This is a genomic window from Paenibacillus sp. AK121 (genome assembly GCF_019042715.1).
GTDB classification, from domain to species: Bacteria; Bacillota; Bacilli; order Paenibacillales; family Paenibacillaceae; genus Paenibacillus; species Paenibacillus polymyxa_C.
Genome location: NZ_JAHPJM010000007.1, coordinates 173,014 through 230,684, shown reverse-complemented (window position 1 = coordinate 230,684; position 57,671 = coordinate 173,014). Strand labels below are relative to the sequence as shown.

The window sequence follows — 57,671 nt, the reverse complement described above, 5'->3', positions numbered from 1 at the left end:
GCGCATCCATCGTTTTCAGTAAACTTTCTTTTTTAGGCTGGTCTTGGTATTCAAATAGATCTAATTGAACTGCCGCTTCCTCCTTTGGAATGAGCTGTTGCAGCGTAATCCCCAACAAACGCACTGGCTTATCCTCTCCCCAATGGCGACGATACAATGCACAAGCTTCCTTATATATGTCTTCTGCACTTTCCGTAGGCGTACTCCTGACTTGAGAACGCGTAAAGGTCTTCATATCCGGGGTCCGAATCGTCAGTTGGATACCTCCTGCCAGCATCCCTTGTCGTCGAAGCCGCCGAGCTACCTGATCACTAATGTTAAGCAGTACTCTTTGGGCTTCTTCCAACTTTACTACATCCATAGGCAGAGTGGTTGTGTGACCGATGGATTTGTTCGGCTCCCGTTCAGTGCTGACTTGAGAATGGTTAATTCCGTTTGCCGCCAATTTTAACCAAGAACCAGTTACCCCAAATATGCTAACCAGCATGTGTTCATCTGCCTTAGCCAGTTGACCAATGGTGCGAATGTTCATTTGTAGAAGCTTATCTGCTGTTTTGCGGCCCACACCAAACAATTGCCCACATGGAAGGTTCCACAAAATGTTGGGTACATCACGCAAACGTAGAACAGATATCCCGCGTGGCTTTTTCAGATCAGAGGCCATTTTGGCTAGCAGTTTGTTGGGTGCTACCCCAATTGAGCAAGGCAAGCCTAGCTCTTCTTCTACTCTACGCTGAATCTCCTCGGCAATATCCAAAGGTGTTCCAAACTGCTTGGAACCGGAAATATCTAGATAACACTCATCAATTGAAGTTGCTTCCAGCATAGGCGTATACGAGTAAGCAATACTCATAAATGCTTTGGAATAACGACGGTATAAATGAAAATCAGGCTGTATTACGATGAGCTGCGGACAAATTCGTCGAGCCTGCTGAACAACCATCCCTGTTGAAATGCCTAATCGTCGTGCTTCATAAGAGCAAGTTACAATTACACCTTTGCGCAGCTCACTGCTGCCTGCCACTGCGGTAGGCAATCCTTTATATTTTTCCGGCTCCTCCGCTGCATGAACGGAACAATAAAATGCGTTCATATCCACATGCAGAATAACTCGTCCACCAACCGGATAATAAGCACTGACATCTTTCATGCTCAACCCTTCTTTTTAACTGTAAATTCACTTGTTAGCCCAAGAATATGTCCTTTGATTTTATACTTAAAGTACCCTTGCATACTATTTCTATTTTACATAAAAAATATAGGTTTTGCGCTCAAAAATGATAATTATATATTACATTTGAAGTCATTAGTTGTTATAATCGACTATCATACGAACACGACAAACTAACGCTTTCCTGTTTTTAAGCGTTAAACAACTAAATTAATGTGCTTAAAAAAGCAGATCATTACCAATCTGAGCAATCCGCGAAGGAGGAGTCCCTCATGTCCACCGCTATTTCTATCTTTGACACAACGCTGCGAGATGGCACTCAAGGAGAAGGAATTAGCTTGTCTGCTGATGACAAATTGAAAATCGCCAAAAAACTCGATGATCTCGGTGTTCACTATATTGAAGGCGGGATTCCCGGGAGCAACAGCAAGGATATTGAATTTTTCAAACGGGTACAAGAACTAGGCCTTCAGGCAAAGATTGTCGCCTTCGGCAGCACGCGCCGCAAAGATAGCATCGCAGCGCAGGATGTCAATCTGCAACGGATTCTGGAATCCGGCGCTCAGGCCGCTACTCTGGTTGGTAAATCATGGGATTTTCATGTGCACACTGCTTTACAGACAACACTGGAGGAAAATCTGTCTATGATTTACGACTCCATCGCCTTTTTAAAGCAAGGGGGCATGGAAGTTATTTTTGATGCCGAGCATTTTTTTGACGGATATAAAAACAACCCCAAGTATGCACTCGCCGTTATGAAAAAAGCTGAGGAAGCAGGCGCGGATTGGCTCGTGATGTGTGATACCAACGGCGGTACCCTTCCGCATGAAATACATGAAATTGTCACTACACTGCAAAGCCAGCTAACGAAGTCACAGTTGGGCATTCATACACACAATGATTGCGAATTAGCAGTAGCCAACTCACTCAGTGCAATTCAAGCAGGCGCAAGACAGGTCCAAGGTACCATCAACGGCTATGGTGAACGGTGCGGTAATGCCAACCTATGCTCCGTCATTCCGAACTTGCAGCTTAAGCTGGGCTACGACTGTCTAGATCCCGAGAAGCTAAAACAACTCCACAATACAGCTCGCTTTGTGAGTGAAGTCGCCAACGTCAATCTGCCTGTCAACCAGCCTTATGTTGGCAATGCTGCTTTTGCCCATAAAGGAGGTATTCATGTGTCAGCTATTCTGCGCGACTCACGAACTTATGAGCACATCGCTCCTGAACTTGTGGGGAACAAGCAGCGAGTCTTGGTCTCCGAACTGGCCGGACAAAGCAACGTTGTGTCCAAGGCGCAAGAACTGGGCATCACCCTTGATCCGTCCAGTGATGAGGCACGTGGCGTCATTAGTCGTATCAAGGAACTTGAGCATCAGGGATATCAGTTTGAAGGCGCGGATGCTTCGCTGGAATTACTTATTCGTGAAGCCGGCGGTGAAGTGAAGGAAATGTTCTCATTTGAATCCTTTAAGGTGCTGGTGGAAAAAACAGCGGGGCGATCGGTCGTCTCCGAGGCATTCTTAAAGCTGAATGTTGCAGGGACAAGTGTCTATACCGCAGCTGAAGGAAATGGTCCTGTCAACGCGCTTGATAATGCACTCCGCAAGGCTCTTTCTCAGTATTTCCCAGCCTTGCGAGACATGCATTTGGCTGACTACAAGGTGCGTGTGCTCGACGAAAAAGACGCCACTGCCGCCAAGGTACGCGTGCTCATTGAGTCCAAAAACTACGAGGACGTCTGGAGTAACGTAGGCGTATCCGAAAATGTTATTGAAGCTAGCTGGGAAGCTCTCTTGGACAGCTTCCGTTACGCATTGCTGGAAGCGCCAACTCCAAAAAATGAACAAACTGAGCTTACTCATCACGGATTAGTTAACCACTAATCAAGTACAAGCATGAGCTAATAAGGTGGCTTTGGCGGTCTACTTGGCCCCCAAAGTCACTTTATTTTTTGAAGAGCTTCTATTTTCCCCTCCAATTCCCGTTCACTGAGCATGCCGATTATGATTTCTCGTACCCGTCCATGGTCATCAATCGTTACATGAGTCGGAAAAGCCACTCCTCCAAATTGTTCAAACAACGCTCCTTGTTCATCCAGTAATATGGGAAATTTGAGGTTCAAAGAACGGGAAAACTTCTGCACATCCTCCAACCGGTCATAGCGAGTTACATTGATGCCATACACATCTACATCATGTTTGTATTTACTATACAATTCATTCAGCATGGGCGCTTCTAATCGGCACGGATCGCACCATGAAGCCCAAAAGCTAATGATCATCGCTTTATTCCGCGGAGCCCCTACATCGTAGGACTTGCCGTTTAACCCCTTTAAAATCATAGAAGGAAGCTGTTGCCCAGGTTTGATTCTTTTTATTACCTCTGCTGCAACTGATTCAGTCCCTACATTCTTCTCAACATCAAGCTCTTTCTCACCTTTATATTTTTCTTCCAGTGTTGCATTTTCCACAGGCAGGCTTGCTGAATAGACTGTGTTTGCAATAATCCCCCATGTAGCCCCAACCATAACCAGCACAATTATCGCTCTAATGAAAAGAAATCTTTTCACAGTCTTATCACCTGTCTTTCATCTAAATGACCTTCATCCTCCCCATAGGATGCCCATACGATTCCCACCTCTAACCTTCTAAATCTGAACAGGACACAAAAAAAACAGCAAACCCACGAAAATCGCGAACTTGCCGTTATAATGTGGTGTCAGATACTATACCTTGTACTGAATCAGGCATGACTCAAATGCGCGTAGACATCTGCCAAATTGGTTACATTACGCTTCAGCATTTCCTGAACATACGCCACCCAAAGCTTAGCCGTCATCTTCGCATCCTCTAACGCATGATGCCGCCCTTCAATCGGAATGGATTGATAGGCCAGCAATTCATCCAAACTATAGGTTTGGTGTTGCTGTGGCTCCAGCCATTTGGCGAGCATCATTGTGTCTAGTACACGGTGAGTTAACTGAACTTTAGATGTTTTCCATAACGCAGCATTTAAAAAGGCCTTATCATGAGCGCTAGCATGCGCTACAAGCACCCGCCCACCTACAAAGGACATAAAGTCATGCAGTCCATTCATAAGCGGCGGAGCTCCATCCGTCATTTCCCGGGTAATCCCAGTTAGCCGAGTAATCTGTTCAGGAATCTCGGTCCGCGGATTGACAAGCGTATAAAACTGCTCTTTTTCCATAATCACATCCCCGACTACTCGAATCGCTCCGAACGATAAAATCTCATCTCCATGCTGTGCCGAAAATCCCGTTGTCTCCAGATCAAAAACTACCGTCTCCAAACGCTCCAGTGGGGTACGCAATACTTCAGAACGCCGTTGTTCCCGCGTTAAGGACCGAATAAACGCCATCTGCTGAGCCGTAGGAGCCCCCATTACAGATGCGATTGCCGACGGCACTCCTCCTCTGCGGAGGGCACTCCAGAAGCCACCTCCCTGCGCTGGTTCTTTCATGACCTTCTCCCTTCCATAAATCGCAGCTGCCTTTGCAACGCACGATGCAGCCGTCGTACTGTTGAAAGAGCCTCGCGCAGCTCATGCCAGCCTTTACCTTGCTTCAACGGCTTGACAGCCAGATAGCCATTACTGATCAGCAACCCGTCCTTCTCCCTCGCTGGAGTAGCCATTCGAAGCTGAAGTGCGATCCGAAAGGCTCGCTCGCAAGCATCGAGTAAAGGCAACGGTGCCGCTTCAAGTGATGCGAGACGCCTGAGTCTTTTCAGGGTGGAAGTTTCCTCTACACCATGTTGCAATGCCAAAAAACGGACGGCGTTCACCAACGGAATGTATAACCCGTATTTCACATCAAAATCGCCTGCATGCTCACCGAACCGCTCGGTAACGATCTGACCTAAAATATTAAGTGTCGCTTTATGCCTTACCGTGTTCCTAAGTACCGCTGAAGGTAGGTCGGGTTGTTTACGGAACAACTTATAAAAGCTTTGCTTCCATTCCACAGACAATTGCTCGTCGCCTGCGATATGTCTCATGTCAGACGAGATAATGAGATATCGAATCGGCTCCCAGGCAAAATCTTCCGACCATTTTGATAGCTGTTCTTGCCATCCAGTCAATGTATGGCGCCACAATGGCTCCGAGCACATCACTTTCCCCTCGCATTTGGGATATCCCAAATGCTCTAGCATTGCAGAGAGTCTGCGACCAAACTCGCTAAAATACAATTCTTTATCAGCAGACACAAGGTCACTGATAATCATACCGTTATCCTGGTCACTCCATAGCGTCGATTCCGAGCGCCCCATGCTACCGAAGGCTATAAATGCGTAAGGGACGGGAGGAGGGCCAAAGCCATCCTCAACCATCCCTTTTTCGCACATTTGCACAGCTCTGGCCGCGATGCGGTCATGCATTTCATTCGCCGTTCGTAACCAGTCTGATAACGGAGCGGAGGCTTGGGAAGCCAGCAGCCATTTCTGGGAATCGACCCTGGCCTGCCTTAAAGACTCAGGTGTGTCTGCATGATCAATCGCTTCGGTGGAACTCACCCAAGGGGCCATATTTTGCAGTTCCATACTTCCATCTCCTCCGCTCATCCATACTGGCTCTTTATATTTGACCTATTAGCTGACAATTCCAGAACGCTTTTCAGCTTCGGTAACTAACTTCATTTGCTCTGGATAGCCGTACGTACCGTGTTCACTGATATCGAGTCCCATCGTTTCTTCCTCTTCCGTAACGCGAATACCCATAATTGCTTTCATCGCACCCAGAATAATGAAGGAAATGACGAATACGAATGCCAAAGTACCAATCAGTCCAAGCAGCTGTACTCCTAATTGTGTAAAACCACCACCATAGAACAGACCCGCTTGACCTACACCTGTTATTTTTGCAAGCTCAGGAGTAGCGAAAAACCCTGTGGATACCGCGCCCCACATCCCCGCAACACCATGTACGGAGAAAGCATATACTGGGTCATCTACTCTCGCACGCTCAAACCATTGCGCTGTGAAGAAAGTGACGATCCCTGCAACTGCGCCAATAACCAATGCCGCCCAAGGCGCTACAAAGGCACAAGAACCCGTAATGGCAACCAAGGCTGCCAGCACACCGTTTAGCATAGCAGGAATATCTGCTTTTCCGTATACCATCCAAGATACGAGCAAAGCGAAAACTCCGCCTGCCGCAGCAGCAATATTTGTAGTCAGGGCTACATATCCAAAGAATCCGTCATTCATAGCAGAAACAGCACTACCTGGGTTAAATCCAAACCAGCCAAACCAGAGAATAATAACACCCAGGATAGAGTACACCTGATTATGACCAGGGATAATGTTCGGCTTGCCATCTTTATTAAACTTGCCCAGACGCGGTTTGAGCAGCAACGTAGCGACGAGTGCCGCCGTAGCACCTGTCAGATGGACCACTGTTGAACCAGCGTAATCCTGCATTCCCAACTTGCCAAGCCAGCCGCCGCCCCATACCCAGTGAGCTACAACGGGATAGATCACGATGGAGAACAAAATACCGAAAATAATGTATACACTTAATTTTGCACGCTCTGCCATCCCTCCGCACGCGATCGAAAGCGAAACCGCAGCAAAAGCAAAGTGAAACAAAAACATAATCGTAATCGGAACATCCAAACCTGAAAGAGTATCAAACGATGCAGCAGCATCTGTCCCACTCATGAAGAAACCCGTCAGTCCCATAAATCCGTTACCGCCGTCATTGCCAAAACCGAAACCAAATCCGAGGGCCCAGAAGGACAAAGCCGCAACACCCGTCGTGAGAATCGTTTTACCAGCGACATGACCCGCGTTCTTCATTCGTGTCGAGCCTGCCTCCAGCAATGCAAATCCCGCTTGCATGAAAAATACAAGTATAAATGCCAAGAACGTAAATGCCGTGTTTAGCCCAGCTTGAAGTTGAATATTTGTCGGCCCGTCAGCAGCGAACGCACCTACCGGAAAAGCTAGAACCGTCAGCATGGCCAATAATACAACTAACCACTTTTTTCTCATGAAGACCACTCCTCGAATGTTAAGTTTCTTTACATTTCGTGAAATTCTTATTGTCATTATAATCAGAATACATGAAAGTTGACAAGATTTTTTTTATTATGTTAAAAAAATGAGCTTACAAACCTGACATGTCATATTTACTAACCATAAAGGTAGCTTGTTTGAGCCCGGCAAAAGCATAACGTTTGACTGTATGGTTGAGGATCATGTAAAATATCCTTTATAAACACTCGGTTTAAAATGCTAATATTGAAGGTTGAACGAAGAGCGCGAGGTGAAGACAGATGGGGATATGAAGCTATATCGAATTGGCGAGCTAGCCAAAGCGGCTGGTGTCAGCGAACGAACGATTGATTATTACACTAAACTCGGTTTGATCACACCTGAAGAACGATCATTGAAAAATTATCGCCTTTATAATGGTGAAACGTTAAACAGGCTTGAACGTATTAACCAAATGAAACAAGAGAAGTATAGCCTTGAGGAAATCAGACAGACTCTGATTAAATGGAACTCGGTTGCAGGAGAAGAGCACGTCACTGACAAACTAACGAGTCTAGAAATGCATATGCAGCGTCTAGAGCGTGAAGTCAATGAACTACAGCCTCTTCTCGGACAGCTCAAGCCCGTCCAAGCTCGCAAGCTGCTTACTGGTCTGTTGCCACAAAGCGCTGCTTGTATTGAGGCTTTGAAGTATCTGTTGGAGCATAGTTCTATGATGTAGATACCCAGGCTAGTAGTATGAACAATAATGGAGGGTTGCTTTATGATGGGTATGTATATATTGATTATTCTTGCGTTCGGATTATCCTTATGGGCGCAATTCCGTGTAAAAGGTACGTTTAACAAATGGTCTGATGTCCCAAATGAAAATGGACTGACTGGTTACGATGCAGCTCGGCACATGCTGGATCGTAATGGCTTGCATGATGTACCTATTGAGCCAGTACCCGGCGCGCTATCTGACCATTATGATCCGATACAACGAGTGGTGCGCTTGTCCGAGCCTGTTTATTATGAAAAATCCATTTCTGCGGTTGCTGTGGCTTGCCATGAAGTCGGTCATGCCATCCAACATAAAGAGCATTATCCTATGCTGGCACTTCGCCACCGGATCTTTCCAATCGTAAACTTTGCTTCCGGGATTGCACCGTTTCTGCTGATTGCTGGTTTCTTATTTAGCTTTACGAACCTGATCGGTTTGGGTATTATCTTCTTCTCAGCTACTGTTGCTTTTCAATTAATCACATTGCCAGTTGAGTTTAATGCTTCTAATCGTGCCCGGGAAATTATGGTTTCTGAAGGATTTATCCGTAATGATGAAGAACGTGGTGTAGCCAAAGTTTTGAATGCTGCTGCATTGACGTATGTGGCCGCAGCTCTCGTTTCCTTGCTGGAACTGATCCGCCTAATTGGCATCTTTAATAGCCGGGATTAATCACTTGTATTGCAAAAAAAGGTTGTTCCTCCACCAAGACGGTAGAGGAACAACCTTTTTTCTTGATCTTAAACCAATACACTATACTTAATTGTCTCAATCTGCTTTTGCCGTTTTGTTCGAAGTAGCAGCGTTACCATGAAGGCCAAAATATTGCAATAAAAAAGTTCGGAACGATTTAGCAACTAATGGAAGTTTGTCATCTCTACGATGAATCAAGCCAATTGTTCGCGTCACCTCTGGATCAACAATCGATACCCTTGCAGGTTGAAGCGGGTTAGTCTGAAACAGCGCCATTTCAGGCAGAAGACTAACCCCCATACCCGCAGCTACTAAACCGCGAATCGTATCTGTCTCTTCGCCTTCAAAAGCAATATCCGGCGTAAATCCAGCCTCCAGGCAGGCCTGCCAGACAATCGGACGTAACGAATATCCATCCCTGAACAAGATGAATTTTTCACCTTTAAGCTGGCTCAATGTGATGTGTTCAGCTGAAGCCAAAGGGTGATTAGGCGGGAGAACCGCAAATAACTCCTCAGTTAACACCACATCCCCCTCGACATGGTCATGTCGATCTGGAAAAGGAGATACAAAGGCCAAATCCACCTCACCCGCTAACACATCACGAATTAAACTCGGGTACATTCCTTGTTTAAATCTAAATTTAACATTGGGATACCGCTTACGGAATTCAGCCACCACTGTAGGAATAAGATGAATCCCCAAACTGTGCGGAAAACCGATACGGATTTCGCCCCCCTCAGGGTCCAAAAACTCATGCACTTCCAAAACAGCCCGCTCCAGATCTTTTATGATCGTTTCCACCCGTTTGCAAAATAGCTGTCCCACTGGCGTAAGTTGCAGATTGCGACCCTTTTGCATAAAAAGATTAACTCCCAGCTCCTCTTCAAGCTGATGAATTTGCCGACTTACCGCAGATTGCGCCACATGCAACTCCTCAGCTGCCTGAGTGACATGTTCTTTTTGCGCTACTTTCATGAAGTATTGCAACTGTCGTAATTCCACTCCGATATTCGCTCCAATCTGTTTTTCAACATACGAAAGAAGATGTTCATCGAACATCATCCTCTTTCTTACCCAGATAACTTACGATAAAGCTGTCTTTAGTGACGTTTGCGTTGACCAGTCAATCTAATCAATAATCCATACATGAAGAACCCACTGAGCAAGCCCCCAAAGTGAGCGGTCCAGTTAATGTTCGCAACCGCAAAAGAAAACAGAATACCAAACCCAAGCAGCGTGTACAGCGTTTTGCGCGAAGCATCATCCATCAAGGAACGTTGGAACAAGGCAACGTACAGAAACGCCCCATAGATCCCATAAATCGCTCCTGAGGCTCCTACAGAGACTGTCGTTTCTGCCACCATGTTGTAATGCGCAATGGACAGTATGTTCCCTACAACACCCGTGACCAGATACAACAACACATATCGTAAGGACCCGAGCAAACGCTCCAGCGGAGGAGCGAATACAAGTATTGCAAAGGAATTAAACAAAAGATGATCAAACCCAGCATGTAAAAACATAGCTGACACATACCGCCACAGCTGGTCAGTGAATGGCGCCTCATTAATCAAAGCCCCATACCGGATCAGCGTCAAACTATTTTCTGATCCACCTTGCACGGTCAGTACAATAAACATCACAATATTGATAAGCAAAATCAGACAGGTTACCGGGTAAAACCGCAAATAACTTTTCCAGTTCTCATAACGTAAAAAAATCAAGGCAATCCTTCCTTCATGGGGTGTCTCCACCTTATTCAAATTGGACAATGTCTTTTATAAAAGATTATAATAGATTTCGGCAACGATAACCAATGCCAAAAACCAAAGGAGGCTATTACATATGGCACAAGAACGTACAGGAGTTGCTACTTTTAAAGGCAATCCTTTGACTCTCATAGGTCCTGAACTGAAAATTGGAGATCAGGCGCCTGATTTCAAATTACAGAAAGACTTATTGGAAGCAGCTACGCTTCAAGACTTTGCAGGTAAAGTCAAACTGATTAGCGTTGTCCCTTCTCTAGATACAGGCGTGTGTGACGCACAGACTCGACGTTTCAACCAGGAAGCAGATTCCTTGGGGGACCAAGTTGTGGTCCTGACGGTTAGCGTGGATCTGCCTTTCGCCCAAGCTCGTTGGTGCGGTGCGGCTGGTATCGATCGCGTATTGACACTGTCCGACTATAAGGATCATTCCTTTGGTGAAGCTTATGGTGTATTCATTAAGGAATTCCATTTGGATCATAGAGCTATTTTTGTCATTGATCAAAATGACAAAATCGCTTACGTAGAATACTTGAGCGAGATGGCCGAGCATCCTGACTATGACCAGGCGATCGCAGCCGTAAAAAAACTCGTCTAAATCAAGATCGAATATTAAAAAAGCGAGTGAAGGATGGCCTTCCTCGCTTTTTTGATGTTTGTCTACCACATCACTACTCCCATACAACCTGCTATTACTGTACGACCTTATAAGCGGACAGCTTCTTGTCGATCATAGCGAACAGTTGCAAAATAATGCGGTAATTCGCACCCAAGTCCCCTAACGATCCGCGTGAAGCAGAATAAATATCCACCGCACTTCGAACTGGCGAGACAGATAAAATTGAAACGGTAATGTCGACGGTTCTGCCGAACGCCGTTCGCTTCTCCAACGTAATCTCACCTACGGATGCTACCTCATGGAGTACCTTGTAGCCAGGAATCTTTTTCATGATAGATGATACTTCTTCCCAAGCCTTGTCTCTCGATAAGTTATAATAGCGTGTCTTCATTTGGGGGTCCTTGACCCGGTCGCTTGTACCTTCTTGGCTGCGCACAATCCCTACCAGAGTCCTCTTCAACGACAAGACATTTCCTCCTTCACGATAATCGCTACCTAATCATACGACACATCGGCTTCCTCTGCTGCAAGCGCTTTATAAAATACGATAAACAACCGAAAATGAGTCCGATCATGTCTTTGGTATGCGACCTTAGTACCTCATGTCTTAGTTTAACATTGTTGCATACAAAAAACACCCTGTTTCTGCATAAGCAGTACCAGAGTGTTTTCATTACATTATGGAGTACCCGCCGATGCCGTCCGACCAAAGCGTCTTCTGAACCTGCTTTAGCAGGTGGGTGACCGCAGAATAAACTTTTGAAGTCCCCTTGTCAGCAATTGACAGGGCTTTTCAGCTATTCATTCGTATAGATCTCCCTAGACATTGTCATTGGTTCAAAACAACAAATGACCGTAACGTGCATCGCAGGATGTGACCTTATTATAGCGCTTCTCACTCAAAAAGTAAATGCTAGGAGAAATATGTTTTATTTTTAGAGGTTATCACTTTTTTTGTCTTCCATGCTTGCCTTTTCCTCGTCTTTCTGTTTCATCTTCTCCATTTGATCCTGCATTTTGAGGAAGGTTCCGTAAAAATTAAAAAAAGCGAACCAGGCAACTACACTGCCGATGAAAAATAAGAAAAGCACGGGATATTTAACTCCAATGTATATAACAACGGCGCTGCCGAGCATGGTGGAAAATACACGGAATGGTCGAATCAGCGTCAATAAAACTGCATTCTTAATAATTTGTCCGGTAGACATATGATAGTGAACTACCATCGAAAAGAAGTTAAACATAGACACAAGCAAAATAATAATGAGGATCAGCATGATGACGCCCACGATTTGCAAGTTGCTGAGCTGTGTCATATATACAGTGTAATCCACATACATAACGACAAACAATAGCGTGTAAAAGATACCCCCAATCAGACTCTGCTTATAGTTCTCTTTATATCCTTTAAAGAAGGTACGAAACACGCCTGTATCGGTATCGCCCATCACCCATTTGCGAACCACTGCGAACAAAGCCGATGTTGCTGGAAATAAAGTAAGCGGTGCCAAAATCGCCATCGCCCAGTTCATTTGTAACGATTCATTCGCCAGATTCTGATTCATAACAAGTAATTTCAGTATGAGGCAGAATACAAAAGGCGATGAACATAACACCCACAACAAATTGCTAGCCGCCAGCCGGGTAATCCACTCGGTTAGGCGGTAAATCCCCCCCATAGCTCCTTTAAATTCCAATGTTAGTCTCTCCCTCCGCAAGCCTTGGCAGTTCCAAGACTTATGTTGCTATGCCTGTTAATTCCGGCTCTTGACTATATCATACCGTATTTCAGCCCTAAAGCGCCAGTGAAATCCATACGTGGTCCATTAAAGCTGATCCCATAAATTTCATACATACTGATCAAAAAAAGCCGAAGCTAACATTAGCTTCGACTTTTTATTCATTTATTTCTTATTATTCAGAAGAGGAATCTTCACGTCTTGCAGGACGGCGAGTTTCGCCATTGCTGCTCGGGCGTGGTTTGCGATCTCCACTATAGCGGCTTCCGGAATCACGGTTGTAGCCACCGCCTTCTTTGCCACGGTTGTAACCACCGTAGCCACCTTTACTGCCGCTACCGCCACGGTTGGAATTATACCCACCGTTGCTGCGTCCACTATAGTTGGAAGGCTTGCGTCCGCCAGAACGCACGTCAGGTTTACGACGTTTTGCACGGATCGGATCTTCTGGAGTCAACTCAATAGATGCCTCTCTCTTCTCACCAGTCATCAGCTTCAGAGCTGCGGAGAGGAGTTGAACAGAGTCATATTGCTCCAGCATTTGAATAGCCAAACCTTTGTACTCGTTCAGCTCGCCTTTTTCTACAACTTCTAGAAGGCGTTCTGCGATGATACGTTGTTTGCCTTCCAGAGCTTCTGCCAACGTTGGAAGAGGCTTACGTGGAATGCGGTGACGAGTTACACGTTCAATGAAGTGCAAATGGTCAATTTCACGAGGCGTTACGAATGACCAAGCTTCCCCTTCTTTACCTGCACGTCCAGTACGTCCGATACGGTGAACATAGCTCTCCGGATCTTGCGGGAGGTCAAAGTTCACAACGTGAGTTACGCCGGAAACGTCCAAACCACGGGCAGCAACGTCAGTCGCTACGAGCACGTCAATACTTCCGTCACGGAATTTACGCATAACAGCATCACGCTGGTTTTGAGACAAGTCACCATGCAAACCATCTGCGGAATAACCACGTTTTTGCAGAGCTTCAGCCAGCTCGTCTACCCGGCGCTTAGTGCGACCGAACACGATAGCAAGTTCTGGGGATTCCATATCGATCAAACGGCTTAATGCTTCGAATTTTTGACGCTCAGGAACTTCAATATAGGCCTGATCAATCAGCGGAGCGCTAACTTGTTTAGGAATAACGGATACATGCTCAGGATCTTTAAGGAATTGCTCAGCCAATCTTTTAATGTTAGGAGGCATTGTAGCCGAGAACAGCATCGTTTGACGCTCGTCCGGAACCTGCTTCAGAATGGACTGAATATCTTCCATGAAGCCCATATCCAGCATTTCATCTGCTTCATCCAAAACAACGGTGTTTACGTCTTCTAGCTTAATGGTTTTACGATTAATGTGATCGAGCAAACGTCCTGGTGTACCAATAATAATTTGAGGTTTCTTTTTCAAAGCGCGAATCTGGCGTACGATATCTTGTCCACCATAGATCGGCAAAGTGCGAAGACCTTTAAAGCGGGAGAGTTTTTCGATTTCTTCAGCCACTTGAATAGCAAGCTCACGTGTTGGAGCCATAATCAGGGCTCTGATTTTTTCATCGTTTTTAGAAATTTTATTGATCATCGGAATACCAAACGCAGCAGTTTTACCAGTACCTGTTTGGGCTTGACCAATCATGTCTTTCCCTTGCAATGCAATCGGGATGGATTTGGATTGAATAGGTGTTGCTTCTTCGAACCCCAGCTCCGTAATCGCCTGAATTACCTTCGGTTCAAGATCAAATTCTGCAAATGTCGTCAAATTTATTCAAACTCCTTCATAATAGTGGATGTGGTGGACAATCCACAATGTTGTCTGTATTCTTAAGTAGCGATATTATTGTATAAGTTTTCCCCAATACAGTGACAGTTTATTTAACTCTATAACTGCATCTTTTTGTAATGAATTCGGGGAACCCTATCCGATACATCTTAAACGAATTTACCCTTTTTAAAACAGTTTAAATTTTAAGTGTTTCTCTGGACATAGGTCCCTACTCAAGAATATCCACATCGCATTATAGCACAGAACAATTCATGAATACCAGTAAGTTGCTTTCTGTATAATTAAAATGAGGTGAAAAAAAGTTGTTAAAAAAAGTGTTAAACTGCTTAACTGTTATTCTTGGAGCCGCTGCCATAGCATGCGGTTTTAATCTGTTTCTCGTCCCACATCACTTGCTGAGCGGGGGAGTAGCCGGACTTTCCATGCTAATTGGCTATTTCACAAAATTCGATATCAGCACCATGTATTTTATCATCAATATCCCGATGCTTATTGCAGGCTGGTTTATTTTAGGCAAACGTTTTATTAGTCTGAGCATTCTGTCGGTTATCGTTACCACGTGGATTTTGGCTTGGGTACCTGTACATTCTGTTGTGTCTGATCCCCTGCTGGCCTCTGTCTTTGGAGGGGTCATGGTAGGCATTGGAGCGGGAATTTCTTTTCGGGTAGGAGGGTCTACAGGCGGTTTTGACATTATCGGTTCTATCGTTACCACTTATCGGGACTTCCCCGTCGGAACTGTACTTGTGGGCATGAATGGACTAGTCATTCTCGCAGCAGGATATTTGAACGATGACTGGAATATTGCACTCGCTTCCATGTTATCCATTTTTGTGACTGGTAAAGTGTTGGATCAAATCTATGTAAGTCATACGAAGATCACCGTTTACATCATTACAGAGCACACTGACAAGCTACTCAGCCGAATGTTAACAACGCCACGAGGTGTCAGCAAAATAAAAATTGAAGGTGCATTTTCACATACTGAAAAGGACATGCTGATGACTGTTACGACACGCTACGAGCTTGTTGAATTAAAACGTATCATTAAGGAAGTAGACCCTTCTGCTTTTGTCAATATTGTGGAAACGGTTGGAGTAATGGGTTCATTTCGCCGAAGATAAGCACAAACCCAAGTGTCAAAATGAAGCTTTTGTGGTACACTATATGTGCGCTGTTCCCATAGTATATAAAGACCAGCTTTACCTGCTATTTCACAGGCACTTTGCTTTTCCGAATCGTATTGAATGATTCTTTTGGAATGATTCCGAGCAGGAAAGGGTGATTTTTGTGGAAATGGAAACGGTAAAACTGTCCGACATTGTCTTAAGATGGTACCCGGAAATGCTCCCTTCTCTCAAAAAGAATGAGCTAAACTCGATGATTGTGCTTCGAGACGGGTTGTCCATACTCAAGCCAACGGATGCGCTTGAAATTATTCAGTACAGTATTTGTGAGCACCAAGACAATAACTATCTTCAATAAATCTTTTTTGCCAAATGCCGCTTCTTCCGGTTGTATCCACAACCGTGAAGAGAGCGGCATTATTTATGCCTATTTACGGATTCATCGAGCGATAGTTAGGTTAATCATGTAAGACTATGCCTGATGATGCCAGTATTGGTTACAAGCGTGTTGTTTTTTCTATCCATAACTTTACGTATAATCAGGTAAGCGCCATACATAAGGGAGAGAGTTAGGAAATGAATATGATTTGGGCAATTATGCTATTCGCAATGGGAATAGGCGGAAATGGGGACTCGTCAGCCAACGCTCCAAATGTAAAAGATACGGTGGCAACGACAATCAGCAGCGCCATGATCCAGGCACAACACAGTAATTTAAAGGTAGATGCCTCCAATCCGCCGGTTAAAATTGACCCACAGCCGACCACGCCAGCGATTAAAGGCATCTATGTCACAGCCTATAGCGCAGGCGGTTCACGTATGACCCAGCTACTCGAATTGCTGGACAAGACAGAGCTCAATTCCATGGTTATCGATATTAAGGACGATGCAGGTTACATCACTTATCCAACGACCAACCCTGAGCTTCTGAAATTGGGCAAGCCACAAAAATTCATTAAGGATATTTCCGGCTTGATGGACCGTTTGAAAAAACATAATGTTTATCCGATTGCTCGTATTGTTGTATTTAAAGATACGGTACTGGCCAACAAAAATCCTGAGATGTCCTTCCGCAATGCTGACGGCTCTGTTTGGAAAAACGGCAAGGGAGATGGGTTCGTCAATCCCTATAATAAAGAAGTATGGGATTATAATATCGCCATTGCCAAGGAAGCAGCAAAACTCGGTTTTAAGGAAATCCAATTTGACTATGTACGTTTCCCTGAGGGCTTTGAAAAAAGAGCAGACAAACTGAAATATACCAAATCAGACCAATCCCGCTCGGATACGGTCGCTGAATTCGTACAATATGCCCGCAAAGAACTTGCTCCACTAGGTGTGAGGGTATCGGTAGATATTTTCGGATATGCCGCATCCGTTCCTGCTGCCGAGGGAATCGGACAGGATTTCACTAAAATCTCTGAAAATGTGGATGTCATTTCACCGATGGTTTATCCAAGTCACTACACAACAGGCTGGTTCGGTGTAAAGGACCCCGATAAAAACCCCTACCAAACGATCAAAGGCTCCATGGCCGATACACACAAAAAACTCAATCCTACAGGCAAGCTAAAGCCAATTATTCGCCCTTGGATTCAGGATTTTACCGCAAGTTGGTTAGGAAACGGACATTATGCCAAATATGGGAAAACACAAGTCGAGGACCAAATTCGCGCGCTTAAGGACATGAAGGTGGACGAATATTTACTCTGGAATGCCACTAACCGTTATACAAGCGGAGTAACTTATAAATAATTATTTCTCTGGACTTCTTTTTGTATAAGAATTTTAGAACTTATATCAAATATATCGAAGACTGCCCCGTTGTTTGACGAACGGATGCAGTCTTTTTTATTGCTGTTCAATTGTTGTAGTATCCCTTACAATAAAATTTACATGTTATGATATATACAAATAATAAACCCAAGTAAATGAGGAAAACAAAAATGCAATTGACTCTAACAATGGGTCAGAAATGGAAGCAGCTTTTTTACATTTTGCTTCCTATTCTGATTACCCAGCTTGCACTATCTGCCATGACTTTTTTTGATACTAATATGTCGGGGCACTTTTCCCCTGCTGATCTGGCTGGAGTAGCTATCGGAGTAAGCCTGTGGGTTCCTGTACAAACAGGCCTTAATGGGATACTGATGGCTATTACCCCTATTGTATCCCAATTGCTAGGAGCACAGCGTAAAGATAAGGTCTCCTACTATGTCATTCAGGCTCTTTGGCTATCTCTCGCCCTATCCATCGTCGTCTTGATAGCCGGGATTATTTTGGTAAAGCCTATATTAAACAGTATGAATCTGGAATTGAGAGTTCATAATGTGGCTCTGTACTACCTTTGTGCGATGGCCTTCGGTGTTGTTCCTCTATTTGCCTATACCGTGCTTCGCAGCTTTATGGATGCATTGGGACAAACCCGTTTTACGATGTTAATCACGCTCATGTCATTGCCCATCAATGTTTTATTGAACTATCTACTTATTTATGGTAACTGGGGTTTTCCGCGTTTGGGGGGTGTAGGCTCCGGGGTAGCAACAGCTACTACCTACTGGATTATTATGCTGGTCGCTGGTATTACTACTCATCATGGACAAATATTTGCTGAATACCGAATCTTTAGCAAAATATACGGGATTGCGGCCGGTGCTTTAAAAGAGCTTATCAAGATCGGGGTACCTATTGGATTTGCTATATTTTTTGAGACTGCCGTCTTTTCAGCTGTCACGCTCTTCATGAGTAGCTATAACACAGCTACCATAGCCGCTCATCAGGCAGCCATGAACTTTGCATCTACGCTGTATATGATTCCACTCAGTATTTGCATGGCACTTACGATTCTGGTCGGCTTTGAAACAGGAGCTTCCCGTCCACGAGATGCTAAAACTTATAGTGTAATGGGCATTAGCAGCGCAGTGGGCTTATCCATGATTACAGCTATTGTACTGCTCATCTGGGGTGAACAGGTCGCTCGGCTTTACTCTTCCGACCTGCAGGTCATTCAATTAGCCCAGCATTTTTTAATCTATGCGATTTTCTTTCAGATCTCTGATGCTGTCGCTACACCAACACAAGGTGCGCTACGTGGGTATAAAGATGTCAATCCGGCGTTTTTACTCACCTTCCTGTCCTATTGGGTTATTGGGCTTCCTGTAGGGTATATACTCGCACGCTGGACCACATGGGGGCCTTACGGCTATTGGATTGGCTTGATAACAGGCCTGGCCGTAGGTGCTATTTTACTTCTCTGGCGTTTGGTAAGAGTGCAGCATCGTTTTGCACAACAAAAACAACACGCAGAGACTAATTAGTCTTTGCGTGTCTCGATGACATATGCTGTACCAGCAGTTATTCGTTTTTTCTCTACGATAGCCACTTCCTTTAGCTCGGGGGGATATAAAAAGTGCCTCTCCACATGTTGATCCATTTCCTCAAATGCCTGTTCTTCATTCTCAGCAGCAAGAATGACGGTCAGAGCTCCTTCCGAGCTGTCCACTTCCATTTTGAATAAATACATGTATGATTACCTCCTGGCCCTATTCAATTGCTAAAAAAATAGCGGATGACTCAGGTCATCCGCATAATTTTAATTTTTCCCCATGTCAGAACCGATCTACTAAAGGTAAAGGTTCTTATTATTGGGACAAACGCAGAGCCAACTCATAAAGCTCCATGTTGAAATCTTTTTTGGTATTTACAACCTTGTCAATATCTGTAGCTACCAGCTTACCATCGATCGTTCCGCAAGCTTTGTCAGATACACCCTCAATCAATTGACGAACAGCAAAGTCACCCAAACGGCTTGCGAGGTTACGGTCAAACGCAGTTGGTGTACCTCCACGTTGAATGTGTCCAAGCACTGTAACACGAGGCTCATAATCCGGACAATTTTCTTGGATTACTTTTGCTACTGTTTCGCCTTTGCCTACACCCTCAGCAACGATAATGATACTGTGGCGTTTACCATGTTTGAAGTTTTGTTTCATCCGATCGGATACTTCATTCAGATCAAATTCCACCTCAGGTACCAAGATCGTTTCTGCACCGGAAGCCAGACCTGCATGGAGAGCAATATCGCCACAATGACGTCCCATAACTTCCACGATGGAAGAACGTTCATGGGAAGACATCGTATCACGCAGCTTGTTGATTGCGTCCACTACAATACTAACCGCAGTATCAAAACCAATAGTGTAGTCTGTGAAGGAAATATCATTGTCAATCGTTCCTGGAAGACACATGGTTTTAATGCCTTGCTTGGTCAGCTTGTTAGCTCCTTGGTAAGAACCGTCGCCACCAATTACGACTACGCCGTCAATTCCACGATTACGCAAAATTTCAGCGCCACGTTTCTGACCTTCTTCAGTCGTAAATTCCAGGCATCTTGCAGATTGAAGTACAGTACCCCCACGTTGGATAATATCTCCGACGCTTCTCAGGTCCATTGGAAAAATATCGTCGTTCAAAAGGCCTTGATATCCGCGTTGGATCCCGAATACTTCCAGTCCGAAATACAATCCGCTGCGCACAACGGCGCGAACTGCCGCGTTCATCCCTTGTGAATCTCCACCACTTGTTAATACTGCAATTTTCTTAACTGCTGTCATGATTTATGACCTCCTCAAAATAATCATATAAGCCTTCTTATCCATCGACTGTTTAATAAGAAAAACAAACGCATGAGCGGACTATTTTTCATTAAACGTCTCGAAACAGCGCGAACATCCTGCTGCTCACTAACTTTAGGGTCGGATAAATATAAAGCCAGCAATCCCTCGATAATCATCCGGTGAAAGGAGCTGGCAGGGACATCTGCAATATCAGCCCGCGCCCGATTCACAACGTAGGCGATCCGGTCCAGCATCATGTCGGCATCTTCATAATAATTGCAAAAGTTAAGATCTCCGCCCTTCCGGTCTTCGTCTTGATCGATTAGATAATCCAGCAAAATATGAAGACTGCACACATGTGGAAAATACGATGCATGTATTGAGGCAGCCCCCGCATCTGTGAGATGCCGGTCGCTGGCAGCAAGAAACAGCATAAAGACCCCCAGGGTTGAGCCAGTAGCCGCAGCAAACTCGTTCCAGCGCAGCTCGGGTGTACGGTCCTTATGAATCGACCACCAGTCCAAAAGCGCTTGTTCCCGCAGCTCGGGTTTAATATGCTTGTATACTTGCAAATCCGTGTATAATCGCGCCAAATCCTGAACGTAAGGCATTGCCGCCTCATAGCCCGGAAGCCTGCTTACACAAGACTGACAGGTTGTCACCAGCCCGGTCAAATAACCGCCATCCTCCTGCTCACGACGCAACTCATAATAATTCACTGGCCTAGCCGCCGGATTAACCGCATCCAGCATAGACTGATGCAGCAACCTAAAATCATCCGGGTCCATCGACGTACTGCGATCACACAGGTTGTCCAGATAATCGCTAATCGTCTGGTACGCCACAATCAACGGAATTAGCGTCTGCCGGTCAGACATATTGGCTGCAGCATAAACCGCTCCCCCCACGCAGTGAAACGTCTTCTCTGCTATGCTCGCAAGCGCCTGGCTTCTCAGCTCAGGGTCCGGAATCTGTTCGGCCTTGCTCTTCCAGTTACTCAATTCTTGTTTCGTTTCAGGGAGAATGTGCTTGTACATTCGGCTCATTAGACCTATGGGGCCTCTCGGTACTTGATAACGTCCTTGCTCAACATAACTCAAATGACGGTGCCTCCACATTGTTGTCTACGTAATTATACCTATCCAAACCATATTCATTATAATATGATCGACCTTTTAGCACAAATGAACAACCTCACTTTTTTCTTTCATTTTCAAGAAAAATAAGTTCTTCTCACAAAAACGCTTTGTATCTGTGCTACTGAATCAATCAAAAATAGGAGTTTAACAAGATTCACCCTTATAAGACTTTAATCGCAAATAGTAGAAATGTCCTACCTAGCCCTTGTCCTCTGCCAACTTCATGCCTTGGTTGCCCTCTCCCATGCTAGCCTGCTTCCATTTCCCGAAAAGGTAGTAGAAAATAACTGCAACGGCGGAGATCGTAAAACCAACAGGAAAGCTCCACCATACAGCATCTAGACCATACTTATCGACAAATGCATAGGCCAAAGGTATACGAATGCCCCATAATGAAATAATGGTAATTAAAAGCGGTACCATTACAGAGCCTGTAGATCGAACAACGCCTGTAATGACATTGGTAATACCGAATATAACAAAAGACCACAACGTGATCAGATTAATCTGCATACCCAGTTCCAATGCCCCTCCCGTAGAAGGGAGAAACATCAGTAAGGCTTGACGGTTAAACACGTAAATGAGTACCACAGCCCCACCAGTCAATACAAAATTATATACAATCCCAATCCAGGTTGTCCTGCGTACTCGATCCCAGCGTCCGGCTCCGATATTTTGAGCGGCGAAGGAAGATACAGCTGCACCTAATGCCATGGCCGGCATCTGCACATAGCTGGACAAATTGTTAGCTGCTGTATAGGCTGCCGCTGCGACTGTCCCGTAACCGTTGATCAGATTCATTAAAGCAATCGCACTGGTAGAGACAGCAATCATTTGTAGTCCCATCGGAACTCCCTTACGAATAAGAGTCCAAATAATCTTCCAATCAAATCGAAGTAAGTGAAGCTCTGAAGATGTAATGCGCAGAAAATATTTTACACGATATAGGTAAATGAGAATCAACACAAAGCTGATCCCTTGAGCAATCAGGGTAGCTGCGGCAGAGCCTCCGATGCCCATAGCAGGAATCGGTCCCCATCCAAATATGAGTAGTGGGTTAAGTAATACATCCAGTACGACGGAAACGAGCAGAAAATAAAATGGTGTTTTGGAATCTCCCGCCCCTCTCATTACGGTCATGATGTAGTTATAGCCGTACAAAAAGGGCATACCCGCGAAAATAATGCGTGTATAGGTGATCGCCATATCGACTGATTCGGCAGGCGTATTGAGCACATGAAGAATCCAAGGTGAGCCCAAAAAACCAATAATACCTATAGCAAAAGCGAGCACCAGGAAAAAGACAGCGCTTGTACCTACTACACGCTTCGTTTCCGCTATGTCACCGGCTCCGATATTTTGTCCGATCAGAATAGTGGCCGCCATAGTGACCCCAAAAATCGAGCTGATCAGAAAGAACATGATAATATTTCCGTTCGAAGCGGCAGTCAACGCAGCTTCTCCCAGAAACTTCCCAACCCAGATTGAATTAATCGTTCCATTCAAGGATTGCAGAATATTTCCGAACAGCATCGGCAAAGAGAAAATAAACAGTGTTTTGGCAATGGGGCCTTCAATCAGGGAAGGATTACGATTAGCCTCTGCTGCACTCATTTTCTCAACTCCTTTCAACTTACAATAACTCATATTTAGTTTTATTACGTATAATACCCTATTCCAGCTCAATCTTCTCATTTCACAAACGTTTTTACGCAAAAAAGCGCAGCTCCTTAAATGTAAGGAACTGCGCTCTCAATTCATCGTTTAACCGTAATATATAAGACATCCGTAAAAACGGAACATTTCTTACAATTCAGTTACACTTACAGTTTGATTACGTTAGCTGCTTGTGGTCCACGGTTGCCTTCAGTAATTTCGAATTCAACCTCTTGACCTTCTTCCAAAGTTTTAAAACCGTCGCCTTGGATTGCGGAGAAGTGTACAAATACATCCTCGCCACCCTCAACTTGAATGAAGCCATAACCTTTTTCTGCGTTAAACCATTTAACTGTACCTTTCAAGTGAACAACCTCCTAAAAATACCGCCATCTATGGCGAATATCCATATTATACTTCATGCTTTTTCACATTGCAATTGGTGTTTTTCCGGGTTTTACGGTCTGGAATGATTTGCTTTTGCGGCGGAAACTGCGGTATCATGAACCAAAACATCTATAAAATCGGAGACATGCATATGATGAAAAAACACGAAATATACAAAAAAGACAAGTGGAATATGATGACTGTCGAGGTGCAGGGCCGTTACATCGTTTTGCGGGAAATATCTGATGATTGGGGCGAGGAAGCCCACACGTTTTTGAGCCGTCCTGCGCTTATGCATTGGGCTGAAAATCGTTTTCCCAAGCAATCCTTTCAAGATAATGAGGAAGAGTGGCAGCGGATCATGAACGCTTTCAAACAGGTGTAGCCTATTCATGGTGTCCAACAGCTATCTCATCTTCATTATTCTGGCCTTCACGCTGGGCGGAGTGCTGATCATGAAGCGTGAAACGATACCGGCTCCTCTCAAAAAGTGGATGGCCCTCACTGCCGTAATCATGATTTGCCTTGCCTTTTATCTTATTGTATACAGCTTATTAAATATAGGTTCCAACCCACAGTAAGGAAAATTATACTTTCAGGGGCAAAAGGTCATACTATGGTATAACAAGCCATGGTATAAGGAGGATATGCCGTTACATGCATCCTGTAAAACCTCTTGCCCTGCTGCTTACAGTAAGTGTGGCGGTTTCCTCGTTTTGGCATCCGCCCCTTACCGCCGCAGCCCTATCCCACATTACGTTCGATCAGAGGAGGCTCTCCATGAGTGAAATTGTAAAACGCGCTGATGCGCCAGTGGAAAATACATGGAAACTGGAAGACCTGTTCCCCAACCGCAAGGCATGGGATCAAGAATACGAAGAAGTCAAACAATTGGCCAAAAAGGCTGCTCAATTTCAAGGCAAGCTCAATTCAGCCGAAGCGATTGGCAACTGCTTCAAACTCGAAGATGAGCTGTCGCTCAAAACTGAGCGTGTATATGTGTATGCCCATCTTCATCATGATGAAGATACGGCTGAACCTACATATCAAGGTCTTTCGCAAAAAGCTAAAAAGCTAGGCGTTGAAGTCAGCGAGTCCCTATCATTCGTCACACCTGAAATTTTGGCGCTGCCAGATTCTCAGCTTGATGCCTTCATTGAAGATCCGAAGCTTTCGGATTATAAGTTCACACTTCAAGAAATGAAGCGGGAAAAAGCACATGTTTTGGGCAAAACAGAAGAAGCGCTGCTCGCTCAGGTTGGCAATCTGGCTCAAGCCCCGCAAACGATTTTTGGGATGCTCAATAACGCGGATCTGAAGTTTCCGAAAATCAAGGATGAGCATGGCAAAGAGGTCGAGCTGACTCATGGCAGCTACATTCAATTTCTCGAAAGTCCACACCGCGAAGTACGTGAACGTGCTTTTAAAGCGGTATATGACACATATGCCAAAAATAAAAATACGATTGCTTCTACATTGAGTGCCAATGTGAACAAAAATATTTTTTATTCTCGTGTTCGCAAATACCCTTCCGTACTGGAAATGTCACTATACGGCGACAATATTCCGAAGGAAGTGTATACGAATCTTATTGATACGATTCATGAAAGCTTGCCCCTGCTTCACCGTTATATCAAGCTGCGTAAAAAGCTGCTAGGTGTGGATGAGCTACATATGTATGATTTATTTGCTCCGCTTGTGGACGAATATAAGATGGATATTACGTATGAGGACGCCAAAAAGCAAACCAAAGAAGGCCTTAAGCCTCTGGGCGAGGACTATCTGGCTTCATTGCAAAAAGGCTATGATGAGCGCTGGATTGATGTATATGAAAATGAAAATAAACGTACAGGCGCCTATAGCTGGGGAGCTTATGGCACCCACCCTTATGTGCTTCTGAACCATAAAGATAACCTGAACAGCATGTTCACGCTTGCACATGAAATGGGGCATGCGCTGCATTCGTACTATTCAGACAACGCATTGAAGTACCGGGATGCACAATATACTATTTTCCTGGCTGAAGTGGCTTCCACTACTAATGAAGCCTTGCTGATGGATTATTTGCTGAACAAATCTACCGATCCAAAAGAGAAAATGTACCTCCTCACCTATTATGCGGACCAATTCCGTACAACGGTATTCCGTCAAACGATGTTTGCGGAATTCGAGAAGATTGTACATGAGCGTGCTGAACAGGGAGAATCCCTTACACCGCAGCTTTTGTCGGAGATTTACTATGATCTGAATGTGAAATATCACGGACCTGGCATGAAGGTAGACAAAGACATAGAAATGGAATGGGCACGAATCCCTCATTTTTATAACAGCTTTTATGTCTACAAATATGCTACCGGCTTCTCGGCAGCAACCAGTTTTTCGAAACAGATTCTGGAAGAAGGCCAGCCAGCCGTTGACCGTTACTTAGGCTTCCTAAAGAGCGGTGGCAGTGATTATTCAATCAATATTTTGAAGAAAGCTGGCGTTGACATGTCCTCACCGCAGCCGATTCGCGAAGCAATGAGCGTATTTGAGGAAGTCATTACGGAAATGGAAAAACTAACTGAAGGAAAGTAAAACCGTGCACACTTAGAATCCCGCATTAAAAAGATGCACGGATAAATCCCTTGTCCATGGCGGACAAGGGATTTTATAATGTAACGGAAGGAGGTGGCATTTTGAAAACACAATGGTCTTTGATCGCAGCACTTGTTATAGCTTTGTTAACAGCTGTTTTTGCTGTTATTAATGTCAATTCGGTTCAAGTGAACCTTCTGTTTAGTAGGGTTAGCATCCCTTTGATTCTACTTATTCTCGGTTGCACTCTTTTAGGTGGACTTATTGTCGGTTCTTTCGGTATCTTCCGCCAATATAGGCTTCAGAGAGAGATTAAACGTCTGACTAATCAGCTTCATACACTACAAGAAGAGCACACATCGGCAGTCGAAGCATATGCGAATGTGTCCAGTAACACGACTGGTTCTTCCAGCACGGTGTCTACATCCGACCCAGGTATAGAGCAATCGTCCTCTAACCCTGATCGGTTGTCCAAATGAGGAGGAGCAACAAATGACAATTCAATTAAATGAAAACTATATCATGAGCCTTTTAAATCAGCTTTTGAACACGCCTAGTCCCAGTGGATATACACATCATGTAATGGAGCTGATTCGTAAGGAAGCCGAAAAGCTAGGAGTACCCCTCGAATGGAATGCAAAAGGCGGTGCTATCCTGACTCTGGAAGGTCAAGCAACGGACCGTACAGTGGCGCTTAGCGCGCATGTGGATACATTGGGCGCAATGGTACGTTCGATTACAGCGCATGGTACCCTACGCCTGACATCTGTGGGTGGCTTCATGATGAACAGCATTGAGAACGAATACTGCCTTATTCATACCAGAAGCGGACAAACCTATACGGGCACTATTCTATCCAGCCACCCATCCGTGCACGTCTATGATGATGCACGAAGCTTTGATCGTAAGGAGAGCCATATGGAGGTACGGATTGACGAGCTTGTCGAGTCGAAAGAAGACGTGCTTCAGCTCGGTATTTCGGTGGGCGATTTTATTTCGTTCGATGCGCGCCCAGTCGTAACGCCCAGTGGCTTTATCAAGTCGCGGCACTTGGATGATAAAGCCAGCGTAGCGGCACTGTTTGGTTTATTAGAATCATCTGTACATGGAGGCTGGAAGCCTCGACATACTGTTAAATTGCTCATTTCCAACTATGAAGAAGTGGGGCATGGAGCGGCTTACATACCCGATGGAATCAGTGAGATGATTGCTGTCGACATGGGCTGCATAGGTGAAGATCTAAGCTGCAAGGAAACGGACGTTTCCATCTGTGCCAAAGACTCCTCAGGTCCTTACGACTACAACATGACAACCCGTCTGATTGAGCTGGCTAAGGAACTGAATATTCCGTATGCGGTAGATATTTATCCACACTATGGCTCAGACGCTTCGGCTGCGCTTAAAGCAGGCAATAACATTCGTGCTGCACTGATCGGACCTGGCGTACACGCCTCTCACGCAATGGAACGCACGCATAAGCAGGCCGTAGTGAACACTGCCCGTCTGCTCGCGGCTTACGTAACAGCTTAACCATTTTATGCTGCATGGAAAACAGGTGCACATACTTCTATTTCTACAAAAAAGCAAGCCTCCATCTAAATGGAGACTTGCTTTTATTTTTAAGATTTACTTTGTTCAATTTGCTCGGCTAGCTCATTCAAATAGGTCCAGCGTTCCATTTGGTACTCTAGATGCTGTTCGGCCTTCGCTTGCTCAGCCATGAGCTCCTGCAACCGTGCCGAATCGCTGAAAGATTCCTCCATCTGTCGCTGAATATCGGCCAATTTCTGTTCGGCTTGTTCAATCAGCTCATCAATCTGCTCATATTCCCGCTGTTCCTTAAAGGTAAATTTAAGCTTGGGTTTACTTGTCCCCTTGACTGAATCGGAAGAACCAGCAGACTTAGGCGTAGAAGAACGATTCGAGGAAGCTGTACCCGTCGAGTCAGACGTATTCGCAGAAGATTGAGCATTTTTACTGATCCATTCTGCATACTCGCTATAGTCGCCTACATGTACACGTACTTGCCCATTCCCTTCGAAAGCCAGTATTTTGTCCACGGTCCGATCCAGGAAATAACGATCATGAGAAACGATAAAAACTACGCCCGGGAACTCATCCAGATAGTCTTCCAAAACGGAAAGAGTCTGAATATCAAGATCATTTGTCGGTTCATCCAACAATAGTACATTCGGTGCGGACATAAGGACACGCAGCAGATACAAGCGACGTTTTTCGCCCCCCGATAAACGAGAAATAACCGTCCATTGCGCGCTTGGTGCAAACAGAAACCGTTCCAGCATCTGCGCAGCTGTAATCGTCGAACCGTCTGCCGTACGAATCACTTCGGCTTCTTCCTTAATATATTCAATGACACGCAAAGATTCGTCCATTTCCTGATGTTCTTGAGTAAAATAACCAAGCTTCACAGTCGGTCCCAGTACAACACTGCCGGAATCTGGTTCTACACGCTGGGCAATCATTTGGAGCAGAGTGGATTTTCCACTACCGTTAGGTCCCAGGATGCCCACACGATCACCAGGAACCGCAATGTAACTCAAATCCTGAATCAGCTTACGAGAATCTACCGATTTGGACAGCTCCTCGATCTCCAATATCTTTTTACCCAGCCGTGTGGAGGCAACGGACATATCTACAGATCCAGAACGAGCTTCCGGTTGCTGATCCCTGAGCTGCTCATAACGGTCAATACGAGCTTTCTGCTTGGTCGAACGTGCCTTTGCTCCTCGGCGAATCCAGGCCAGCTCATTACGCAGCAGGTTCTTCCTTTTTTGTTCCGATGACGCTTCCCGCTCCTCGCGTTCTGCCTTCAGCTCCAGAAAACGGGTATAGTTAGCCTCATAACGGAAAAGGCGACCATGATCCAGCTCTAACATGACATTAGCAACTCTATCCAGAAAATAGCGATCATGCGTGATCATTAATAACGCACCGCGTCTTTTTTGCAAATATTGCTCCAACCATGCAACGGAATCATTATCAATATGGTTGGTAGGCTCGTCCAGAATGAGCAGCTCACAGGGTTGGATCAAAGCCGCAGCCAAAGCAACCCGTTTACGCTGACCACCGGAGAGAACGCCCATTCGAGACTCAAACTGGGTGATCCCCAGTCGGGTAAGTATATTTTTGGCCTCGCTCTCCAGCTGCCATGCTTGGAACGTATCCATTTGCTGGCTTGCTCGCAGCAGGCGGTTTTGGAGCTCCTCGCTACCCGGATTCAACTCCAGTAACTCCATGGTTTCCGTATATTCACGCACTGCTTTCATTTCAGGCTGATTACCATGAAAAATATGCTGGAGTACCTTCATTTCAGGATCAAACTCCGGATTTTGTGCCAGATACTGAATTCGCACATCGTTGTTCACTGCAATATTACCCTCATCTGGCGGCTCTAAGCCGGAAATCACACGTAAAAACGTCGATTTGCCAGTGCCATTTACACCAACAACCCCTATTTTGTCACGCTCATCCATACCGAAGGAAACATCTTCGAACAACATTTTCTCGCCGTAGCTTTTTGTTATATGTTCAACGGTCATAATATTCATTACAGATTCCCTACTCTTCCCCAATTTTGTGATGCATCTTGTCTATTTTAACACAGACACAGCCAATGATTAAAAAAAACCGTTAGCTGAACAATGCCAGTACGGTTTTCAAAGACAACATGTCAGGATTTTTGTACTCCGGCTTCACAGCCATGCATAAATAAATTAGCTGCCAATGCAGCCGTCTGATCCACGTCACATTCACGGAAATCTTGATTCAACAAAATATCCATTTTTAGGCGTTCCATCATACCAATGAATGCCTTCGCATGAAATTCGGGCTGCAATACACCCTCTGACGCCAGTTTATTTTTGACCAGATTGGTATAGTCCTGAATAAATCCCCGCATAAACTCTATGAGATCGGGATCACTATTCGGAGTCATAAAAAATAATTTAGTATGCTGCTTGCGTTTGTAATAATAGTGGAGATGCAAACTCGCCATTCGCAGCAATCCCTCTCCCAAAGTACGATTGACTAATGCGTCTTGCATTTCGGCTAGGTATTGTTCGCAATCTCTACGTGTGACTGCTGTAAATAGCTGCTCTTTACTTTTAAAGTACAAGTATACCGTGCCTTTAGCAACACCTGCTTGTTCTGCAATTTCGGAAATTTTGCTTTCATAAAAGCCTTTGGTGCCGAAGACAGTGTAAGCAGCGTTCAAAATAGCTTCATATTTATCTCCGTGCATTTCACCCATCTTTGCACCTCCTGAAACCATGATTGAAGCACGCAGTTATTCCCTAGAGCGATCTCCAGCCCCGTGTTCAGAGTATAAAGAAAATGCCTGCAAGCGCGACCAATCCTCCGAAAATAGAGCTAATACTATTCACCCGATCATTGCTCATCCAATGCCAGCCTCGCATATAAACTGTCGTTTGTCCACAATGTGTGTCTACTTCTACTTCCCGCTTGCAAACTGGGCAGGAGCGCATCAATTGCACCGTAGCACCAAGATAAGAATCAGCAAAAGCTCCGGCACTGCCGGATATTCCCCCAATCAGTGCCCACAGCCATAACGGCAATTCCGGCATTCCTACGGTGTGTCCAAAGCCCCATGCGCCAATACCGATCAGTATGCCACCAGCCAAGGCCGCAGCCGTTCCTAATACAGATACTCCTCCTGAGGTTCCGGGTGCCAGCACCTTCCCGGTAAGCACCGAACGAGGCGGCTTACGACTCAGGCTTCCAAATTCTGTTGCCCACGTATCGGAGGTGACCGTAGCCATAACACCGACAAATGCCAGTTGCCAGGCAACATGAGGCCATATCGCATAACCTAGGCATAGCAGCATGCCTAATCCCCCATTAGCCCATACTTGCCCTGCATCCCGATTGCCTGTTTTGGCATACGATTTTTCGAGCTCAGCCTTGCGTTCCTTTTTGAACCTCGACAATAGGGTGGACGTGATAAAGAATAAGAGCAATGTACCAAACCAAAACAGGTTGCCCGCCCCATAATACACAGTTCCCATCAGTACAGCCGCAGCAAAGCCGGATAAGGTTAAAGATTTTTTATAAAATGCAGCCCCCGCTACCACAGCAGCGGAAAGCAATCCGATGATCCAGTCCATGATATACCCCCGCATTTGAGATGAATCTCTGTTTTTCGCTTGTAGTTCTGTATATCATTGTACAATGCTGTACGCTTATATAAAAGCCGTGCTCCATGCTTTCGCACAGGACACGGCCTTCACAAGACTTTTTTAAGTATCTTTATTATTGCCACTGTAGATTTAGCCGATGGTGAAGCTTCCCTGACGCTCACTCCCCCAGTAAAGCTCAAAGTGGTCCCCGCTCGTTGTAGGCCCTACACCCGCCGGAGTGCCAGTAAAAATAATATCTCCCTTACCTAGTCCATATTGAGTCGCTATATATTCAACGATGTGCTGGATGGAAAAGATCATGTCCTTGACATGCCCACGCTGCACCTCTTGTCCATTTTTGAATAAGGAAAAATCCTGCTGCTCCAGCACGTCCAAGCTCTCCAAAGGCAAGAACGGTGTCACAGGTGCAGACGATTTAAAGCCTTTGGCAGCAGTCCACGGGTGGCCTTTTTTCTTGAGCGTACTTTGTACATCACGCAGGGTAAAATCAATGCCAAATGCAAAAGCGTTCAGACACGCATCTGCGGTCATGCCTGGTTCGTAGTTACGGCCTACAGCGACAACCAGTTCAGTCTCAAAATGAATATCTCCCTTACCTTGAGGAAGCTCCAGCGCAGCACCATCCAGCGGCACAACCGCATGAGATGGCTTCAAGAAAATCATTGGTTCTGTCGGAACCTCATTCCCCAGTTCCTCCGCATGCAACTTATAATTGCGTCCGACACAATAAACATTATGAATTTCTACGTTCATTACGATCCGTCACCCTTCCGCGTATGTAGTCCAATTGATTAACGAATAAGTTTACGTATATAGTGCCACATCCGGGGCTTAGAAAGCAAAAAAACCTGCTCCCAGCGATCCGGCCAATTAGTGCAAATCATCAATTCAGGATGTAATAAGGACAATCTCCGCATGATACGCCGGTCATCCACCGTCCACGCCATGACCGTAATACCCCGTCCGATCAGATCTTTCAAGAGCTTTCGGTCTATCCGTGGATAGCCAATAGATAAAAAAGAACATTGCAGATTTTCTAATTGCTTTGCCAAATCGTCTGGACGGGCATCGATAATCAGTCCAGTACGGATTTCGGGTGCCAGTTCTTTTGCTCGGCGCAATGCCGCACGCTCAAAAGAGGTCAAAACCACCTCAGCCTCCATCCCCCTCATTATAATTTCACGTAGGACGGCTTTCTCTAGTCCGGGATACATATCACCAGCAGTTTTGAGCTCAATATTGAGCGATACACGCCCCTGGCACAAGTCAAGCACTTGGGCGAGGGAAGGAATAGGTTCCCCGTGATATTGTGCATTTTTCCAGCTACCTGCATCGAGTCGTTGCAATTGTTTCCAGTCTGCATCTTTCACTCGTCCCGTACCGTTCGTCGTTCGCTCCAGCGTAAAATCATGAAAGACCACAGGAACACCGTCCTTTGACAGCTGTACATCCAGTTCAATCCAGTGCACAAAAGGCTGTTCCAGCGCAAGCTTAAAAGCTGCCATCGTGTTCTCGGGAGCAATTCCCGAGAAACCGCGGTGAGCCACGCACAAATGATCCATCTCGTTATGACCTCCATTCACAAAGGAGTCGTTCATACAATCGTTCCGTCCATGTCCATATTGACAATTTCTTTCTTACTGCTACTGAGCGCTTACCGTACCATCTACACCTATCGAGACATTACTTGGTGACAGTGCCGCTACTTTCTGTAAAATTTTGCTGGCCTCCACATCTTTCAATGGGATCGGTTGACCCAGCTCCGCCCGGTAAGGGGTCAGCTTCATCTTACAGTCCCCGTTTCGGGTACAGGTGGCCTGAAATATCGCTGTATCCCAAGTGGCTGGCACCGTTGATTTAGAAAAAATAAAATTGCCTGTGCTGTATGCAATCCATTTGCCTTTATATTGCTCCATCCCTTGCAGCACATGAGGATGCCCGCCAATGACCAGATCGGCCCCAGCATCAATAAAAGCGTGAGATAACTCCGTTTGATGGGGTTCAAGTGTAGTTGCCCGCTCCTTGCCCCAATGGGCAACCACAATCACCAAATCAGCCTGATTTCGTGCCTCACGAATGGACTTTACGATAGCGGTCGAATCATAAGCCCCTGCTACACCGGGCTGTTTGGCACTCGCATTCCAGTTGGCTTCAGGCATGACACGTGTAGCCCCCAACAACGCAATTTTAATCCCGTTACGTTCAAAATAATGCGGTGCATACGCTTCTTTAGCATTGCGTCCAGCTCCAGCATGGGCTATACCCTTTTCATCCAAATATTTCAGGGTATCCAGTAATCCACTTGTCCCCTGATCCAAAATATGATTGTTGGCCAAATTTACAGCATCGACCCCTGCCGCTGCCATTGCAGTTAGCGCCTTGGGCGAAGATTTATACACATACGTTTTATTTAACGCACCGACGCCATTAGTAGTCACCGGTGTTTCCAGATTGGCAATCGTCAGATCGTCTTTATGAAACAAACTTCCGAGATATTGGTATGGAAAATCAAATCCGTTCTGCTCCAACCGCTGCTCAACTTTACCAGAGAACTGCACATCCCCTATGAAGTGAAGGATAACTGCTGGAGAATTCCCATCGTCCGTGTTTGATTTTATGACATCCTTCGTTCCCCTCTTCTCGGTGGGTGCATCATCGTTGTTTACATCCTTATTTGGCGAATCCTCCTGTGCTTGCCCGTCTTTCTCCGAAGATGATTTTGCTCCTGAAGAGCTGCCTTCGGAGGCATTGGTGTCGGGCGTTGTTACGGGACGACTGCTTGTGTCTGGAACAGTAGAGTCCTTCGTTTCATTAACATCTTCACTTCCTGAGGGAGTAGAATTCTCATCATTAGCAGACCCCGTTTGGATGTTCTTTTCAGTTTGCGAATACTTGGCGTTTTCCGCAAGAGAACCACTACTATCGTGTTCAAATATGTAATAATAACCGAAAAGTCCTACAATCATGAACAGCAAGACCAGATTCGTAATGATCCATGCCTTTCCTATTTTTGGTTTTCTTGCTCTCTTTCGACCTTCATTTCTCTGTGACCTGGGAGGGTACATTCTTCACTCCTTCTATGCTATTCCATATACATGCATTCCTTATTAGCTGGCGACTTTTACACCTTCTCCATTATATATCAAATTTCTATATAAATAGAACCCCTCGCCTGGATCGCGAAGGGTTCATTATTGAACATTTATACCTGGACCTTGACGGCTTCCCGTTGTGCTGTGTGGACAGCCTTGGAGGCCCATTCCTTGGCCTGACGGATGCAGTCCGGCAAACCGATTGCATCATAGCCAGCGCCTAAAACGTACACCCCTGGCATCGCACTGCGTAGCTCTTCCCGCAGATTAGCTATAGCTTGTGGGTGCCCTACCGGGTATTGCGGCATGGAATTACGAAGACGTGTAATTTCCGTGAACAGCGGAGTTGCTGTAACTCCCATCATCTCTTTCAAATCCTTACGTACCACCGCAATCAGCTCATTATCCGGTAAGTCTACTGTTTCTTCAGCTCCTGCTCGCCCTACATAACAACGCAACAGCACCTTATCATCCGGGCTGGTATGTAGCCACTTGGCGGACGTCCAAGTACAAGCTGTGACACTACGTCCTTCTTTGCGAGGAACCAGAAAACCGGAGCCGTCAAAGACGTTCTCAATATCTTTTTTATCAAAGGCCATGACCACGTTCGCTACGGAGACGTAATTAACAGCTTCCAGTGCAGACACATTTACATGATCTCGCAATAGCGGCGCAGCAGCAAAATTGGGAGTCGTTACAAAAATATCATCTGCCTCCAGCGTCTCTCCATTGTCCAACATAACGCGATAGGGACTTCCTTTAGTTTCCGTTGTCTTTGTGAATTCTGTAACAGCAATTCCGGTGCGTAAATCACAGTCGTACAAATCATTCAGCAACGCATGCACCAAACTTTGCAAGCCTTGACGGAAGGTCAAAAAGGCGCTTTTTTTCGTACCCGTATGTGTTTCAGCTGGTTTTCGACCTGTCCTCATCCCGTGAATAAGGCTTCCGTATTGCTGCTCCACCTCTGCAAACTGTGGAAAAGTTGCCTGCAAACTTAGCGTCTTCATGTTGGCAGCATAGATTCCCGCCAGCAGTGGCTCGGTTACATTCTCCAGCACTTCTTTGCCCAGTCGGCGTTCAATAAAATCACCCAGTGCCTCATCTCCCGGTTCACGTCGAGGCGGAATGACAAAATCCATCATAGCCCGCATTTTTCCACCTAAAGAGATCAGGCCACTGCGTAAAAATGGTTTTAGCTCTGTTGGAATGCCCAGCACAAGCCCAGGAGGCATCGGATGAAGCTGACCTTCATGCAAAATATATGTCTTTTTAGCTTCAGGGTTCGTGCTTACCAGCTCATGGTCCATCTCTAACTCTTTTGCCAGATCTATCATAGCCGTTTTACGGGCCAGAAAGGAATCTGGCCCCTTTTCTATGACAAAACCATCTTTATGCAATGTTTCAATTTTTCCGCCTAGCGCGGAAGCTTTCTCCACCAGCGTAATTCGAGGTGTGTAGCCAGCTTCTTTGTACATTTTTCGTGTATAAAAAGCAGTGCTGAGCCCGGTCAAGCCTCCACCTACAATTACAATATTACGTAACTTTTGCTCCATTATGTCCTCATCCCTTTTTCCATTGGTCTATGATGACATCACTAAGCGTCTCCATATACAGTGGGTCACTGTTGAGTGAATCAATACGCTGAAAACGCATATCCAATTCTTTCGCCAAAGCCTGTGCTTCAATATCCAGGTCGTATAACACCTCTAAGTGATCAGAAACAAAGCCAACTGGCGCAGCCAGCACATACTCCACTTGCTCTTCCTTAAGACTGTGCATGGTATCCAAAATATCTGGTCCCAGCCACGGTTCAGCTGTACGGCCGGCACTTTGCCACGTAAACTGCCAGTTGGTAATTCCCGCCTTATCCGCAACAGCCTGCGAAGTAGCCATTAACTGCTCCACATATGGATCACCCATAGCCAAAATCCGCTCAGGCAAGCTATGCGCACTGAACAGAACACGAACCTCGTCCCGCTTGGCTCCCGCTTCTTCAAAAAGCGCCAGTTTTGCGTTCACACGCTCAGTCAGCGTCTTGATCAGCTTGGGATGAAGATAATAGCTCTCCACAAATGATATGGCCAGATCCAGTTCCTGTGCCTTAGCCTGTGCACGCTTGATATAAGAGCCTACACTCATAACGGAATAATGCGGAGCCAGCACGACACCCACCGCCGTACGAATGCCATCTTGCACCATCGCTTCGATACCGTCCTCAATAAACGGCTTGGCGTGTTTGAGCCCCTGATAACAGACAAATTCTATGTCCGGGTTGCGATTTTCCTGATTTAAGGTTTCCTGCAAGTTGTGGACCTGTCGATCTGTATTCTGACGCAACGGAAACACGCCACCCACAATGGCTTCGTAGCGATCTTTTAATTCTTTTAACTGCTCCGGCGAGGGAGCATGACCACGGCGAATATGTGTATAATACGCTTCAACCTGGTCCAGACTCTCCGGCGTCCCGTAGGACATGACCAGTACACCCACTTTGGTTTTCATTAGCAGATCCCTCTTATCTTTTCTAGTTGTGTTCATTTTTTGACAAAACAGAGCGAGAATACTCATGTACATAATCGGTAAGCTCTCTTAGCTTATCTAGCGAGGCTTCAGGAAATAAGCCGTGACCGAGATTGAAAATATAGCCCGGCTCCAGAATGCCTTCATCTACAATTTTTTTTGCATACTGCTTGATCACATTCATCGGCGCAGTAAGCACATAAGGGTCCAAATTGCCCTGCACTCCAAAACTGTTACCCAAGCGACGACGGCCTTCAGGTATACTTACCCGCCAGTCCAATCCAATCACATCGGCTTTTACCCCGCTCAAATGCGGAAGCAATTCACCAGAGCTTACGCCCGGAAAATAAATTTTAGGCACATTCAGATCAGATAACTCATGGAAAATACGTACAATGGTCGGCAACACAAAAGTTTGAAAATCATAAGGCGAGAGTGCACCTACCCAGCTATCAAACAATTGAAAAGCCTTGCCACCGTTAGCGATATGGGCCCGCACGTATGTAATAACCATATCCCCTAGCTTATCCATCAAACGATGCCATAGTTCAGGCTCTCCATACATCATCGCTTTGGTGCGAATATATCCCTTGGAGGGTCTTCCTTCTATTAAATAGCTGGCAATAGTAAAAGGCGCTCCAGCAAACGTGATCAATGGCACGTTCAACTCACGGTCTAAAATACGGATGGTTTCCAAAATATGACCCAAATCGCGTTCTACATCAATCGGACGCAAGTTGTCTACGTCTGCAGCTGTACGGAGCGGATTATCAATAACCGGGCCAATATTTTTGACAATATCAAAATCAACCCCTAGCGAGGCTACCGGATTCATAATATCAGAATATAAAATTGCAGCGTCCACCCCAAGCTTGCGCACGGGCATCAACGTTACTTCTGCGGCCAACTCGGGCTGGCGGCAAATTTCAAGCAGCGTGTATTTTTCCTTAATTTTGCGATACTCAGGGTCATACCTTCCGGCCTGCCGCATGTACCATACGGGAATATGATCCACAGCTTGCTTGCGGCAAGCGCGGATAAAAGTATCATTGTAGGTCATGACTTCAGCCTCCAGTTCGAATCATAAATACTATATTTTATTATGCCCTTTTTCAAGAGTCGTAACAACCGCCGCTCTCAAACAAACCATGACAAACCCATGACATTTGGATAAAGTTTCAATGAAGTGTGCTATACTAGAGAAATGGCTTTTTTAAAGCTCCGGGAAAGTTATACATGAATAAGTACCTTTACAACAGGATGAGAATGGCAGAAAGGAAGTGAAAGCACATTGAAAACGTGGGAGACGTGGAAAATCAATCTCATTGTGCTTTGGTTCGGTCAGTTTCTGGTCAATGCGGGAATTACAATGATTACTCCGTTCCTTGCCCTATATTTGGCTCAAGACCTCCATGTGAAGGGCGAGCACGATATAGGACTGTGGGCAGGAGTTATTTTTGCAGCTAACTTTTTGACCTCGTTTATATTTCAGCCATTATGGGGCAAGCTGGCCGACCGATATGGACGTAAAGTCATGCTGCTTCGCTCAGGCTTTGGCATGGCCCTGGTCATCGGATGTATGGGTTTGGTCACCCACCCATGGCAGCTGCTAGCGCTTCGCCTGCTAAACGGTACAATTTCGGGTTTCAACCCGGCTTCTATTTCCCTAGTGTCGGGTACCACTCCCAAAGAGCGAACCGGCTTTGCTATGGGAATTATGCAGTCCGGTCAAATGGCTGGCACAATTCTCGGCCCTTTGCTAGGCGGATTTTTGGCTGACTGGGTCGGGTTCAGACCGATCTTTTACATTACAGGAGCTCTTATTTTCCTAGCCTCTCTAATGGCAATGTTTTTGGTTAAAGAAAATTTCAGCAAAGCGGAGGCCGCGCGAATTCCACAAATTTCGGTTCTTGCCGGATTAAAGGAGCTAAGCCATACGCCCCAGCTTCCGGCTTTGTTCACCGTGACATTCTTACTCCAGTTTGCCATGATCAGTACAGTTTCTCTGCTACCTTTGTATGTGCAAAAGCTATATGGCTCGGCAGAGGGAATTGCACTGGTTGCCGGGTTCGTTACCGCTATTACAGGCGTATCGAATATGGTAGCCGCACCGCTCCTTGGACGATTAAGTGACAAAATAGGAGCACACAAGATCTTGACCATTGCACTACTCGGAACGGCGATTATGCTCATTCCGCAAGCTTTTGTCAATGAAGTATGGCAGCTTGTCATTATCCGTTTTTTCATGGGTGTGTTTATGGGCGGTCTGCTACCAAGCGTAAATGCGCTGATTCGCACCTATACACCGGAAGGAATGGAAAGCCGCTCTTTCGGATTCAATACCAGTTCACTGGCGCTCGGGAATATGCTGGGTGCGGTCATTGGCGGAGTGCTTTCCGGATTTATCGGCATCGAGGGACTGTTCATCATGTCTGGTGTGTTGCTGATTGTCAATATAATCTGGGTACGTATGAAGCTTTTTGATCGTAAGGCTACGCCTCATTTCAGGTAAGACAACCTTCGGGTAGGACAGCCTGCCTTAACAGACAAGAACCTCCGCTCCACACTGTGGATAAGGAGGTTCTTTTTGGTATAGCTACATTCAAGGGACGCCCGTTACTTCACTCGTGCCAACGCCAATCCATCATAAGCCGGCAAAAGCGTACTGACTAGCCGTGGATCCGTTGCTATCGTTTCGTTAAAACGTCTCACGGCCTGTACGGCAGGTCCGTTCTTGTCGGTGTTCAGTGTGCGTCCCCGAAGAAAACAGTTATCTCCGGCAATTATAGCGCCTGGATTGGCCAGTGCAATCGCATACTCCAGATACACTGGGTAATTTTCCTTATCCGCATCAATGAAAAAAAAGTCAAAAGTCTTTCCTTCTTCCTGAAGCTTCTTCAGGCTGTCCGCTGCGGGTCCAATACGATACTCGACACGATCACCGTAGCCATTGTTTTTCATATGTTGATGAGCCAGCGCAGCGTACGCTTCTTTCAGCTCCAGGGACACGATGCGACCTTTCTCTCCCAGCCCACGGGCCAGGCATAATCCACTGTATCCTCCTAATGCTCCGATCTCCAGTACCTGCTGTGCACCAGAGACTTCCACGAGAAAGGTCAACAGCTTTCCATAGGGATGAGCAACCGATACCTCCGGCATCCCTTCTTTAACAATAGCCTCCCTAATGCTGCGCAGCGCTTCATCCTCCTGTACCAGCTGGTCTACATATTGTTCAGGTGTCATATTGGGTGTGATTTCCACGTTTCATCTCTCCTTCTTGCTTTATCATAACGCAGGTTGGACGCGGTGTCCTTCGTAAATTATTTGCCTTAACGATTTGTCTCTTCGAGTACAATGACCTATACTATAGGGATTGAACCAAGCTTACATGATTATGAGACGGAGTGAATACGTTTAATGACTCAACTGCAACTAATTGCAACTGCGCCGATGGGACTGGAAGCCATTGTGGCCCGAGAACTCAGAGAACTGGGGTACACGGATCTGACCGTCGAGAATGGCCGCGTCGTTTTTTCCGGAGATTATAAGGATATATGCCGATGCAACCTGTGGCTTCGCACATCTGACCGCGTTCTTATTAAAATGGGCGAATTTGCTGCAACTACCTTCGACGAGCTGTTTGAGGGTACCAAAGCATTGCCTTGGCAGGATTGGATTCCTGTAGATGGTGAATTTCCCGTAGAGGGACGTTCACACAAATCACAGCTTAGTAGCGTACCAGCCAGTCAAGGAATCGTCAAGAAGGCGATTGTAGAAAAGCTCAAGGAAACCTACCATACAGACTGGTTTGCTGAAGATGGTCCTCGTTACGTCATTGAGGTCATTCTATTGAATGACCGTGCGCTGATAACGCTGGACACAACTGGTCCAGGACTGCACAAACGAGGTTACCGCAAGCTTGTTACAGAGGCGCCTCTCAAAGAAACAATGGCTTCCGCTCTTATTCAGCTTAGTCGGTGGAGCCCGGATCGACCATTCTATGACCCATGCTGCGGTTCCGGTACTTTATTGGTCGAAGCTGCTATGCAAGCCTGGAACATTGCTCCAGGCCTGAGACGTACCTTTAACTCGGAAGACTGGCCTGTCATTGGCAGAAAATTATGGAATCAGGCTCGCGACGAGGCGATGGATCTGACTCGTGATGACATTCCTTTTGAGATCGCAGGTAGCGATATCGACCCTAGCGCTATACAAGTTGCTGAAGCAGCTGTAAAGGCAGCAGGCTTTGCTAAAGACATCTCACTAAAGGTGCTGCCTGCCAGCAAGGTTAGACTTGAGGGCCAGTATGGTGTGATGATTACAAATCCACCTTACGGCGAAAGACTGAGCGAGCAAGCCGAGGTGGAAAAACTGATCCGTACACTTGCACGCACGGCAGCCGAAATGAAGACTTGGTCCTTCTTTGCCATCAGCTCCACCAAGCAATTTGAGCATTATTGGGGCCGCAAAGCCGATAAGCGCCGTAAGCTGTTTAACGGCCGAATTGAATGCCAATACTATCAGTATCTGGGTCCTCTGCCTCCGCGCCGCAAAGATACTTCACCGTTGCAGTCCTAAATGTTCGAGCTATAGGCCAGGAAACGAACCCTTTGTTCGTTGTCCTGGCCTCATTTGTGCTGTATTTTCTTTACTTAATCATTGAAATGCGCAGGATGAGCGCTATAATAATTAAAGGCATTTCGGTTTTAACATTACGTTAATGTGTAGTTTATACTAGCCGAACATTTCTGCCGGAGGGGGTAAAGTGTTGGTTATTCGCACGACCAGTGCAAGACGCACTGGTAACATGTTCAGCAGACTGCTGCTGTCTCAATATTTCGGTTTAGTTCTGTTTTTTTTACTTATGATTGGCAAGCTTGTACTGATTCACTATAACCTGCATGCCCAAAATATTGACATGAATCCGCTGGATTATGTCATTGCTATTGGTTCCCTGTTGCTTGTAAGCTTTTGGACCTTGTGGCTGCCACGTCGCGGACGTTTGATTGCTCTTGTGGTGCTCGATATATTGCTCACCGCGCTCATTTATTCCGACATGGTTTATTATCGGTATTTCCAGGATTTCATTACGATTCCCGTTTTGCTTCAAGCTGGACAAGTTGATTCTCTGGGTGGAAGTATCGCATCTCTTATGTACTGGTGGGATATTTTCTTTTTTGCAGACTGGATTTTATTCATTCCGTATGTCATATTCGTAGCTTCCTTACGGCGTCGGTTTACAACGAATGATCATTACTTAGAAGCATCACGAAGCTCTTTCACTAAAAGATTTCTGCTTCGCTTCTCCAAGGGGGCATTGGCTTTCCTGATTGGCTATGTTTTGACATTTGGACCGATCAAAATATATACCTCCACTTGGGCAACCGGCATATTTGTCGGCAACTGGTGGTCAATGGCCTTGTACAACGTAACCGGATTGATCGGATTTCATGGATATGATATCTACCGCTACGGTCAGGATCATCTTGGGCCCCAGCCTACATTGGCTCAGGTGGAATCTGATAAGGATAAGGAATGGTTCAATCAACACCAGAATTTACTTCAGGTAAAAAATGACCTATACGGCAAGTATAAGGGAAAAAATGTGATGGTCATCCAAGCTGAAGCGTTCATGAACTTTTTTATTGGCAAACAGATCAACGGTCAAGCAATTACGCCTAACTTTGACAAACTGACGAAGGAAAGCATGTATTTTAATAATTATTTCCATCAAACTGCGCAGGGTCGTACTTCGGACGCGGACTTCTCTACCCACGCTTCAATGCATCCGCTCCCTACGGGTTCTGTATTTATCCGTTATGCGGACCATAAATTCGATACGTTGCCTTCCATCTTGAAGGATACAGGTTATAGTCCTAATGCGTTTCATGTGTACGACAGCAGCTTCTGGAACCGTTACACGATGTATAAGGCGATGAACTACGACAAGTTCTACAGTAAAAAGGATTTTAAAATAGATGAGCCTCTGGGCTGGTCCCTGGGAGACAAATCCTTTTTTAGACAAACGCTCAACGATCTCACAACCGAAGTTAAGCAACCGTTCTACGCCTATATGGTCGGTATTTCGAGCCATCATCCGTACAACCTGTCACCTGACGCTGTAGATTTGGATGTTGGCGAGTTTGAAGGTACGATGTTCGGAGACTACCTAAAATCCGTCCATTATGTGGATGAGGCTTTGGGTGAATTGGTAGATCAGATGAAAAAAGACGGATTGTGGGATAATACGATCCTGATGTTCTACGGGGATCACGACAATTCCATTAAAGACAAAGCACTGTATGAAAAGTTTTTAGGCAAGCCTCTTACAGATCTGGACATGCAGAAAATCATGAATCAGGTGCCATTACTTGTGCATCTTCCTGACGGAAGCCAGGCAGGCACGTATACAGAACCGGCAGGACAGCTGGATCTGACGCCTTCCGTAATGCATCTACTTGGGATTTCTACAAAACCATATCATTTTATGGGTAACGATCTGTTTAGTGGAAAACCTCGTATGGTTGTGCTGCGTACTGGCGCTTTCACGGATGGACGAGTGTACTACATTCCATCTGAGGACGGTACATTCTCCAAGGGAACCTGTTACAATCTGAGTACAGGTCAACCTACAGATGTGAATGCCTGCGGACCAGGCTATACTGAGGCTCTCAATCGATTAAAGATATCCGATCAGGTCATCACATACGATCTTATTCGCGAATGGGAGACTGAAGCAAAGAAGTAACAAGGATATCGATTGCATAACTACCTGATATATAACAAAAATCCCGATCCATCGCTTGTTAGGGCTGTGGATCGGGATTTTTGTGTTGACAGTCATTTGACTGCGCTTGTTACCATTAACAAATACTCAGGAACGCAACGTTTTTTTAGCCTGATCAAGACGCTGTACCTCTTCACCAAGCATTTCCTCAGCAACTTCTACTGCATCGTCACCAAGGCTATCCTTTGCCTGCTGTATAGCATGCTCCGCATGAGTGCGAGATTGCTCCGCTTGCTCAATCAGCTGTTCAGCCGGATGTGACAATGCCTGAGACACGGCATTGTGGAGCTTGTCCACCGAGTTTTGTGTTTGAGCTTCGACACTGTGATTGTCGAGATTGGAATCATATTGGGCCATGAGTTACTCCTCCTTCTGGGCATGGTCTACATTCATTAGCATGGATCAGAAGGAGGGGAACTATTCAAAAGGTGCCAACGATGCGCACTCGAACTATTTTATAAAGCGTGCAGCCTTCTCTAATACTTCATCCTCTGTGGCCGCACTCACATAACGTCCGTTCACATACACAAACGCCCGTTTTCCACAAGGACCGCAATACGATTTGCAACCGATTTTGATCTCCGCATCGGGTGCCATCTTTTTCAACTTAGGCAAGATCGTTTTTAAGCGGATATGATTGCACTCATCACATACGCGAATATCATTAGCCATCTGTCATCCCTCCGAGCTCCGGCTTAGTGGTCGCCGTGATTACCTTGGGAAGGGTTAGTAATAACAAATCCTTCTTCGGGGAAGTACAAGTAATCAATTTTTACACCATCCAGCAACGGCTGACCGCTTTCCAAAATCACATCGATGCCTTTATCTGTAGATACAACAGTATCTGTTTCCTTAGGCGTGTCCAAATCGAGCCCGTAATGAGCATGATCTCCATGAGCATGAGTAATTACAACGCGCAAGCTCTTCCCTTGGTTCTCTTCCTTATCCAGTTCAAGCTTCAATACTTTAGCTGCATTACGAGTAATTTTGCAGTTCATTAAACTTCATCTCCTTCATATTCATTAAATGAAATGTGGTTCAATGGATACATATCCACACCACACAACCTAGCGGATAAAATCAACAATTCCAATAATTAGCCCTCTCCTTGATGAAAAGAAGTTGTGCAGCATAGCACAAGGCAATATTCCTATTGTAAAGAAAATCGTAAAAAATCGCAATCACGAAAATCATAAGCTTACATCTAACGGACACGTACGTGCTGTTTTTCAAGCATATCGGGATATTTTCGTTCAGCACGGGTGACGAACCAATTCATAAGCAATAACGTCACACCAATATCGTCGATGGGCATAAATGGCATGACATCAGGTAGTATCCAATAGAGCAATACAGGCACCGCAAAAAGTAATTTTTCACCCAATGGAATCCTCGAAGAGGTAATCAATCGGGGGATACGACGAAATACATGTGACCACTGACGGAGAGATAGTAGTCTTTTCCACTTCATAGGTTGTTCACTCCATTTCCAATGCTCCTAAGTATATATACCCTATTGAAGGGACATGTAAAGAGGAACACTTGTAAAAAACGTGCTCCTCCTAATACGCGCAATTGAATCAATACGTTTCAGCAGCTCCGATCTGTTACCATGACAGCACCGTCGCCATTAACATGCCTACTTCTGCTGCAATATCATCATAATCCCGCATAGGCAGCGGATTTACGCCTAGACCGACTTCAACGGTAAATCCCGGTTTACCAAACCGTTGTATAAACCAATCCTTATACCCTGCATCGCTTCCCCCCAGCTTTACCGCCCGATACCCTGTTGCAGCAGCCAGCTGCAATGCCCAATCTCGGCTCTCCTTAGGCTCCAGATCCCGGTAATTCCAATAGATTTCCTGTCCTTGGCTGTGTATGGATAATACCATGTCGAACTGTTCGCGCTCCGTTAGATCCGCAAGGGCCTTGGACTCTGGCTCAGACAAAGGTGCAGGTCCTGCGTAATCTCGTCGAGACGGACCTGTTTTACCGCGTCTGCGCACCTCTTCCTCCCAATACGCCGGAAACTGATCGTTGAGGTCGACACCGCGAATATTGGCCTTCCAGCCGCGGTAATCAGCACGTCCTTCATTCCACTTTCTGAGTTCATGATACAGCGGATGAGTTGGGAGTATACCCTGTTGCACCAGTTCTACTCCATCCGGATTGACCATCGGTACCACCCATAAGGATGTATGTTCCATTAATTTCATCGGAGAGCCCGCATACACCCATTGAGAATTCCCAGCAAGTTCTCCAGACCCATTAATCCCTTGTGCATATTGTTCTATAAAACGCAGCAAACAAGGCGTCGTCAGCCATTCGTTAGCATGTACAGAAGCGTTGGCATGAATTTTCCTCGTTCCCTGCCCAATCCGTATATAAGGGATATCCTTCCCCATGACACTGGTGCCAATGCTGCCAACTTCAATAAACGGATATTTGTGGGCCAATGCCTCCAGGTCTTCCTTTAAATCTTCATAACTGTACTCTCCACGTAACCGTACAATCTGATCCTGATGGTCATCAGGAATAATAATTATCTTTCCTTCCAGAAAATCATGCTCCGCAAGCCTCGAATTAGCGAGCCGCAGCTCATCAAGCTCTACACCGAACTGTTTGGCAATCTGTCTTGCATTCTCCCCAGGCTGAATAACGTATTTACGATCCGTAGACGGACGAATATATAGCAATTGACCACAAATCAGATAGGGTTGCGTGGCGGCCCACGGATTATCTGCGATCAAAGTATCCGCGGATAGTTTAAAAGCCGAGGCGACCCGGTGCAATGTATCTCCTTTTTGAACGATATATTCCCTCATCTTACTACGCCCCTTCCATCTGCCTTACTGCATGTTATGCAGACGCTGCGTGTCTTGATGTAGCGAAAAGCAAAACAACCAACTTCTTTTGTCCAATGACAAAAAAGTTGGTTGTCTCGTTAATCCAGATGGGTGACTTGCCAGACAACAGGCGTTTGCCGAATCTGCTCCCCAAGCCACTGTGCGGCAATGCGCTGGAACAACTCTGGATCGCCGGAACAAAAAAGCTGATGCACCGGCGTTTCGTCCCCGGCCTCTAACTTGCCCTTGTTATACAAAATGGTACTCGTCTCTCGTGCAGTTTCATCTGCCGAGCTAATAAGCTTCACCGCAGGACCCATGACTTCCTGAATCGTTTCCCTCAAAAAAGGATAATGCGTACAACCAAGAATCAGACAATCAATCGGATACGTTTGAATAGGTCTCAATGATTCCTCCACAACCTGCGATGTTGTCTTGGAGCGGAACAACCCTTGTTCCACCAAAGGCACAAGTGCAGGGCAAGCGTGGCTCACCACGTCTACATAGGGAGACAGCTGCTTGAGCGCAGTTGTATATGCTCCGCTTCGAATCGTACCGACAGTTCCGATCACCCCGACATACCCGGTAGCGGTCGCACTGATCGCAGCACGAGCCCCAGGGTGGATAACTCCGATCACCGGAATGGATACCTTTTGGCTTATATACTCCAATGCCGCAGCCGTTGCTGTGTTACAAGCAATAATAATGACTTTCGGATTAAACTGAATCAGAAAATCAACCATTTGCTCTGTAAATTTTTTAACCTCTTCCGATGGTCGGGGACCATACGGGGTGCGCGCAGTGTCTCCAAAATAAATAATTTTTTCCCGCGGAAGCTGACGCATGACTTCTTTAACAACCGTCAAACCTCCTACACCGGAATCCAATATTGCAATCGCTTGCTGCACGTACACACCGCTTCCTTTTTTGTTTAAATATGAGTTGTTTCATCTCGGAAATCTTTCTGCTGCTACATAACTTATGTCGTATTAGCGTAAAAGGTACCCCAAAAGATTACCCTAAAACGAGGAAGCGATCAACAAAAAGGCTTCACCCCAACGGGAGAAGCCACAAACTCAAGCTATAGCCAGTTGTTTCACCTACGATATACAGACAGTTACAAAGCATCTTCTTCCGTATTCTCTTGAACAGGCACGGATGAAATGCCAACCTTTGAAGCAATATCACTCTTTTTACGCCATTGACCTAATTCATGAATGACGGCTGAAGCTGTCTCCTTAATTTTGTCAGTATACTCGATGGAAGTATCTGAAATTTTCCCCGCAAGCTCCTGTCCCTTATCACTCACGTGACGTGCCTGGTCTGTAATATCCTGACGCAGCTCGCGACCTGACTTAGGAGCAAATAACAACGCAGCAACCGAACCAGCAATGCTGCCTACCAACGCGCCACGGATAAAGCTTTTGCAGTTCTCTTTCATATTCATCTCTCCCTTATGCCCGGGCGAATGCCCATCTGTTAATGCATTATAAGCATGGAGAGCCTGTCATGATACAGAGAACAAGCCAGAAAATTTCTACTTATTTTTGGAGCGGATACGATACAAGCAGCAACGACCTCCATCCGCCAAACAATCCTCACGGACAACCTCGGCATCAAGCAGCTCCTCAAACATTTGCTGTTCGCATTCACAAGCCTTGCGGTAACGATTGGCGATCTGAGAGATCGGACAATTGTATTCCATAATAGAGTAACTGCCATCCTCTTCCTCACGCCACTCTGCCATATAGCCTGAAGCGTTCTGGATGCCCGAAAGCTTTTCCACACGTGAAGCTAGTGTAGACTCACTCTCTATGTGAGGGGCGTAGCGCTTCATCATTTTACGTTTTCTACCATCAAATAACGAGTGTACAGCTTCCATTCCCTGCTCTTCATCCAGCTCCTCTAACAGTTCCAGTAATAGATGATCATAATTACGAGGAAACTGCTCGCTTCCCTGATCGCTCAGGCTGTACAAAAACGTTGGGCGTCCCATCGCCTGTCTCAGGATCGTAGCCACAATCAGGCCATCCTGCTCCATTAATTTGAGATGCCTGCGCACCCCCATTTCGGTAATGCCCAATTGAGCTGCCAAGCTTCCGACGCCCACAGGTCCCTGGGTTTTCAACAGTGTCAAGATCATGCGCCTAGTGGGCATTTCGGGTACGATATACTTATCCGTCACTTTTGCCTTTACACTCCCTCGGGCTGAGGACCCAATTCCTTATTTAAATAATCGTGCACGTTAGATACAAAAAGCTCCAGCAACCCAGGCAGCTTAGGTGTAAGTGGGTGAAGGCTTGTCCTGTCCCAATGGAAATACTCCTGTACTAAGGGTTTACGTAAGGCTACCAGCTCTAATAGTGAATGAAATACGGTATCATCCAATACACCTTCCTCATGAATGATACCGATAATGTCCTCATAGCTACTGGCGTCACGCATAATAAAACCGTCGATGATATAGCTTCCTACGTCCGTTACCGTCTCAATGGCCAGATGAAGGCAGCGCTCCTGCACTAGCCCCTGCAACAGATCGCCGTTCCAGGCGGCGGATGTCTGGCGAAGTCCGGCGACAATGTCGGGAACAGCCCCTAGTCGAAGCTCAATTTGTTCCCGGTTGACATAATACAAAGTTCTGCACCTCCAGTAACCGCTTTAGATTTCATAATCAACTGCGATAGATACATCCTTCACTTCATTCATGTGTACAATAATTTCCTGATGCACAGGGTGTACCTGATACGTTTGCAAGTCTTCCAATGTTTCAACCACAGCGGTAAGAGAAATATCATAAGAGCGTTCCGAACGAATCACATCCGTACCTACTTCGAGTGACAGCAGCTCTTTGATCTTGCCATTCATGCTGCGCAAAATAGATGCCGTATGTTCAATGCTTTCAGGGGAGCGATCTTTCAATTTGAACAAAACAATATGTTTAATCATGCGTATAGGCTCCTTATCTTAAAAATGTTCTCTTGAAAATTTTATCATAACGCCCCACATACGGAAAGAAACTTTGTGATCTTAGCGATCTTTTCCACCATTTTTACCATCAGACTCCTTGTCCTTTAATAGGGCAAAAAAATTCTTAAGCTTCGGTGGAAGCGGCAGACCCATTCGTGAACAGTTTTCCGTAATTGAGATCAATTCGTTGGATAAATAAAAATACGTTGCCGCCCCTTTCATGATTTCCGTACCCATCAGGAGATCCACATGATGCGCCAAAGAAATCACCATGAGCATTAAAGCCTTTCTCGCCAACCCCCAAAAGCCAGCTTTACTGCTTAAACCTTGCCCAGTCTTCACGGCGGCGGCGACTCCAGTTACATAATCAACAGCCATGGCAACCGTGAATAGCACCATAAGCTGATTCCAGCCGCCAAAGGCAAACGTAATAATCGCTCCTGCGGTGGCACAAATCATACTAAACATACTTGGATTAATATTCATACCTGCTCCTCCTCTCGGGGCGGTTATTGTAATATATGCAGCGACGTGGTCACCCGTAAAGTCATATGACCTGTGCATAGATATCAATTCATAGATTCATATAAAACAAGCTGTGAAATTCACCATTTCCGAGCAAATACAATAAAAGCACCTTCAAAGCCCCTATAAAGGAGCGATAAAGGTGCCTTACTTATTTTTTGAGGGAATATAACAATTGTGCATCTACTTTATCCATGACGCTTGGGTTCTGCTTATCGTTTATATAAAAAAACAGGCTACCCCCTCTCAAAAAATTGAAGTAGGGCAGCCTGCTTTCCTTTCAAGTTTATTCAATTAACGGTGATCATTCCAAAAATTAAGCGGAGTCAGGTTATCATTTAACGGCTCGAACGAATATCCTTCTTTCTGCAAGGCTGCCATGATTTGCGGAAGCACCTTGATCGTAGATGGCTTATCATGCATAAGAACGACTGGTGTTCTGCCTTGCTTTTTCAATCTCTTAATATCACTGAGGACCGTCTGTACAAAATGCTCCGGATTTTTAGTATAACGCCAATCATTGGAATCTATGTTCCAGTCCCAAATATGATAGCCTGCACCCGTCAGTTGATCACGGTATGTTTTCTTCAAATAGGGTTTGCTGCCATAAGGTGTACGAATCAAAGAAGTGCGTTTTCCTGTGGCCTTAAATAAAATCTCATTATCCTGATTCATCTCTGCCAGTGCTGCTGCCGGGGATGCATAGATCTTTTTCACCTGATGCGTCATCCCATGTAGGCCCAAACCATGCCCTGCGTCTACCATTCTCTTCATCACTGCGCTATGTTGGCGAATTTCAGGTCCCAGCATGAAAAACGTAGCCTTGGCATTATATTTGTCCAGAATATCCAGCAGCTGCGACGTATGCGCTGTAGGACCATCATCGAAGCTCAAATAAATGGTGCGGCTGGAAGGCTTGGCATTTCCCGTATTGCCTGTATTGCTGGCTTTGTCTGGCTTGACAGCTGCGTACTGTTTAATTTCTGCCGCGAATGTATTCAAGAACTGAGCATCAGACAAACTAGCGTTTGCATTCTGAATTCGATACAAATTACTCGTAGGAATCGTAATAGTGAAGCCGAACGCATCGGTCAAAGTACGAATTGGCACCATCGTACGTCCTCCCCGCTCAAACACATCACCTTTGTTCAAATCCAGCGTAAAGCTGCGATTATGTCCAGTCAGCAACAATGTACTTCCATTGGCCGAAGTAGAAATGCCCATCTTTTGCCCCAATGTCACGATAGGAACATACAACTTATCATTTTCCATTACGGGCTTAATTGTATTCGAATCTAGCAACACATCATTGACCCCAAGTAAAGGAGCCTTCGCTTGTGCACTCGCTGTATTCGTATGTAAACCCAGCAACCCCAAACAACAGATTGCCATCAAGCATACAGCCATCCATTTTACTTTTAAAAGCTTCATTCATTACACCATCCTGTGCTGTATTTTATAATGTGCGGGAGCTATCTCTAGCTTGTCTATGAAGTTATACAGACATGACGATATAGACATGGCAATATAGACATTCACTCAACATAAAGAACATAAACGCATCTCAACCGACTGAACCGGACGTCTTTTGGCCCCCTATACATATTAATAGATTACCAGACTATAGTAGGTAAATATAGTAAAACAATTTGAAAACAATCTCGCAATCCATCTTACCAAATAAGTTACAAAGTTGTGAATAAATCTTGATGGAACTAGAGACTACCTGAAGAAATATGAAGGTAAGGTACTTGGGGATAGAACTCTGGTATCTGACTAAATATTCTAGGTATCTAATAAACTATGGAATGTCATAGAGGAGTATCATTTAACCCGTTTACAAGGTACTAGGTATTAATAGATATAAAGAAAGACCCTGAGGATTGTCGCCCCCGAGGTCTCTCCAGTTGCCTATTCTATTAATGATACCTCAAACCTCTTTTTAACTTTATCCAGATAATTAGCAAGAAACAAATTCTTATTTGTAAATCCTAAAAAATATTCATAGTCATCCTCATCACTAGACGGATAATATTCCTGATGGAATAAAACATTGAAATGTTGTTTAAAATCTGAATCCTTTTTTAAGACAATGCATCTAAATAAATGATCAATTTCAATTGCTTTATAATATCTTTTTTTTGCATCACTGAAAACCACATTATTTTCGGCGGTGTCTGGTTCGGTTCATTCCAATGAGGTATAGATTCCTTCCATGGCAACACCCACTCGGAATTCACAAAAACACATCTCTCTGAGATAAAATTCTGTGTATTCACATCAAATAAATTCATGTTCCTTTCGTAAAAGGAAAATAATACAATTGAATCCTTTTCAATGAATAACCTTATCAAGTCAGCAATATTCTCCGTTGACATATTATGCTTAATCACACCATAAGGCCGTTTAAGATTTATTTCCAAATTCATCATCCTATTCATTTGAATTAATAGTGATCCGATGTAGTTTTACCTGTCCTAGGGTCAATATATTGAAATTGCATTGGAATATTTGGTCAGGATCATAGATTTATTATCAGTCAAGAAGTAATAATAAAAAAGACCATAACACGAAACTATCTGGTATAGTGTACAGGCTACGGGAGTCATGAGAGTTAAATTCGTTTGGACTTAGCCGCCCAATTCATTCGACACTGGGTGGGGGTAAAAGTAAAGACCTTGAAATGGTATACTCTCAAGGTCTTTTTCTTATCCAAACTTTTTATTGAATCCCATTACTTACCATCCATATTCATTAGCCTTCTCTTCTCATCTAGCCATTCTTCTTCTCTTCTCACCCATTCTTCAGGACTTAATTTTTCGTCCGTCCAAAACGTAGAAGAATCCACAGCATTACCATCTTTATCGGTTGCAATAACCGATGTCCTACTTTTACCGAAAACCAAATTGGGACAAATTTGATGACCATCTTGGTTGTAAGTTAAACAGTGAACACCTATATTTCCCTTACAGCATTTTGAACCATGATTCTCTTCATTGTCTTCATAGAAACAACTTGCCTCTAGAACAATATGTTTCCATCCCATAAGACTCCTCCTTACACTCAAAAAGCAGCCTTTAATTCCTTAATGACGGCCTTGTAGTCGTGGTTGTTTATTCCAAGTCACTCAATTACACCGTTTTCTCGAATTATTCCATAAGCCCAATAAGAACCTTCGATCAGGGAGACACATACTTTCTACCATTTGGGGAACCATTTAGGTGCTCGAAATTCAGACTTGGATGCTCCGGATTCTCCTTGAATTGCTTAAAAGCTGCATCCGCTTTTTCTTGTATATTTTTTAGAAAGTTTATTATACGTTGTTAATTTCTTTACTCTTAATACTGGTGTATTCACACGCACCTATACTAAGGTCGCTTACGAAGTACGTTTGGAACTATCGACTGTCATGTTATAAACCGTTGCCTGCTTGTGCAACAATTCAATATTGTCTTTCTAAAGTGCATTCCCGGCACTCTGAACAAGCAAGTCTCCAACCTTGAAATCTTTAACAAGCGTCCATCCTTTGCCCTATACCCAAAGGAGATGGCTATAGGTAGATTCAATAACTTGACCGCCCACATGGACTTGATAAATCTCATTTATCTCGTATTTGAACATAACCGTAACTTCTTTATATGCTACTTCTACCTCATCAGTCTCCTCATTTTTTTGAAAGAACCATATCTCTGACTTGAATGTCTTCAATATTCTTCTCTCTTTCATCTGTTCTAACCTTCGTACCTGCTGTAAAGCAATTACATTCTCCATACCATTACCTTAACCATATAGCGCAAAAACCCACTTTTCTCTCTGACATCCTCACAATCAAAACAGAAGAACATATTACCTCCATTTCCATAAAAAATGTCACATTTTAATATATCAACACCTTAAACTTCCATTTTTATAGGCCAAATGGACCTTATTTTCCATAAACCGGTTAAGCCCATGGGATTAAAAGAAAATCAGGATAGGAGTCACTTGCAAAGCCCCCTTCGGGTATAGTAGTATGTGTTTAAAAAAAATCGGAGGGTATATGCCTAAACAACAAGACAAACATTCCATTCAGGCGTGGTCTCTGATCAATCGCAAATATTTGGGAAAAGGCGTGCGTGTCAAACGTTTTCGCAAACCAACACGCTGTCAAGTACGCAATCGCGTTCTGCTTGCCGTTTTGATGGCTAATGACATTAAACTGTCCCAACTTGCCGAGGAGCTTTCCATCTCCTCTCGCAGCGTCAGCGCGTGGGTATATGAAGGTCGTATTCCCGGCAACACTAATCTGGAAAAGACGTGTAACACACTTGGTTATCCGCACCATATTCTATTTAATGAAGAGGTTGTCCGGCGTTCACCGCTCATTTGTCAACCATCGCCGTCCCGTTTTATGAAACGGACTGTAACTCGTTCTCCAGTTAAAAACCGGATTTTGGCGGGTTTGTGCATGGTACATGATATTTCGGTGACTGATGTCAGTCATTGGATTGGCGTTCACCCCGGTACATTTCGGAAATGGTTGCATCAGGGTACCGTTCCTTCGCAAACTTTCCAGGATCAGGCGGAACAGTTTTTCCGTATTCCAAAATCCATTTTGTTTGCTGATGCCATGCTGAAAAAGTAAAAATGTCCTTTAAAACAAAACGATTGAATTTTTCATGAAAGTCTTTGAAAGGAACGCATTACCATCTTTCATGCATAAGGCTTTCACATCATGTAATTCACAGAATATAAAAGCAAAAAAGCACAGTCTGCCGATTCCTCGGTGTACTGTGCTTTTTAGATAGCAAAATTTAAATGCTTCTTGCTTATAATTTATATACTTCTTAGGAATGAGCGCTTGCCGCTTCAGTTGAACGTCCACCTTCTGCCTTGATAGCCTTCAGCTTTTTCATAACCGGGTTGCCCCCACATCCAAAGTAGTCGTGAAGACGGCTGTATTCCTCATAGAGCTTATTATAGACGGCAGCGTTCTTCGGGGGATCGGTTTGAAGCTCTCGTCCCGTACACGTGCCATATGGCGTGCTGCTTCGACGATATTGTCGTACCCTCCAGCTTCAGCTCCTGCAGCCACGGCTGCCAGTCTGTCCTCCCAAATGTCCTGATTTAATGTTCCTAATATATTTAGGTCACTCTTCTTACTTTCATTTCTGGTACCACTCTCATCACACACTTGTATGTACAACTCAACCAGCCTTTTTATGTATTTTTTGATAGGTTTATGTATACATTTTCAAAAATGTATAGAAAAAAAGCCCATTTTCTGCAATCCAGAAAACAGGCTGTTCGGTATGGCGAGTAGCATGCCATTCAAAATTCAGCTTTGAACCCAAACGATTGATAGCCCCATTTCAAAATCCTCCAGACATTGCCTGAGCTGGTCCCGTGGATTCGCGTACAATCAACTCTGGAGGTATAATCCACTGACGATCTTCTTCACGATACCCCTTCTCTTTAATCATCGATAGCATGGTATCGGCGGCACGTAACCCCAATTCTTCCTTGGGGTGCCGAATGGTTGTAAGTTTGATTTCCGTGGCTGTCGCCAAAAATGAATCATCAAACCCAACCAGCGATAGATCTTGGGGAATGCTCAGGTCCGCCGAACGTACAATATCCAGTAGCCGCACCGCCAGTTCATCATTATAGGTCACCCATCCGGTCGGACGTTCCCCTGCCTCCATCGCCAGCAGCTGCGATGCGCGTTGTAACGGAAGCTCATTTTTTTCTTCAGTCCGGTACGTCGTTACTGCGTTCGGATGTAAGGTAACTCCATATTTACGGTGAGCAGCTACAAATCCCTTCATCCGCAGAATTCCTTGCATATCATCGGTTTTGAAAAAACCAGCCAATCGCCGATGCCCCAGCTTGATCAAATGCTCTGCTGCCAAAAAACCACCCTTCTCATCATCCAAACGCAGACAAGGTGCGTCCATCTCCTCATAACGCGCATTGATCATTAAATAAGGGATTTGGCGATTTTCCACGGTTAAATAATAGTTCAAATTGGGATTACGTTCCCCGCTTTTGGTCGGCTCAATAATAATTCCACTCAGTGGTTGACTCAGCAGCATTTCCAAGCACTGACGTTCTTGTTCAGGGTCATTACCTGTACTTGATAGCAGTAGCTTGTAGCCCTGCCGGCTTAGCTTGGATTCAATTCCTTGTACAATGGATGGAAAAATATAATCCGATATATAGGTTGTAACGACTCCAATTGTCCGTGGATCTTCGGGTTGCTTATGATCCCGTGTTGCGACAAAGGTTCCTTTGCCCTGTATGCGAAACAGCCAACCTTCCTGTACCAGCTCACCCAGCGCCTGACGCACCGTTTGCCGACTAACTGCAAATTGTTCAGACATTTCATGTTCAGAAGGAAGCTGGCTTTGCGGCTCCAGTTTGCATGAATGAATCCATGATAAAATTTCCTGTTTAACTTGTATATATTTGGGTGCCATAATTTCCTCCGTACTTGCCATATCATGTACCTATTCGTATTCCGATTATAGCATATCGTCCATTTGTACATACAAATGTTACAGGAGCAGGATATCGTTGTATAGCTGCCGGAGGCATAAAGCCATTCACAACCCCCTTCCCATGCTTAGACTGAGTATCTAAAGGATTCTGGTGTAGGTGTAACACACATTACGAACGGAGCAACAGGTGTTCATTCATATACTTGAGTCCGGTATAGCGATCACGCAAAGTATGCGCCGTGCGCAAAGCACGATCAAGCTGTTCCTGCGTAACCCCAAGATCGGCAATGGTAGACGGACCTCCAACCTGAGCTAGCCATGCACGCATCTGTTCCGATGTAGGCAAAGTCCGATATACTTTAAAAGCCTCCACATCCTGATTGGCAGCCAATTCCCTGTACATATCAGACAGTAAAGCAGAGGCAACGCCCACTTTGGCACCATGCAAAACTTGCTTGCGCCCCTCTGCAATAAAATCCATCTCAATTCGGTGAGAAATATGATGCTCTCCACCTGATGCAGGGCGGGAATGATCAATCATCAACATCGAAATACCGGATGCAATCAGCGCATTCATCAACACCTCAACACCTGTCTTGCTGCCTGCCGCAATCTCATCAACATGCTCTACACAGGCACGTAAAGCCTCCTCGGTAATTCGGTTAGCCACAGGTGAATACGGCTCGTTTCCCAAATCTCTGGACACATGCCAGTCTGCTAATGAGGTAAACTTACCGAGCATATCGCCAAAACCCGCAGCAGTCATCGTTTGAGGGGCACTCTCCAGTACGGACAAGTCAGCGAAGATCGCCTCTGGCGGGACGGCTTGGAACGTCTGCTTGCTTCCATCCACAATTAATGGGGCACCGGCGGAGGTAAAACCATCTACGGAGGCAGCCGTTGGGACTGACAAGAACGGACGATTCATTTTATAGCATACAAAGCGAACCAGATCGTGAATTGTACCGGATCCTACAGCAAGTACAGCCTGACTTTGATCCGCTACACCCAGCAGAACCTTCATAATATAAGTTTCATCAGCAATAACATCCCCTACCGCATTCGGAGGTAGCCGAACTACATCAACTGTCAAACCTGCTTCACGGATGAATTCAGCTACTTTTTTCCCTGCTGCCGCTGAAGTATGCTCATCCTCTACCATAGTGACATGCCGATAATTCTGTTGAATTAAATAAGAAGCAATGGATTCAAGTGCTCC

General features: G+C 45.2%; 57 protein-coding genes, 1 other RNA gene and 1 pseudogene (2 of these 59 only partly in view). 17 read left to right on the top strand and 42 right to left on the bottom strand.

Features of this window, described 5'->3' with window-relative positions:
* Positions 1-1,150: the 5' portion of a DNA polymerase IV gene (locus KSP24_RS15225; protein ID WP_019686913.1), read on the bottom strand. 131 nt of this gene lie to the left of the window's left edge; the window shows 1,150 of its 1,281 coding nt (coding positions 1-1,150); its start codon is at positions 1,148-1,150; its stop codon lies off the left edge, out of view.
* 293 nt (positions 1,151-1,443) lie between these two features.
* On the opposite strand from KSP24_RS15225, the gene cimA reads away from it, so the two are divergent.
* Positions 1,444-3,060 carry a citramalate synthase gene (gene cimA / locus KSP24_RS15220; protein WP_216975626.1) on the top strand — a complete coding sequence of 539 codons (1,617 nt, stop codon included), beginning with the start codon at positions 1,444-1,446 and terminating at the stop codon, positions 3,058-3,060.
* Between the two features lie 56 nt (positions 3,061-3,116).
* Here cimA and KSP24_RS15215 read toward each other — a convergent pair whose 3' ends face one another.
* The 4 genes from KSP24_RS15215 to KSP24_RS15200 form a co-directional block, all read right to left on the bottom strand.
* Positions 3,117-3,746, bottom strand: coding sequence for a TlpA family protein disulfide reductase (locus KSP24_RS15215; protein ID WP_102997829.1), 630 nt, complete (start codon positions 3,744-3,746; stop codon positions 3,117-3,119).
* Between the two features lie 173 nt (positions 3,747-3,919).
* Complete coding sequence (locus KSP24_RS15210; protein WP_019686911.1) at positions 3,920-4,657, bottom strand: exonuclease domain-containing protein; 738 nt, start codon at positions 4,655-4,657, stop codon at positions 3,920-3,922.
* A complete protein-coding gene (locus KSP24_RS15205; protein WP_216975624.1) occupies positions 4,654-5,736 on the bottom strand; it encodes a DUF294 nucleotidyltransferase-like domain-containing protein in 1,083 nt (360 codons plus the stop codon). Before KSP24_RS15205 ends, KSP24_RS15210 begins: the two co-directional genes overlap by 4 nt.
* A 48-nt stretch (positions 5,737-5,784) precedes the next feature.
* Entirely contained in the window at positions 5,785-7,188 is a 1,404-nt protein-coding gene (locus tag KSP24_RS15200; RefSeq protein ID WP_013370500.1) for an ammonium transporter, read from the bottom strand.
* Positions 7,189-7,480: 292 nt separating this feature from the next.
* Here KSP24_RS15200 and KSP24_RS15195 point away from each other — a divergent pair, with 292 nt between their 5' ends.
* Together KSP24_RS15195 and KSP24_RS15190 are read left to right on the top strand one after the other, a co-directional pair.
* A complete protein-coding gene (locus KSP24_RS15195; protein WP_043886097.1) occupies positions 7,481-7,912 on the top strand; it encodes a MerR family transcriptional regulator in 432 nt (143 codons plus the stop codon).
* Between the two features lie 42 nt (positions 7,913-7,954).
* Positions 7,955-8,626 carry a zinc metallopeptidase gene (locus tag KSP24_RS15190; RefSeq protein WP_025676967.1) on the top strand — a complete coding sequence of 224 codons (672 nt, stop codon included), beginning with the start codon at positions 7,955-7,957 and terminating at the stop codon, positions 8,624-8,626.
* A gap of 96 nt (positions 8,627-8,722) precedes the next feature.
* Here KSP24_RS15190 and gltC read toward each other — a convergent pair whose 3' ends face one another.
* Positions 8,723-9,652, bottom strand: coding sequence for a glutamate biosynthesis transcriptional regulator GltC (gene gltC / locus KSP24_RS15185; protein ID WP_043886096.1), 930 nt, complete (start codon positions 9,650-9,652; stop codon positions 8,723-8,725).
* 98 nt (positions 9,653-9,750) lie between these two features.
* Complete coding sequence (locus KSP24_RS15180) at positions 9,751-10,374, bottom strand: rhomboid family intramembrane serine protease (protein WP_013370496.1); 624 nt, start codon at positions 10,372-10,374, stop codon at positions 9,751-9,753.
* Between the two features lie 121 nt (positions 10,375-10,495).
* On the opposite strand from KSP24_RS15180, the gene tpx reads away from it, so the two are divergent.
* Complete coding sequence (tpx, locus tag KSP24_RS15175) at positions 10,496-11,014, top strand: thiol peroxidase (RefSeq protein ID WP_013370495.1); 519 nt, start codon at positions 10,496-10,498, stop codon at positions 11,012-11,014.
* Between the two features lie 94 nt (positions 11,015-11,108).
* Here tpx and KSP24_RS15170 read toward each other — a convergent pair whose 3' ends face one another.
* The 4 genes from KSP24_RS15170 to cshA form a co-directional block, all read right to left on the bottom strand.
* Positions 11,109-11,501, bottom strand: a complete 393-nt coding sequence (locus tag KSP24_RS15170; RefSeq protein WP_025676970.1) for a DUF1499 domain-containing protein — start codon at positions 11,499-11,501, stop codon at positions 11,109-11,111.
* Positions 11,502-11,717: 216 nt separating this feature from the next.
* Positions 11,718-11,912: non-coding RNA, 6S RNA (gene ssrS, locus KSP24_RS15165), on the bottom strand.
* Between the two features lie 58 nt (positions 11,913-11,970).
* Positions 11,971-12,732 carry a YesL family protein gene (locus tag KSP24_RS15160; protein WP_013370493.1) on the bottom strand — a complete coding sequence of 254 codons (762 nt, stop codon included), beginning with the start codon at positions 12,730-12,732 and terminating at the stop codon, positions 11,971-11,973.
* A gap of 217 nt (positions 12,733-12,949) precedes the next feature.
* Complete coding sequence (gene cshA, locus KSP24_RS15155; protein WP_013370492.1) at positions 12,950-14,527, bottom strand: degradosome RNA helicase CshA; 1,578 nt, start codon at positions 14,525-14,527, stop codon at positions 12,950-12,952.
* 326 nt (positions 14,528-14,853) lie between these two features.
* On the opposite strand from cshA, the gene KSP24_RS15150 reads away from it, so the two are divergent.
* From KSP24_RS15150 to KSP24_RS15135, 4 genes are all read left to right on the top strand, one after another.
* A complete protein-coding gene (locus KSP24_RS15150) occupies positions 14,854-15,675 on the top strand; it encodes a YitT family protein (protein WP_013370491.1) in 822 nt (273 codons plus the stop codon).
* Positions 15,676-15,847: 172 nt separating this feature from the next.
* Positions 15,848-16,036, top strand: coding sequence for a hypothetical protein (locus tag KSP24_RS15145; protein ID WP_014599634.1), 189 nt, complete (start codon positions 15,848-15,850; stop codon positions 16,034-16,036).
* A gap of 218 nt (positions 16,037-16,254) precedes the next feature.
* Positions 16,255-17,433: a putative glycoside hydrolase gene (locus KSP24_RS15140; RefSeq protein ID WP_216975622.1), complete on the top strand. Its 1,179-nt coding sequence runs from the start codon at positions 16,255-16,257 to the stop codon at positions 17,431-17,433.
* A gap of 191 nt (positions 17,434-17,624) precedes the next feature.
* The gene (locus tag KSP24_RS15135; RefSeq protein ID WP_216975620.1) at positions 17,625-18,995 is read left to right on the top strand and encodes an MATE family efflux transporter; all 1,371 of its coding nucleotides are present in this window, start codon (positions 17,625-17,627) and stop codon (positions 18,993-18,995) included.
* On the opposite strand, the gene KSP24_RS15130 is transcribed toward KSP24_RS15135, so the two are convergent.
* The 5 genes from KSP24_RS15130 to KSP24_RS15110 all read right to left on the bottom strand — a co-directional run bounded on the left by KSP24_RS15130 (position 18,992) and on the right by KSP24_RS15110 (position 23,454).
* A complete protein-coding gene (locus KSP24_RS15130; RefSeq protein ID WP_040101660.1) occupies positions 18,992-19,201 on the bottom strand; it encodes a DUF3906 family protein in 210 nt (69 codons plus the stop codon). The genes KSP24_RS15135 and KSP24_RS15130 overlap by 4 nt on opposite strands.
* A gap of 118 nt (positions 19,202-19,319) precedes the next feature.
* Positions 19,320-20,291 carry a 6-phosphofructokinase gene (gene pfkA, locus KSP24_RS15125; protein WP_013370486.1) on the bottom strand — a complete coding sequence of 324 codons (972 nt, stop codon included), beginning with the start codon at positions 20,289-20,291 and terminating at the stop codon, positions 19,320-19,322.
* A 23-nt stretch (positions 20,292-20,314) separates the two neighbouring features.
* Positions 20,315-21,394, bottom strand: a complete 1,080-nt coding sequence (locus KSP24_RS15120; protein WP_014599633.1) for a tetraprenyl-beta-curcumene synthase family protein — start codon at positions 21,392-21,394, stop codon at positions 20,315-20,317.
* Positions 21,395-21,631: 237 nt separating this feature from the next.
* Positions 21,632-23,047: an MATE family efflux transporter gene (locus KSP24_RS15115; RefSeq protein ID WP_216975618.1), complete on the bottom strand. Its 1,416-nt coding sequence runs from the start codon at positions 23,045-23,047 to the stop codon at positions 21,632-21,634.
* A gap of 209 nt (positions 23,048-23,256) precedes the next feature.
* Positions 23,257-23,454 (bottom strand): cold shock domain-containing protein, encoded by a 198-nt coding sequence (locus KSP24_RS15110; protein WP_013370483.1) that lies wholly within the window; start codon positions 23,452-23,454, stop codon positions 23,257-23,259.
* A 173-nt stretch (positions 23,455-23,627) separates the two neighbouring features.
* On the opposite strand from KSP24_RS15110, the gene KSP24_RS15105 reads away from it, so the two are divergent.
* From KSP24_RS15105 to KSP24_RS15085, 5 genes are all read left to right on the top strand, one after another.
* On the top strand, positions 23,628-23,861 hold the full coding sequence (locus KSP24_RS15105) for a hypothetical protein (RefSeq protein ID WP_014599632.1): 234 nt from the start codon (positions 23,628-23,630) through the stop codon (positions 23,859-23,861).
* A gap of 7 nt (positions 23,862-23,868) precedes the next feature.
* Positions 23,869-24,057 (top strand): hypothetical protein, encoded by a 189-nt coding sequence (locus KSP24_RS15100; RefSeq protein WP_013370481.1) that lies wholly within the window; start codon positions 23,869-23,871, stop codon positions 24,055-24,057.
* A 199-nt stretch (positions 24,058-24,256) separates the two neighbouring features.
* On the top strand, positions 24,257-26,053 hold the full coding sequence (pepF, locus tag KSP24_RS15095) for an oligoendopeptidase F (RefSeq protein ID WP_013370480.1): 1,797 nt from the start codon (positions 24,257-24,259) through the stop codon (positions 26,051-26,053).
* Positions 26,054-26,109: 56 nt separating this feature from the next.
* The gene (locus KSP24_RS15090) at positions 26,110-26,532 is read left to right on the top strand and encodes a LapA family protein (RefSeq protein WP_040101661.1); all 423 of its coding nucleotides are present in this window, start codon (positions 26,110-26,112) and stop codon (positions 26,530-26,532) included.
* Positions 26,533-26,545: 13 nt separating this feature from the next.
* The gene (locus tag KSP24_RS15085) at positions 26,546-27,583 is read left to right on the top strand and encodes a M42 family metallopeptidase (RefSeq protein WP_040101662.1); all 1,038 of its coding nucleotides are present in this window, start codon (positions 26,546-26,548) and stop codon (positions 27,581-27,583) included.
* Positions 27,584-27,672: 89 nt separating this feature from the next.
* Here the strand turns inward: KSP24_RS15085 and KSP24_RS15080 are convergent, their stop codons facing one another.
* The 9 genes from KSP24_RS15080 to hemE form a co-directional block, all read right to left on the bottom strand.
* Complete coding sequence (locus KSP24_RS15080; RefSeq protein WP_216975617.1) at positions 27,673-29,622, bottom strand: ABC-F family ATP-binding cassette domain-containing protein; 1,950 nt, start codon at positions 29,620-29,622, stop codon at positions 27,673-27,675.
* 122 nt (positions 29,623-29,744) lie between these two features.
* Positions 29,745-30,323 (bottom strand): TetR/AcrR family transcriptional regulator, encoded by a 579-nt coding sequence (locus tag KSP24_RS15075; protein ID WP_025676981.1) that lies wholly within the window; start codon positions 30,321-30,323, stop codon positions 29,745-29,747.
* Positions 30,324-30,390: 67 nt separating this feature from the next.
* Entirely contained in the window at positions 30,391-31,197 is an 807-nt protein-coding gene (locus KSP24_RS15070) for a DUF92 domain-containing protein (protein ID WP_040101664.1), read from the bottom strand.
* A 162-nt stretch (positions 31,198-31,359) separates the two neighbouring features.
* The gene (locus KSP24_RS15065) at positions 31,360-31,983 is read right to left on the bottom strand and encodes a fumarylacetoacetate hydrolase family protein (RefSeq protein WP_216975615.1); all 624 of its coding nucleotides are present in this window, start codon (positions 31,981-31,983) and stop codon (positions 31,360-31,362) included.
* A 38-nt stretch (positions 31,984-32,021) separates the two neighbouring features.
* On the bottom strand, positions 32,022-32,792 hold the full coding sequence (locus tag KSP24_RS15060) for a glycerophosphodiester phosphodiesterase (protein ID WP_216975613.1): 771 nt from the start codon (positions 32,790-32,792) through the stop codon (positions 32,022-32,024).
* 81 nt (positions 32,793-32,873) lie between these two features.
* Entirely contained in the window at positions 32,874-34,295 is a 1,422-nt protein-coding gene (locus KSP24_RS15055) for a CapA family protein (protein ID WP_216975611.1), read from the bottom strand.
* 137 nt (positions 34,296-34,432) lie between these two features.
* Complete coding sequence (gene hemY, locus KSP24_RS15050; RefSeq protein ID WP_216975609.1) at positions 34,433-35,878, bottom strand: protoporphyrinogen oxidase; 1,446 nt, start codon at positions 35,876-35,878, stop codon at positions 34,433-34,435.
* Between the two features lie 7 nt (positions 35,879-35,885).
* Positions 35,886-36,827 carry a ferrochelatase gene (gene hemH / locus KSP24_RS15045; RefSeq protein ID WP_025676991.1) on the bottom strand — a complete coding sequence of 314 codons (942 nt, stop codon included), beginning with the start codon at positions 36,825-36,827 and terminating at the stop codon, positions 35,886-35,888.
* Between the two features lie 22 nt (positions 36,828-36,849).
* Complete coding sequence (hemE, locus tag KSP24_RS15040; protein ID WP_013370469.1) at positions 36,850-37,905, bottom strand: uroporphyrinogen decarboxylase; 1,056 nt, start codon at positions 37,903-37,905, stop codon at positions 36,850-36,852.
* Positions 37,906-38,136: 231 nt separating this feature from the next.
* On the opposite strand from hemE, the gene KSP24_RS15035 reads away from it, so the two are divergent.
* Positions 38,137-39,357, top strand: a complete 1,221-nt coding sequence (locus tag KSP24_RS15035) for an MFS transporter (RefSeq protein ID WP_013370468.1) — start codon at positions 38,137-38,139, stop codon at positions 39,355-39,357.
* A gap of 104 nt (positions 39,358-39,461) precedes the next feature.
* On the opposite strand, the gene KSP24_RS15030 is transcribed toward KSP24_RS15035, so the two are convergent.
* Positions 39,462-40,106, bottom strand: coding sequence for an O-methyltransferase (locus KSP24_RS15030; protein WP_013370467.1), 645 nt, complete (start codon positions 40,104-40,106; stop codon positions 39,462-39,464).
* Between the two features lie 156 nt (positions 40,107-40,262).
* Between KSP24_RS15030 and KSP24_RS15025 the strand changes: the two genes are divergently transcribed.
* Positions 40,263-41,423, top strand: a complete 1,161-nt coding sequence (locus KSP24_RS15025) for a THUMP domain-containing class I SAM-dependent RNA methyltransferase (RefSeq protein ID WP_216975606.1) — start codon at positions 40,263-40,265, stop codon at positions 41,421-41,423.
* A 187-nt stretch (positions 41,424-41,610) separates the two neighbouring features.
* Positions 41,611-43,593 (top strand): LTA synthase family protein, encoded by a 1,983-nt coding sequence (locus KSP24_RS15020; protein WP_216975604.1) that lies wholly within the window; start codon positions 41,611-41,613, stop codon positions 43,591-43,593.
* A gap of 126 nt (positions 43,594-43,719) precedes the next feature.
* Here KSP24_RS15020 and KSP24_RS15015 read toward each other — a convergent pair whose 3' ends face one another.
* The 13 genes from KSP24_RS15015 to KSP24_RS14955 all read right to left on the bottom strand — a co-directional run bounded on the left by KSP24_RS15015 (position 43,720) and on the right by KSP24_RS14955 (position 53,019).
* Positions 43,720-43,989 carry a hypothetical protein gene (locus KSP24_RS15015; protein WP_013370464.1) on the bottom strand — a complete coding sequence of 90 codons (270 nt, stop codon included), beginning with the start codon at positions 43,987-43,989 and terminating at the stop codon, positions 43,720-43,722.
* A 93-nt stretch (positions 43,990-44,082) separates the two neighbouring features.
* Positions 44,083-44,304 (bottom strand): YuzB family protein, encoded by a 222-nt coding sequence (locus tag KSP24_RS15010; RefSeq protein WP_013370463.1) that lies wholly within the window; start codon positions 44,302-44,304, stop codon positions 44,083-44,085.
* Between the two features lie 23 nt (positions 44,305-44,327).
* On the bottom strand, positions 44,328-44,630 hold the full coding sequence (locus KSP24_RS15005) for an iron-sulfur cluster assembly accessory protein (protein ID WP_013370462.1): 303 nt from the start codon (positions 44,628-44,630) through the stop codon (positions 44,328-44,330).
* A gap of 206 nt (positions 44,631-44,836) precedes the next feature.
* Positions 44,837-45,103 (bottom strand): hypothetical protein, encoded by a 267-nt coding sequence (locus tag KSP24_RS15000; RefSeq protein WP_058711182.1) that lies wholly within the window; start codon positions 45,101-45,103, stop codon positions 44,837-44,839.
* A gap of 136 nt (positions 45,104-45,239) precedes the next feature.
* A complete protein-coding gene (locus KSP24_RS14995) occupies positions 45,240-46,460 on the bottom strand; it encodes a M14 family metallopeptidase (protein ID WP_216975602.1) in 1,221 nt (406 codons plus the stop codon).
* 119 nt (positions 46,461-46,579) lie between these two features.
* Positions 46,580-47,389, bottom strand: coding sequence for a glutamate racemase (gene racE, locus KSP24_RS14990; protein WP_013370458.1), 810 nt, complete (start codon positions 47,387-47,389; stop codon positions 46,580-46,582).
* A 209-nt stretch (positions 47,390-47,598) separates the two neighbouring features.
* Positions 47,599-47,922 (bottom strand): YtxH domain-containing protein, encoded by a 324-nt coding sequence (locus KSP24_RS14985; protein ID WP_058829383.1) that lies wholly within the window; start codon positions 47,920-47,922, stop codon positions 47,599-47,601.
* Positions 47,923-48,018: 96 nt separating this feature from the next.
* Entirely contained in the window at positions 48,019-48,666 is a 648-nt protein-coding gene (locus KSP24_RS14980) for a helix-turn-helix transcriptional regulator (protein WP_016819697.1), read from the bottom strand.
* Between the two features lie 8 nt (positions 48,667-48,674).
* Positions 48,675-49,115: a DUF86 domain-containing protein gene (locus KSP24_RS14975; protein ID WP_013370455.1), complete on the bottom strand. Its 441-nt coding sequence runs from the start codon at positions 49,113-49,115 to the stop codon at positions 48,675-48,677.
* Between the two features lie 24 nt (positions 49,116-49,139).
* Positions 49,140-49,427 carry a Dabb family protein gene (locus KSP24_RS14970; protein WP_013309679.1) on the bottom strand — a complete coding sequence of 96 codons (288 nt, stop codon included), beginning with the start codon at positions 49,425-49,427 and terminating at the stop codon, positions 49,140-49,142.
* An 81-nt stretch (positions 49,428-49,508) separates the two neighbouring features.
* Positions 49,509-49,934 carry a phage holin family protein gene (locus KSP24_RS14965; RefSeq protein WP_013370454.1) on the bottom strand — a complete coding sequence of 142 codons (426 nt, stop codon included), beginning with the start codon at positions 49,932-49,934 and terminating at the stop codon, positions 49,509-49,511.
* Between the two features lie 333 nt (positions 49,935-50,267).
* Entirely contained in the window at positions 50,268-51,404 is a 1,137-nt protein-coding gene (locus tag KSP24_RS14960) for a polysaccharide deacetylase family protein (protein WP_216975600.1), read from the bottom strand.
* 1,303 nt (positions 51,405-52,707) lie between these two features.
* Complete coding sequence (locus KSP24_RS14955; RefSeq protein ID WP_025677012.1) at positions 52,708-53,019, bottom strand: hypothetical protein; 312 nt, start codon at positions 53,017-53,019, stop codon at positions 52,708-52,710.
* A gap of 993 nt (positions 53,020-54,012) precedes the next feature.
* Here KSP24_RS14955 and KSP24_RS14950 point away from each other — a divergent pair.
* Positions 54,013-54,597 carry a helix-turn-helix domain-containing protein gene (locus KSP24_RS14950; RefSeq protein ID WP_013370447.1) on the top strand — a complete coding sequence of 195 codons (585 nt, stop codon included), beginning with the start codon at positions 54,013-54,015 and terminating at the stop codon, positions 54,595-54,597.
* Between the two features lie 202 nt (positions 54,598-54,799).
* On the opposite strand, the pseudogene KSP24_RS14945 reads toward KSP24_RS14950, so the two are convergent.
* From KSP24_RS14945 to KSP24_RS14935, 3 genes and pseudogenes are all read right to left on the bottom strand, one after another.
* Positions 54,800-55,053, bottom strand: a pseudogene (locus tag KSP24_RS14945) (FGGY-family carbohydrate kinase); the annotation flags it as partial.
* A gap of 271 nt (positions 55,054-55,324) precedes the next feature.
* Complete coding sequence (locus KSP24_RS14940; RefSeq protein ID WP_129549039.1) at positions 55,325-56,431, bottom strand: GntR family transcriptional regulator; 1,107 nt, start codon at positions 56,429-56,431, stop codon at positions 55,325-55,327.
* Between the two features lie 190 nt (positions 56,432-56,621).
* Positions 56,622-57,671: the 3' portion of a sn-glycerol-1-phosphate dehydrogenase gene (locus tag KSP24_RS14935; protein ID WP_216975599.1), read on the bottom strand. It continues 102 nt past the right edge of the window; the window shows 1,050 of its 1,152 coding nt (coding positions 103-1,152); its start codon lies beyond the right edge, outside the window; the stop codon is at positions 56,622-56,624.

Excerpts from the sequence above, each read along its gene's own strand:
- cimA (WP_216975626.1), top strand. The coding sequence starts at position 1,444 with ATGTCCACCGCTATTTCTATCTTTGACACAACGCTGCGAGATGGCACT.
- KSP24_RS15210 (WP_019686911.1), bottom strand. The coding sequence starts at position 4,657 with ATGAAAGAACCAGCGCAGGGAGGTGGCTTCTGGAGTGCCCTCCGCAGA.
- KSP24_RS15205 (WP_216975624.1), bottom strand. The coding sequence starts at position 5,736 with ATGGAACTGCAAAATATGGCCCCTTGGGTGAGTTCCACCGAAGCGATT.
- KSP24_RS15200 (WP_013370500.1), bottom strand. The coding sequence starts at position 7,188 with ATGAGAAAAAAGTGGTTAGTTGTATTATTGGCCATGCTGACGGTTCTA.
- KSP24_RS15195 (WP_043886097.1), top strand. The coding sequence starts at position 7,481 with ATGAAGCTATATCGAATTGGCGAGCTAGCCAAAGCGGCTGGTGTCAGC.
- KSP24_RS15190 (WP_025676967.1), top strand. The coding sequence starts at position 7,955 with ATGATGGGTATGTATATATTGATTATTCTTGCGTTCGGATTATCCTTA.
- tpx (WP_013370495.1), top strand. The coding sequence starts at position 10,496 with ATGGCACAAGAACGTACAGGAGTTGCTACTTTTAAAGGCAATCCTTTG.
- KSP24_RS15145 (WP_014599634.1), top strand. The coding sequence starts at position 15,848 with ATGGAAACGGTAAAACTGTCCGACATTGTCTTAAGATGGTACCCGGAA.
- KSP24_RS15140 (WP_216975622.1), top strand. The coding sequence starts at position 16,255 with ATGAATATGATTTGGGCAATTATGCTATTCGCAATGGGAATAGGCGGA.
- KSP24_RS15135 (WP_216975620.1), top strand. The coding sequence starts at position 17,625 with ATGCAATTGACTCTAACAATGGGTCAGAAATGGAAGCAGCTTTTTTAC.
- KSP24_RS15130 (WP_040101660.1), bottom strand. The coding sequence starts at position 19,201 with ATGTATTTATTCAAAATGGAAGTGGACAGCTCGGAAGGAGCTCTGACC.
- pfkA (WP_013370486.1), bottom strand. The coding sequence starts at position 20,291 with ATGACAGCAGTTAAGAAAATTGCAGTATTAACAAGTGGTGGAGATTCA.
- KSP24_RS15115 (WP_216975618.1), bottom strand. The coding sequence starts at position 23,047 with ATGAGTGCAGCAGAGGCTAATCGTAATCCTTCCCTGATTGAAGGCCCC.
- KSP24_RS15105 (WP_014599632.1), top strand. The coding sequence starts at position 23,628 with ATGATGAAAAAACACGAAATATACAAAAAAGACAAGTGGAATATGATG.
- KSP24_RS15100 (WP_013370481.1), top strand. The coding sequence starts at position 23,869 with ATGGTGTCCAACAGCTATCTCATCTTCATTATTCTGGCCTTCACGCTG.
- pepF (WP_013370480.1), top strand. The coding sequence starts at position 24,257 with ATGAGTGAAATTGTAAAACGCGCTGATGCGCCAGTGGAAAATACATGG.
- KSP24_RS15090 (WP_040101661.1), top strand. The coding sequence starts at position 26,110 with ATGGCGGACAAGGGATTTTATAATGTAACGGAAGGAGGTGGCATTTTG.
- KSP24_RS15085 (WP_040101662.1), top strand. The coding sequence starts at position 26,546 with ATGACAATTCAATTAAATGAAAACTATATCATGAGCCTTTTAAATCAG.
- KSP24_RS15080 (WP_216975617.1), bottom strand. The coding sequence starts at position 29,622 with ATGAATATTATGACCGTTGAACATATAACAAAAAGCTACGGCGAGAAA.
- KSP24_RS15075 (WP_025676981.1), bottom strand. The coding sequence starts at position 30,323 with ATGGGTGAAATGCACGGAGATAAATATGAAGCTATTTTGAACGCTGCT.
- KSP24_RS15070 (WP_040101664.1), bottom strand. The coding sequence starts at position 31,197 with ATGGACTGGATCATCGGATTGCTTTCCGCTGCTGTGGTAGCGGGGGCT.
- KSP24_RS15065 (WP_216975615.1), bottom strand. The coding sequence starts at position 31,983 with ATGAACGTAGAAATTCATAATGTTTATTGTGTCGGACGCAATTATAAG.
- KSP24_RS15060 (WP_216975613.1), bottom strand. The coding sequence starts at position 32,792 with ATGGATCATTTGTGCGTGGCTCACCGCGGTTTCTCGGGAATTGCTCCC.
- KSP24_RS15055 (WP_216975611.1), bottom strand. The coding sequence starts at position 34,295 with ATGTACCCTCCCAGGTCACAGAGAAATGAAGGTCGAAAGAGAGCAAGA.
- hemY (WP_216975609.1), bottom strand. The coding sequence starts at position 35,878 with ATGGAGCAAAAGTTACGTAATATTGTAATTGTAGGTGGAGGCTTGACC.
- hemH (WP_025676991.1), bottom strand. The coding sequence starts at position 36,827 with ATGAAAACCAAAGTGGGTGTACTGGTCATGTCCTACGGGACGCCGGAG.
- hemE (WP_013370469.1), bottom strand. The coding sequence starts at position 37,905 with ATGACCTACAATGATACTTTTATCCGCGCTTGCCGCAAGCAAGCTGTG.
- KSP24_RS15025 (WP_216975606.1), top strand. The coding sequence starts at position 40,263 with ATGACTCAACTGCAACTAATTGCAACTGCGCCGATGGGACTGGAAGCC.
- KSP24_RS15015 (WP_013370464.1), bottom strand. The coding sequence starts at position 43,989 with ATGGCCCAATATGATTCCAATCTCGACAATCACAGTGTCGAAGCTCAA.
- KSP24_RS15010 (WP_013370463.1), bottom strand. The coding sequence starts at position 44,304 with ATGGCTAATGATATTCGCGTATGTGATGAGTGCAATCATATCCGCTTA.
- KSP24_RS15005 (WP_013370462.1), bottom strand. The coding sequence starts at position 44,630 with ATGAACTGCAAAATTACTCGTAATGCAGCTAAAGTATTGAAGCTTGAA.
- KSP24_RS15000 (WP_058711182.1), bottom strand. The coding sequence starts at position 45,103 with ATGAAGTGGAAAAGACTACTATCTCTCCGTCAGTGGTCACATGTATTT.
- KSP24_RS14995 (WP_216975602.1), bottom strand. The coding sequence starts at position 46,460 with ATGAGGGAATATATCGTTCAAAAAGGAGATACATTGCACCGGGTCGCC.
- KSP24_RS14985 (WP_058829383.1), bottom strand. The coding sequence starts at position 47,922 with ATGAAAGAGAACTGCAAAAGCTTTATCCGTGGCGCGTTGGTAGGCAGC.
- KSP24_RS14970 (WP_013309679.1), bottom strand. The coding sequence starts at position 49,427 with ATGATTAAACATATTGTTTTGTTCAAATTGAAAGATCGCTCCCCTGAA.
- KSP24_RS14965 (WP_013370454.1), bottom strand. The coding sequence starts at position 49,934 with ATGAATATTAATCCAAGTATGTTTAGTATGATTTGTGCCACCGCAGGA.
- KSP24_RS14960 (WP_216975600.1), bottom strand. The coding sequence starts at position 51,404 with ATGAAGCTTTTAAAAGTAAAATGGATGGCTGTATGCTTGATGGCAATC.
- KSP24_RS14955 (WP_025677012.1), bottom strand. The coding sequence starts at position 53,019 with ATGGGATGGAAACATATTGTTCTAGAGGCAAGTTGTTTCTATGAAGAC.
- KSP24_RS14950 (WP_013370447.1), top strand. The coding sequence starts at position 54,013 with ATGCCTAAACAACAAGACAAACATTCCATTCAGGCGTGGTCTCTGATC.
- KSP24_RS14940 (WP_129549039.1), bottom strand. The coding sequence starts at position 56,431 with ATGGCACCCAAATATATACAAGTTAAACAGGAAATTTTATCATGGATT.